Origin of the sequence: Pseudomonas sp. DWRC2-2 (assembly GCF_049897885.1) — a bacterium.
Lineage (GTDB): Bacteria > Pseudomonadota > Gammaproteobacteria > Pseudomonadales > Pseudomonadaceae > Aquipseudomonas > Aquipseudomonas azotoformans_A.
Window position 1 is genome coordinate 1 of the sequence record NZ_JAFCXD010000008.1, and the last position, 57,671, is coordinate 57,671.

At 61.3% G+C, this 57,671-nt stretch carries 47 protein-coding genes (1 of these 47 running past the window's edge); 26 read left to right on the forward strand and 21 right to left on the reverse strand.

Annotation, left to right across the window (positions count from 1 at the left end):
- Positions 1 to 250 precede the first annotated feature (250 nt).
- Entirely contained in the window at positions 251 to 1,528 is a 1,278-nt protein-coding gene (locus ACP7EW_RS27510) for an HAAAP family serine/threonine permease (protein WP_016980153.1), read from the reverse strand.
- Between the two features lie 284 nt (positions 1,529 to 1,812).
- On the opposite strand from ACP7EW_RS27510, the gene ACP7EW_RS27515 reads away from it, so the two are divergent.
- The 5 genes from ACP7EW_RS27515 to ACP7EW_RS27535 all read left to right on the forward strand — a co-directional run bounded on the left by ACP7EW_RS27515 (position 1,813) and on the right by ACP7EW_RS27535 (position 6,096).
- Positions 1,813 to 2,406 carry a TetR/AcrR family transcriptional regulator gene (locus ACP7EW_RS27515; protein WP_426221195.1) on the forward strand — a complete coding sequence of 198 codons (594 nt, stop codon included), beginning with the start codon at positions 1,813 to 1,815 and terminating at the stop codon, positions 2,404 to 2,406.
- A gap of 184 nt (positions 2,407 to 2,590) precedes the next feature.
- Positions 2,591 to 3,115 (forward strand): cysteine hydrolase family protein, encoded by a 525-nt coding sequence (locus tag ACP7EW_RS27520; RefSeq protein ID WP_426221197.1) that lies wholly within the window; start codon positions 2,591 to 2,593, stop codon positions 3,113 to 3,115.
- A gap of 53 nt (positions 3,116 to 3,168) precedes the next feature.
- Positions 3,169 to 4,122, forward strand: coding sequence for a 2-hydroxyacid dehydrogenase (locus tag ACP7EW_RS27525; protein ID WP_426221199.1), 954 nt, complete (start codon positions 3,169 to 3,171; stop codon positions 4,120 to 4,122).
- Positions 4,123 to 4,251: 129 nt separating this feature from the next.
- A complete protein-coding gene (locus ACP7EW_RS27530) occupies positions 4,252 to 5,319 on the forward strand; it encodes a phosphotransferase family protein (protein ID WP_177114298.1) in 1,068 nt (355 codons plus the stop codon).
- Between the two features lie 9 nt (positions 5,320 to 5,328).
- The gene (locus tag ACP7EW_RS27535; protein ID WP_016980158.1) at positions 5,329 to 6,096 is read left to right on the forward strand and encodes an SDR family oxidoreductase; all 768 of its coding nucleotides are present in this window, start codon (positions 5,329 to 5,331) and stop codon (positions 6,094 to 6,096) included.
- Here the strand turns inward: ACP7EW_RS27535 and ACP7EW_RS27540 are convergent, their stop codons facing one another.
- Positions 6,097 to 6,540, reverse strand: a complete 444-nt coding sequence (locus tag ACP7EW_RS27540) for a carboxymuconolactone decarboxylase family protein (protein WP_038850919.1) — start codon at positions 6,538 to 6,540, stop codon at positions 6,097 to 6,099.
- 155 nt (positions 6,541 to 6,695) lie between these two features.
- Between ACP7EW_RS27540 and ACP7EW_RS27545 the strand changes: the two genes are divergently transcribed.
- The 3 genes from ACP7EW_RS27545 to ACP7EW_RS27555 all read left to right on the forward strand — a co-directional run bounded on the left by ACP7EW_RS27545 (position 6,696) and on the right by ACP7EW_RS27555 (position 8,993).
- The gene (locus tag ACP7EW_RS27545) at positions 6,696 to 8,129 is read left to right on the forward strand and encodes a PLP-dependent aminotransferase family protein (RefSeq protein ID WP_426221202.1); all 1,434 of its coding nucleotides are present in this window, start codon (positions 6,696 to 6,698) and stop codon (positions 8,127 to 8,129) included.
- An 84-nt stretch (positions 8,130 to 8,213) separates the two neighbouring features.
- Positions 8,214 to 8,495, forward strand: coding sequence for a putative quinol monooxygenase (locus ACP7EW_RS27550; protein WP_426221204.1), 282 nt, complete (start codon positions 8,214 to 8,216; stop codon positions 8,493 to 8,495).
- A 96-nt stretch (positions 8,496 to 8,591) separates the two neighbouring features.
- Positions 8,592 to 8,993: a cupin domain-containing protein gene (locus ACP7EW_RS27555; RefSeq protein ID WP_426221206.1), complete on the forward strand. Its 402-nt coding sequence runs from the start codon at positions 8,592 to 8,594 to the stop codon at positions 8,991 to 8,993.
- Positions 8,994 to 8,996: 3 nt separating this feature from the next.
- On the opposite strand, the gene ACP7EW_RS27560 is transcribed toward ACP7EW_RS27555, so the two are convergent.
- Positions 8,997 to 9,626, reverse strand: a complete 630-nt coding sequence (locus ACP7EW_RS27560) for a DNA-3-methyladenine glycosylase I (protein ID WP_061437251.1) — start codon at positions 9,624 to 9,626, stop codon at positions 8,997 to 8,999.
- A 217-nt stretch (positions 9,627 to 9,843) separates the two neighbouring features.
- Between ACP7EW_RS27560 and ACP7EW_RS27565 the strand changes: the two genes are divergently transcribed.
- The 4 genes from ACP7EW_RS27565 to ACP7EW_RS27580 all read left to right on the forward strand — a co-directional run bounded on the left by ACP7EW_RS27565 (position 9,844) and on the right by ACP7EW_RS27580 (position 13,374).
- On the forward strand, positions 9,844 to 11,169 hold the full coding sequence (locus ACP7EW_RS27565; protein ID WP_426221335.1) for a C4-dicarboxylate transporter DctA: 1,326 nt from the start codon (positions 9,844 to 9,846) through the stop codon (positions 11,167 to 11,169).
- A gap of 52 nt (positions 11,170 to 11,221) precedes the next feature.
- Positions 11,222 to 11,923: a FadR/GntR family transcriptional regulator gene (locus tag ACP7EW_RS27570; RefSeq protein WP_016980165.1), complete on the forward strand. Its 702-nt coding sequence runs from the start codon at positions 11,222 to 11,224 to the stop codon at positions 11,921 to 11,923.
- Between the two features lie 18 nt (positions 11,924 to 11,941).
- Positions 11,942 to 12,649 carry a GntR family transcriptional regulator gene (locus tag ACP7EW_RS27575; protein ID WP_426221209.1) on the forward strand — a complete coding sequence of 236 codons (708 nt, stop codon included), beginning with the start codon at positions 11,942 to 11,944 and terminating at the stop codon, positions 12,647 to 12,649.
- Positions 12,650 to 12,753: 104 nt separating this feature from the next.
- The gene (locus ACP7EW_RS27580) at positions 12,754 to 13,374 is read left to right on the forward strand and encodes a hypothetical protein (protein ID WP_426221211.1); all 621 of its coding nucleotides are present in this window, start codon (positions 12,754 to 12,756) and stop codon (positions 13,372 to 13,374) included.
- A gap of 55 nt (positions 13,375 to 13,429) precedes the next feature.
- Here ACP7EW_RS27580 and ACP7EW_RS27585 read toward each other — a convergent pair whose 3' ends face one another.
- Positions 13,430 to 18,298, reverse strand: coding sequence for an NAD-glutamate dehydrogenase (locus ACP7EW_RS27585; RefSeq protein WP_314533192.1), 4,869 nt, complete (start codon positions 18,296 to 18,298; stop codon positions 13,430 to 13,432).
- A 490-nt stretch (positions 18,299 to 18,788) separates the two neighbouring features.
- Between ACP7EW_RS27585 and ACP7EW_RS27590 the strand changes: the two genes are divergently transcribed.
- The 11 genes from ACP7EW_RS27590 (at position 18,789) to ACP7EW_RS27640 (ending at position 32,295) form a co-directional block, all read left to right on the forward strand.
- Positions 18,789 to 19,142 (forward strand): hypothetical protein, encoded by a 354-nt coding sequence (locus ACP7EW_RS27590; protein WP_033902402.1) that lies wholly within the window; start codon positions 18,789 to 18,791, stop codon positions 19,140 to 19,142.
- Positions 19,143 to 19,289: 147 nt separating this feature from the next.
- The gene (locus tag ACP7EW_RS27595) at positions 19,290 to 20,249 is read left to right on the forward strand and encodes an AAA family ATPase (RefSeq protein ID WP_426221213.1); all 960 of its coding nucleotides are present in this window, start codon (positions 19,290 to 19,292) and stop codon (positions 20,247 to 20,249) included.
- Positions 20,250 to 20,254: 5 nt separating this feature from the next.
- Positions 20,255 to 21,187 carry a DUF58 domain-containing protein gene (locus tag ACP7EW_RS27600; RefSeq protein ID WP_033902401.1) on the forward strand — a complete coding sequence of 311 codons (933 nt, stop codon included), beginning with the start codon at positions 20,255 to 20,257 and terminating at the stop codon, positions 21,185 to 21,187.
- Complete coding sequence (locus ACP7EW_RS27605) at positions 21,184 to 21,678, forward strand: DUF4381 domain-containing protein (RefSeq protein ID WP_122728223.1); 495 nt, start codon at positions 21,184 to 21,186, stop codon at positions 21,676 to 21,678. Before ACP7EW_RS27600 ends, ACP7EW_RS27605 begins: the two co-directional genes overlap by 4 nt.
- Complete coding sequence (locus tag ACP7EW_RS27610; RefSeq protein WP_426128478.1) at positions 21,671 to 22,759, forward strand: vWA domain-containing protein; 1,089 nt, start codon at positions 21,671 to 21,673, stop codon at positions 22,757 to 22,759. Before ACP7EW_RS27605 ends, ACP7EW_RS27610 begins: the two co-directional genes overlap by 8 nt.
- Positions 22,756 to 24,495, forward strand: coding sequence for a tetratricopeptide repeat protein (locus ACP7EW_RS27615; protein WP_426221217.1), 1,740 nt, complete (start codon positions 22,756 to 22,758; stop codon positions 24,493 to 24,495). The genes ACP7EW_RS27610 and ACP7EW_RS27615 overlap by 4 nt, the downstream gene beginning before the upstream one ends.
- On the forward strand, positions 24,492 to 26,132 hold the full coding sequence (locus ACP7EW_RS27620) for a BatD family protein (protein ID WP_426221219.1): 1,641 nt from the start codon (positions 24,492 to 24,494) through the stop codon (positions 26,130 to 26,132). The genes ACP7EW_RS27615 and ACP7EW_RS27620 overlap by 4 nt, the downstream gene beginning before the upstream one ends.
- A 380-nt stretch (positions 26,133 to 26,512) precedes the next feature.
- Positions 26,513 to 26,746: a DUF6124 family protein gene (locus ACP7EW_RS27625; RefSeq protein ID WP_038848734.1), complete on the forward strand. Its 234-nt coding sequence runs from the start codon at positions 26,513 to 26,515 to the stop codon at positions 26,744 to 26,746.
- An 82-nt stretch (positions 26,747 to 26,828) separates the two neighbouring features.
- Positions 26,829 to 28,070 carry an exonuclease SbcCD subunit D C-terminal domain-containing protein gene (locus ACP7EW_RS27630; protein ID WP_038848737.1) on the forward strand — a complete coding sequence of 414 codons (1,242 nt, stop codon included), beginning with the start codon at positions 26,829 to 26,831 and terminating at the stop codon, positions 28,068 to 28,070.
- Positions 28,067 to 31,705, forward strand: a complete 3,639-nt coding sequence (locus tag ACP7EW_RS27635; RefSeq protein WP_426221222.1) for an AAA family ATPase — start codon at positions 28,067 to 28,069, stop codon at positions 31,703 to 31,705. The genes ACP7EW_RS27630 and ACP7EW_RS27635 overlap by 4 nt, the downstream gene beginning before the upstream one ends.
- The gene (locus ACP7EW_RS27640; protein WP_426221224.1) at positions 31,702 to 32,295 is read left to right on the forward strand and encodes a glutathione S-transferase; all 594 of its coding nucleotides are present in this window, start codon (positions 31,702 to 31,704) and stop codon (positions 32,293 to 32,295) included. Before ACP7EW_RS27635 ends, ACP7EW_RS27640 begins: the two co-directional genes overlap by 4 nt.
- Before the next feature lie 17 nt (positions 32,296 to 32,312).
- Here ACP7EW_RS27640 and ACP7EW_RS27645 read toward each other — a convergent pair whose 3' ends face one another.
- From ACP7EW_RS27645 to ACP7EW_RS27665, 5 genes are all read right to left on the reverse strand, one after another.
- Entirely contained in the window at positions 32,313 to 32,492 is a 180-nt protein-coding gene (locus tag ACP7EW_RS27645) for a hypothetical protein (protein WP_016980181.1), read from the reverse strand.
- Positions 32,493 to 32,648: 156 nt separating this feature from the next.
- Positions 32,649 to 33,824: a lactonase family protein gene (locus ACP7EW_RS27650; RefSeq protein ID WP_426221226.1), complete on the reverse strand. Its 1,176-nt coding sequence runs from the start codon at positions 33,822 to 33,824 to the stop codon at positions 32,649 to 32,651.
- Positions 33,811 to 34,107: a DUF5629 family protein gene (locus ACP7EW_RS27655; RefSeq protein WP_033902392.1), complete on the reverse strand. Its 297-nt coding sequence runs from the start codon at positions 34,105 to 34,107 to the stop codon at positions 33,811 to 33,813. Before ACP7EW_RS27655 ends, ACP7EW_RS27650 begins: the two co-directional genes overlap by 14 nt.
- Positions 34,108 to 34,185: 78 nt before the next feature.
- Complete coding sequence (locus ACP7EW_RS27660) at positions 34,186 to 36,561, reverse strand: efflux RND transporter permease subunit (protein WP_426221229.1); 2,376 nt, start codon at positions 36,559 to 36,561, stop codon at positions 34,186 to 34,188.
- A gap of 15 nt (positions 36,562 to 36,576) precedes the next feature.
- Positions 36,577 to 37,605, reverse strand: a complete 1,029-nt coding sequence (locus ACP7EW_RS27665; RefSeq protein ID WP_191983023.1) for a WD40/YVTN/BNR-like repeat-containing protein — start codon at positions 37,603 to 37,605, stop codon at positions 36,577 to 36,579.
- A gap of 305 nt (positions 37,606 to 37,910) precedes the next feature.
- On the opposite strand from ACP7EW_RS27665, the gene ACP7EW_RS27670 reads away from it, so the two are divergent.
- Positions 37,911 to 39,026 (forward strand): Gfo/Idh/MocA family protein, encoded by a 1,116-nt coding sequence (locus tag ACP7EW_RS27670; protein WP_426221231.1) that lies wholly within the window; start codon positions 37,911 to 37,913, stop codon positions 39,024 to 39,026.
- Between the two features lie 70 nt (positions 39,027 to 39,096).
- Here ACP7EW_RS27670 and ACP7EW_RS27675 read toward each other — a convergent pair whose 3' ends face one another.
- The 12 genes from ACP7EW_RS27675 to ACP7EW_RS27730 form a co-directional block, all read right to left on the reverse strand.
- On the reverse strand, positions 39,097 to 40,800 hold the full coding sequence (locus ACP7EW_RS27675) for an AMP-binding protein (protein ID WP_426221233.1): 1,704 nt from the start codon (positions 40,798 to 40,800) through the stop codon (positions 39,097 to 39,099).
- A 31-nt stretch (positions 40,801 to 40,831) separates the two neighbouring features.
- Positions 40,832 to 42,130: an acetyl-CoA C-acetyltransferase gene (locus ACP7EW_RS27680; RefSeq protein ID WP_426221235.1), complete on the reverse strand. Its 1,299-nt coding sequence runs from the start codon at positions 42,128 to 42,130 to the stop codon at positions 40,832 to 40,834.
- Complete coding sequence (locus ACP7EW_RS27685) at positions 42,127 to 43,017, reverse strand: MaoC/PaaZ C-terminal domain-containing protein (protein WP_426221237.1); 891 nt, start codon at positions 43,015 to 43,017, stop codon at positions 42,127 to 42,129. The genes ACP7EW_RS27680 and ACP7EW_RS27685 overlap by 4 nt, the downstream gene beginning before the upstream one ends.
- Positions 43,018 to 43,020: 3 nt before the next feature.
- Entirely contained in the window at positions 43,021 to 44,364 is a 1,344-nt protein-coding gene (locus ACP7EW_RS27690; protein ID WP_426221239.1) for a 3-oxoacyl-ACP reductase, read from the reverse strand.
- A gap of 29 nt (positions 44,365 to 44,393) precedes the next feature.
- Entirely contained in the window at positions 44,394 to 46,919 is a 2,526-nt protein-coding gene (locus ACP7EW_RS27695; RefSeq protein WP_426221241.1) for an acyl-CoA dehydrogenase, read from the reverse strand.
- A gap of 200 nt (positions 46,920 to 47,119) precedes the next feature.
- Entirely contained in the window at positions 47,120 to 48,526 is a 1,407-nt protein-coding gene (locus ACP7EW_RS27700) for an outer membrane protein transport protein (RefSeq protein WP_426221338.1), read from the reverse strand.
- A 150-nt stretch (positions 48,527 to 48,676) separates the two neighbouring features.
- On the reverse strand, positions 48,677 to 49,171 hold the full coding sequence (praB, locus tag ACP7EW_RS27705) for an alkane oxidation protein activator PraB (protein WP_426221243.1): 495 nt from the start codon (positions 49,169 to 49,171) through the stop codon (positions 48,677 to 48,679).
- Positions 49,172 to 49,773: 602 nt separating this feature from the next.
- Entirely contained in the window at positions 49,774 to 51,231 is a 1,458-nt protein-coding gene (locus ACP7EW_RS27710; protein ID WP_177112271.1) for an outer membrane protein transport protein, read from the reverse strand.
- A 200-nt stretch (positions 51,232 to 51,431) separates the two neighbouring features.
- Positions 51,432 to 51,935, reverse strand: a complete 504-nt coding sequence (gene praB / locus ACP7EW_RS27715) for an alkane oxidation protein activator PraB (RefSeq protein WP_177112273.1) — start codon at positions 51,933 to 51,935, stop codon at positions 51,432 to 51,434.
- A gap of 132 nt (positions 51,936 to 52,067) precedes the next feature.
- On the reverse strand, positions 52,068 to 52,562 hold the full coding sequence (gene praA, locus ACP7EW_RS27720; RefSeq protein ID WP_034106166.1) for an alkane oxidation protein activator PraA: 495 nt from the start codon (positions 52,560 to 52,562) through the stop codon (positions 52,068 to 52,070).
- Positions 52,563 to 52,693: 131 nt separating this feature from the next.
- Positions 52,694 to 53,974 carry an alkane 1-monooxygenase gene (locus tag ACP7EW_RS27725; protein ID WP_426221246.1) on the reverse strand — a complete coding sequence of 427 codons (1,281 nt, stop codon included), beginning with the start codon at positions 53,972 to 53,974 and terminating at the stop codon, positions 52,694 to 52,696.
- Between the two features lie 294 nt (positions 53,975 to 54,268).
- Positions 54,269 to 55,330, reverse strand: a complete 1,062-nt coding sequence (locus ACP7EW_RS27730; RefSeq protein ID WP_426221248.1) for an alpha/beta fold hydrolase — start codon at positions 55,328 to 55,330, stop codon at positions 54,269 to 54,271.
- A 204-nt stretch (positions 55,331 to 55,534) separates the two neighbouring features.
- On the opposite strand from ACP7EW_RS27730, the gene ACP7EW_RS27735 reads away from it, so the two are divergent.
- Together ACP7EW_RS27735 and ACP7EW_RS27740 are read left to right on the forward strand one after the other, a co-directional pair.
- Complete coding sequence (locus tag ACP7EW_RS27735) at positions 55,535 to 57,073, forward strand: flavin-containing monooxygenase (protein ID WP_426221250.1); 1,539 nt, start codon at positions 55,535 to 55,537, stop codon at positions 57,071 to 57,073.
- Positions 57,070 to 57,671: the 5' portion of an SDR family NAD(P)-dependent oxidoreductase gene (locus ACP7EW_RS27740; protein WP_426221252.1), read on the forward strand. It continues 289 nt past the right edge of the window; 602 of the gene's 891 nt are visible here — the first part of the coding sequence; it begins with the start codon at positions 57,070 to 57,072; the stop codon falls past the right edge of the window. Before ACP7EW_RS27735 ends, ACP7EW_RS27740 begins: the two co-directional genes overlap by 4 nt.

Consider the following 57,671-nt stretch of genomic DNA (forward strand, 5'->3'; position numbering starts at 1 on the left):
ACCCGGCAGGACGCCGGGTTAGCCGCGCTGGGCCAAGGATGGCCCATCGCGGCGGCCCACGCTCCAAAGCCGGAGTGAGGGCACACCGAGCCTAGGCGAGGTGCCGAGTGTTGGGGCGAGAGCCTTTTGGTTACTTTTGGGCTCTTCCAAAAGTGACCCGCTGTAAGAGCGGAACCCTAAGTGGCCGTTACCGCAGCAACGGATATACACACCGAACCACCGCCATCACAGTCAACCCCCCCAAACAGACTCAAGCAAAAAACGAATAAACCACCGCAGTAATCGCCACCAACCCCACCGCCGTGACAAACACATTGGACGCCTGCCCACGGTACTTGGCCATGGCCGGCACCTTACGGATGGCATACATCGGCATCAGAAACAGAATCGACGCAATGATCGGACCACCCAGCGCCTCAATCATCCCAAGAATACTCGGGTTCAGCGTCGCCACAATCCAGCACACCACCAACATGAACGCCGCCGTCATCCGGTCCAGACGCTTGGCCTCAGGACGACGACCGGTCTTCAGCACCAGCCCCTTGAGGCCTTCACTCGCACCGATGTAATGCCCCAAGAACGACTTGGCAATCGCCACGAACGCAATCAACGGTGCTGCGAACTCAATGGTCGGATTATTGAAGTGGTTGGCCAGGTACGACAGGATCGACAGGTTCTGTGCCTTCGCCTCGGCAAGCTGCGCCGGCGACAGGGTCAGCACGCAGCTGAACACGAAGAACAGCACCATCACCACCATCAACAGGTGCGCACGGGACAGGATCTGCGAGCTGCGCTCATCAGCGTGGACGCCGTACTGACGCTTCTGGTCCACCGCAAAGGCCGAGATGATCGGCGAATGGTTGAACGAGAACACCATCACCGGAATCGCCAGCCACAAGGTGTTGAGCAGCGCGGACGGCGCCGGGACCTGGCTGGCGGTGCTGAGAATGCCGCCATTCCAGTGCGGGATCAGGTACACCGCCAGGAATAGTAACGCGACGATAAACGGATAGACCATCAGGCTCATCGCCTTGACGATCACCTGCTCACCGCAACGCACCACGGCCAGCAGGCCGAGGATCAGCACGAACGACAGCAGCGCGCGTGGTGGTGGCATGATGTGCAGTTGGTGCTCCATGAAGCTGCCGACCGTGTTGGTCAACGCCACGCTGTAGATCAGCAGGATCGGGAAGATCGCGAAGAAGTACAGCAAGGTGATCAGCGCGCCGGCCTTGATGCCGAAGTGTTCTTCGACCACGTCGGTGATGTCGGAGCCTTCACGGCCGGACAGCACGAAACGGGTCAGGCCACGGTGGGCGAAGAAGGTCATCGGGAACGCCAGCAGCGCAAGGATCACCAGGGGCCAGAAGCCGCCCAGGCCCGCGTTGATCGGCAAGAACAGCGTACCGGCGCCAATGGCGGTGCCGAACAGGCCAAGCATCCAGGTAGTGTCCTGGCGGCTCCAGCTTGTGAGGGTTGCAGGTGTCGTTGCATAGCGTTCGTCGACGCTATTGGCCTGATCATTCATCCGGTCGGATCTCCGCATTTACACGGCCGGGACGAGTCAGAAAAACCTGACAGGCAGCGCCCCGACCATAGAAGGGGCCGGATTGTCCGGGATTCTTGTGAATAAGCAAAGACTTAGCTGAGGAACGGTGGTGCGGTGCAGGCCCGCAGAGGCACCTGTATACGGCGGTTTTCGGGGCGTGCGGCTGAATGTGAAATATACATTCCCGCACAAATCTATTTTAGAATCGCGCTTGATCCTGTAGTTTTCATCCAGCATCCGCCGTTTATCCAGAGAGCCCCGCCATGCCGCGTGTTTCCCGCAAACAAGCCGACCTCAACCGTGAAATCATCGTCGAGGCGGCCACGCACCTGTTTCGCGAGCGCGGCTTGCACGGTATCAGCCTATCGGACGTCATGGCCGCCGCTGGCTTGACCCACGGCGGCTTCTACGGGCACTTCGCCTCCAAGGAAGCCCTGGCCACCGAAGCCTGCCAGCAGGCCTTCGAACAAGCGAACCTGGGTTGGCAGGCAAAGATCGATCACAGTGAAGATCAACGGGCTGCCCGCGAGGCGGTGATGGGGCCTTATCTGACAGCCACCCACCGCGACAACCCTGGAGACGGCTGCCCCGTGTCGGCCTTCGCCCCGGACATGTGCCATGAGCCCGCCGACACCGCCTTGCAACACACCTTTATTGAGGGCGTCGAGAAGTCCCTGGAGGTCTTTGCGCAGCTACAGGATGGAGATCGCCAGGCAATGCTGGCCCAGTACGCAATGATGATCGGCGCAGTGACCCTCGCGCGTGCGACACGTGGCAATCACCTGTCGGATGAATTCCTGGTTGCGGCACGAAATGCCCTACTGGCCGTTGACAGCCCTTCCTCCGTCCCAGCATGATCAGGCCATGAACATTTTCCAGCGCTGCCTCACCCGCACCACCACCACGACCGCTTCCGGCGGGTCGTGCGGTGGCTGTGAGTGCTTGAGCTAGACACTTCACAGATTCAACCCAAGGCCCCGCCAGCAATGGACGGGGCCTTTTTATTGCTCCGCCCGTTCGGCAATCACAAGGAGCAACACCATGGCTGACGCCCTGCTGATCATCGACATGCAAACCGGCTTATACGATGGCCCGGAAAAACCCTTCGAGCGCGAACGCGTGCTCGCCACTATCAACCTGCTGATTCAGCGCGCACGCCTGGCTGGCGCCCCGATATTCGTCGCCCACCACACTGGGCCGGCAGGCTCACCGATAGAAGCCGGCAGCCCGCTCTGGCGGCTGTGGCATGGGCTGGAGGTAGACGAATCCCACGACCGCCTGTTCAACAAGACTCGCCCCAGCTGCTTCCTGGGCACAAATCTGGAAGCGCAACTGAAAGCGGCCCAGGTCAATGAACTGGTGATCGTCGGCATGAAAACCCAGTTCTGCCTCGACACCACTTGCCGGGTAGCCGTGGAATTGGGGTTTGCGGTGGTGCTGCCGGAAGACGGCCACACCTGCATGGATACGCCGGCACTCAAGGCCGAAGCGATTATCGAGCATCACAATGCGACCCTGGCCGGAGCGTTTGTGAAGCGTGCACGTGCGGTCGAGATAAGCTTCTGATCGCACAAATACGGCATACTCCTCCCCTCAAACCCTTCAGGAAGAGCCTTCCGATGACCGCTACTGTTTTGGTCCTGGTTGAAACCATCAACGAATACCTGCCCATCATCGAGGGCAATGACTTTCATGTGATCCTGGCACCGACACCCGCCGAACGCGCCGAAGCCATCAAGGCCCACGGCAGCCAGATCAGAGCCGTGTTGACCCGTGGCCCGCTGGGCTTGTACGCCGAGGAAATCGCCGCCCTGCCGCTGCTGGAAATCATCTGTGTGATCGGTGCCGGCTACGAGCATGTAGACCTGCAAGCCGCCAGCAATCGCGGGATCGTCGTGACAAATGGCGCCGGGGTGAACGCGCCATCGGTGGCCGATCACGCCATGGCATTGCTGCTGTCGCTGGTGCGCGGTATCCCGCAGACCGACGCCGCCGTGCGCCGCAGCGAATGGCCGAAAGTGATGCGCCCGTCCCTGGGCGGCAAGCAGTTGGGCATCCTCGGGCTCGGTGCTGTTGGCCTGGAAATCGCCAAGCGTGCAGCCCTGGGCTTCGGCATGGAGGTGAGTTACCACAACCGCCAACCACGCGATGACGTGGACTACACCTACTGCGCCACTGGGGTGGAACTGGCGCGCACCTCGGACTTTCTGATCCTCGCCACCCCCGGCGGTGCCAGCACCCGCCACCTGATCGATCGCCACGCCCTGGATGCCCTGGGCCCGAATGGCTACCTGGTCAACATTGGGCGTGGCAGCGTGGTGGTCACCGCCGACCTGGTCGCGGCCCTGGAGCAACGCCGCATCGGCGGCGCCGCACTGGATGTATTCGACGACGAACCTCAAGTGCCTGACACCCTCAAGAAGCTCAGCAATACCGTGCTCACCTCCCATGTGGCCGGCCTGTCGCCCGAAGCGGCCCATGACACCGTGCAGCGCGTGGCCGATAACCTGGTGGAATACTTCGCCGGCCGTCCGGTGCTCACGCCGGTTGCCCTGCCCCCGCCCACTCAATGACCGATCAGGCACGCTGATCATCGTCCAACACGCTAACCTATTAAGCCGCCCCGACCTTGTCGCTGGGCGGTTGTGCGCATTAGATTAGGAAATAGTCCAAGGCCTTTAGAATAAGCAGAAGGGATAAGCATGGCGCTGAACGACCAATCGACCCAGATTCGCCCAGGCGAAGAACTTGATGCCAGCCTGATCGATCCCTACCTCAAGGCCCATATCCCCGGCCTGAGCGGCACGCCCACGATCAGCCAGTTTCCCGGTGGCGCGTCCAACCTGACCTACCTGCTGGAATACCCTGGCCAGGAATTCGTGCTGCGCCGCCCGCCCTTTGGCCACAAGGCCAAGTCCGCCCACGACATGGGCCGCGAATACCGCATTCTCAACCAGCTCAAAGATGGCTTCCCCTATTGCCCCAAGGCCTATGTGCATTGCACAGACGAATCGGTGATCGGCGCCGAGTTCTATGTGATGGAGCGGGTCAACGGCATCATCCTGCGCTCCGACCTGCCGCCTGAGCTGGGCCTGGACGCGGCCAAGACCGAAGCGCTGTGCAAAAGCTTCATCGACAAGTTCGTCGAACTGCACCAGGTGGACTACAGCGCCTGCGGCCTGGCCGACCTGGGCAAGCCGGAAGGCTATGTAGAGCGCCAGATCCGTGGCTGGAGCGATCGCTACGAGAAAGCCCTGACCCCCGACGCGCCGCGCTGGGAAGCGGTACGCGCCTGGCTCAACGACAAAATGCCGGCCGACCATCCGACATCAAGCATCGTGCACAACGACTACCGCTTCGATAACGTGATCCTCGACCCGCACAACCCCATGCAGATCATCGGCGTGCTGGACTGGGAGCTGACCACCCTCGGCGACCCGTTGATGGACCTGGGCAACACCCTCGCCTACTGGATCGAAGCGGCCGACCCGGCGCCGGTGCAACTGATGCGCCGCCAGCCGAGCAACGCGCCGGGCATGCTCACCCGCCGTGAATTCGTCGACTACTACGCCGAGCGCTCGGGCATCCAGATCGACAACTTCGACTTCTACTACACCTACGGCCTGTTCCGCCTGGCCGGCATCGTGCAGCAGATCTACTACCGCTTCTTCCATGGCCAGACCCAGGACAAACGCTTTGCGCAGTTCATTCACATGAACAAGCTGCTGGAGCAGATGAGCCTGAACGTCATCAGCAAATCGTCCCTTTAAGGAACCGCTATGTCCAAGACCCACCTGTTCGACCTCGACGGCAAGATCGCATTCGTTTCCGGCGCCAGCCGTGGCATCGGCGAGGCCATCGCCAAGTTGCTCGCCCAGCAAGGCGCCCACGTGATTGTCTCCAGCCGCAAGCTCGAAGGCTGCCAGCACGTGGCCGACGCGATCATCGCCGACGGCGGCAAGGCCACCGCCGTGGCCTGCCATATCGGTGAAATGGAACAGATCACCCAAGTGTTCGCCGGTATCCGCGAACAGTTCGGGCGCCTGGATATTCTGGTCAACAACGCCGCGACCAACCCGCAGTTCTGCAACGTACTGGACACCGACCTCGGTGCGTTCCAGAAGACCGTTGACGTGAACATCCGGGGCTACTTCTTCATGTCCGTGGAAGCCGGCAAGCTGATGCGCGACAACGGCGGCGGCAGCATCATCAACGTCGCGTCGATCAACGGGATTTCCCCCGGTGTGTTCCAGGGCATCTACTCGGTGACCAAGGCCGCTGTGATCAACATGACCAAGGTGTTCGCCAAGGAATGCGCAGCGTTCGGCATTCGCTGCAACGCCCTGCTGCCGGGCCTGACCGACACCAAGTTCGCCTCGGCGCTGGTGAAGAACGACGCGATCCTGAAAATGGCCCTGGCGCAGATCCCCCTCAAGCGCGTGGCCGACCCGAGCGAAATGGCCGGCGCGGTGCTGTTCCTGGCCAGCGATGCATCCAGCTACACCACCGGCGTATCGCTGAATGTGGACGGTGGTTTCCTGTCCTGATCAAGCATTCGGCGGCTGCTGCCGAAAACTCACCGCCAGGCGGTTCCAGCCACTGATGCTGGACACCGCCATGGTCAGGTCCACCAGTTCCTGCTCGCTGAATTCCAGCCGCACGGCGGCGAACAGTTCATCCGATACCGTCGAGGTTGGCAGTGTCGCGACGGACTCGCTCCAGGCCAACGCGGCCTTTTCCCGCGCTGTGAAGAACGGCGAATCGCGCCAGACGCACAACGCGAACAAACGTCGCTCGGTCTCGCCGCGCTGACGCGCCGCCATCGAGTGCATGTCCGTACAGAAACCACAGTGGTTGAGCTGCGAGACACGGATCTTGAGCAGTTCCAGCAAAGGCTTTTCGATGGACAAGCCAAACGTGGTCGCCTCCAGCATCAGCATGCCTTTGAGCGCCTGCGGTGAGGCGGTGTAGTAATCCAGGCGGGGTTCCATGGGGGCGGCTCTCTGGCGGTGGGTGCAATGACTGTCCAGCCTAGAACCCATACGGCATAAGCCCTATAGCCAATCGGCCGGTTTATGCAGAGACCATTTTGAGCCTGCCGCGCACGCGCGTACGCTTGGCGCAACGTCAATGCCCGGAATAACACATGGAACTGCACGTTGTGATCAACGGCCGCAAGGATCTGGCCGAACAGTTGTACCAACAGTTGCGTGAAGCCATTGGCTCCGGGCGCCTGGCCGCCGGCGCGCAGTTGCCGCCCAGCCGCTTGCTCGCCGAGCAGTTGGGCGTGTCACGCAAGACCGTGTCGGATACCTACGCCACCCTGACCTACGAGGGATTGCTGATCGGCAAGACCGGTCGCGGCACCTTCGTCAACGCTCGCGCGCCACAGAGCGAACGCCTGCAAAGCGCCACCGACCTGGCCTGCGCCGCCAACCTGGCGAAGTGGCAGTCACTGCCCTCGCCCATGCGCCACCCCACCCGCGATAGCACACTGCGCTATGAATTTATCGGCGGCGCCACCAGCCGCAACCAGTTCCCCCAGGATGAATGGCGGCGCTGTACCCAGGACGCGTTGCGGCGCATCGCTCAGAACAGTGGTTTCTACAGCCAGCCCGAAGGCTTGCCGGCGCTGCGCAGCGCTATCGCCGGGCATATCGCGTTCTCGCGCGGGGTCAACTGCCGTGACAGCGACATCGTAGTCACCAACGGCGCCCAGCAGGCACTGGACCTGATCGCCCGCGTCGTGCTGGAGCCGGGCAGCATCGTCGCCATGGAAGACCCCGGCTACAGCCCCGCACGCCAGATGTTCATGGCGATGGGTGCCAGCGTCGCCAGCGTGCCGGTGGATGAACAGGGCATTCAGGTCGAGCGGATTCCCGACGGCACACGACTGATCTACGTGACGCCCTCACACCAGTTCCCGCTCGGCATGCCCATGAGCCTGCCACGCCGTGAAGCCTTGCTGGCACGGGCGTTCGAGCTGGGCGCAATCATCATCGAGGACGACTACGACAGCGAGTTCCGCTACGAAGGGCGGCCCACCGACTCCCTGCAAAGCATGGACACCCGTGGCGTGGTGACCTACGTCGGCACCTTCTCGAAAACCTTGCTGCCGGAGCTGCGCCTGGGCTACGCGGTGCTGCCACCGGCGATTTATGGCGCAGTGCTCAAGGCCAAGCAGCTGACCGACCAGCACAGTTCCACACTGCCGCAATGGGCCCTGGCCAAGTTCATCAGTGAAGGCTACCTGCTCAAGCATATCCGTCGCTGCCACACGGTCTACGCCGGGCGCCGTGAACGCATCCTGCAACGCCTGGCAGGTGACTTGTCGCCGTGGTTCGAGGCGGTGCCGACCGTGGCCGGCTTCCACATGGCCGCGCTGTGCAAGGTGCCGGTGAACATTCCCCTGCTGATGGAACTGGCGCGCCGGGTAGAAGTGGGTTTGTACCCCTTGGATGTATTTTTCCACGATGCGCCGGTACGCCCTGGTTTGATCATCGGCTTTGGCGCTATCGAAACCCTGGACATCGACCCGGCGCTGGACAAAGTGCGAGACATTCTTCAGCAGATTGGCTAGCGGATTTTCCGGCGGATTGGTCATTGGTCCTGGCTTCGCCAGGCTCTAGCCTGTGCACTGACCCCGCCCTCGGAGACCATCGCCATGCCAGCCTGTGCCTTCAACACTGTCCTTGTCCGCGCGGCCGCCGGGCGCTCAGCGGAACTGGGCGAGCGCCTGCAGCAGATAGCCGACGCGGTGCGCACCGCCCCCGGTTGCCTGGATTACGGGGTGCAGCGCGACCCGATGGACCCCGACCTGTGGACCGTCACGGGGCGCTGGTCCTGTGCCGAGCAGCTCAGCGCACACTTCGCATTACCGGCCCTGCAAGGCTTTATCGAATTGACCCGTGAACACCTGGCCCGTTGTCTGGATTTCGACCACTGAAGTATTGGTCTACTGCTCTTCGCCGGGATTGGTCATTGGTCACCCAGGCCTTGCGGCGTAGGGTGAAGAGGTCTCGAACTACTCGGAAATTTCGCCATGAAACCACTGCTCGCCGCCGCCCTGATGCTCGCCTCGCTCAGCGCCTTTGCCCATGAACCGGTTTATAACCAGGAGTCGATCAAGGTCTTGCAAGAACACGCCTTGACCAATGTACCCGGCAAGAAAACCATCATGCTCACCGTGGACTACGCCCCTGGTCAGGCCACTGTTCCCCATAGCCACACCGGTACTGCCGTGGCCTATGTGCTGGAAGGCGCGATCACCTCGCGGGTGAATGATGAGAAAGCGAAAACCTACCAGGTCGGCGAATCGTTCTACGAACCTGCGGGCTCCCGGCACTTTGAATCGAGCAATGCCAGCCAGACAAAACCGGCCAAGTTGCTGGTGGTGATGGTGCTGGATGACAAGGCTGAAGTGCTGACGCCTCTCAAGCAGTAAGCCCTAAGGTCGCTGGAACCGCCGGCGCAGGTCCTCGATCTGTGGCCGGCACGCACAGCCTTCCAAATGATCATTGACCATCCCCATCGCCTGCATCAACGCATACATCGTGGTCGGGCCCACATAGGTCCAACCGCGTTTCTTCAAGGCTTTCGACAAACGTACCGAAGCCGGTGATGTGGGATTGCCCGTCCAATACGCCATGTCTACCACCTCAGGGCGCTCGTCTTGACTGGGCTCAAACGCCCACAGCCAGCTCGCCAGCGAACCCGTCTCATCCACCAGTTCACAGGCCCGGCGTGCATTGTTGATGGTGGACACGATCTTGGCCCGATTGCGCACGATGCCCGGGTCCTGCATCAAGCGCTCGATATCCGCCTCGCCGTACTGCGCCACCCTTCTGAAATCAAACCCGTCGAACGCCGCCCGAAACTGCTCACGCTTGCGCAGGATGGTGATCCACGCCAAGCCCGCCTGGAATCCTTCCAGGCAGACCTTTTCGTACAGCTGGATATCATCCGCCACCGGCACGCCCCACTCCTGGTCGTGATAACGCAGGTATTCCGGCGCAGCCGTGCGCCAGGTGCAGTGGGTCTGCCCGGTTTCGTCAGGGGTCAGTCCTGGTGTGTCCATCCATCACCTCATGTGCCGAGCGGCGGATGATAAGCGAAAAAAATTCTCGCGCACCAACCGCTCAAGCATCGCCGTTACCGACCAACTGGTCAGACCGGGACCTGTCGACCGTCAAATAATTGCTTGTGATTTCAAAAATACCGGGCGTAGACTGGCCGCGCACTGGACTTACCGGTATGACCACAACAATTAAGCCCTGGAACCACCAGGGCACCGAATAGAGATCCCTCCCATGCTCAGATGGTGCTCGCGTTCGATTTTCCTGCAAGTCGTGATTGGTCTGATGCTCGGCATCATTTGCGGCCTGGCCCTTCCCGAATTCTCCTCGCAACTCAAACCCCTGGGTGACGGCTTTATCAAGCTGATCAAGATGCTGATCGGCCTGATCGTGTTCTGCGTGGTGGTCAGCGGCATTTCCGGTGCAGGCGACCTGAAGAAAGTCGGGCGTATCGGCCTCAAGTCGGTGATCTACTTTGAAGTGCTCACCACCGTCGCCCTGGTGATCGGCCTGGTGATGGCCTTCAGCACCGGCATCGGCCAAGGCGCCAATATCCACCTGGAGCAGTTGTCGTCCGCCGGCCTCAATGAACTGGCCGACAAGGGCCAGCACATCCGCGGCACCAGCCAGTTCCTGATGGACCTGATCCCCAACTCGGTGATCGGCGCCTTTGCCGACAACAACGTGCTGCAAGTGCTGCTGTTCTCGGTGCTGTTCGGCAGTGCGTTGAACCTGGTGGGCGTAGCCGCTTCGGGCATCTCGCGACTGATCAACGAATTGAGTCATGTGATTTTCCGCATCATGGGCATGATCGTGCGCCTGGCGCCGGTCGGCGTATTTGGCGCGATCGCCTTCACCACCAGCACCTACGGGCTGGACTCCCTACAACACCTGGGCAGCCTGGTGGGCTTGTTCTACCTGACGTGCTTTGCCTTCGTCGGGCTGATCCTCGGCCTGGTGATGCGCCTGTCGGGCCTGCGCATGCTCCCGCTGCTCAAGTACCTGCGTGAAGAACTGCTGATCGTCATGGGTACCGCCTCCTCCGACGCCGTGCTGCCACAGATCATGCGTAAACTCGAACACCTGGGCATCGGCAGCTCCACCGTGGGCCTGGTGATTCCGACGGGGTATTCGTTCAACCTCGACGGGTTCTCCATCTACCTGACCCTGGCCATTGTGTTTATCGCCAACGCCACCGGCACACCACTGTCGATGACCGATTTGATGACCATCCTACTGGTGTCGCTGATCACCTCCAAAGGCGCCCATGGCATTCCCGGCTCGGCGCTGGTGATTCTGGCGGCGACGCTGACGGCGATTCCAGCGATCCCGGTGGTGGGCCTGGTGCTGGTGCTGGCGGTGGATTGGTTCATGGGCATCGGTCGCGCATTGACTAACCTGATCGGCAACTGCGTCGCCACCGTGGCCATCGCCCGCTGGGAAAAAGACATCGACCTCCAGCGCGCCAACAAGGTGCTGGACGGCCAGCAAGGGTATGCCTTCCAGGCCAAGAAACCGGTGTTGCCGGCGCATCAGGAGTTCTGATTTTGCGGGGCCGGGTGGCCGGCCCTTCATTCATTCTTAAGGAGCGTACGACGTGATCAGCACCTCAACCGTCGTCAATTCAGTGGTAGAAAAACTCCGCGCCGCCTTGGCGCGTGGCCAGTGGCGCCGGGGTGAAATGCTCCCCGGCCAGCGCGAACTGGCCGAACAGATGGGCATCAGCCGCCCCAGCCTACGTGAAGCGGTGATCGTGCTGGAAACCCTCGGCCTGGTGCGTTCCATGCCCGGTAAAGGCGTGGTGGTACTGGAAACCAGCGTCAGCGAGCCGCAATCCAGCGACGCCGTGGCCGACGCCAGCCTGGAAGACATCCTGCAACTGCGCTACACCCTCGAACCCTTCATTGTCGGCCTGGTGGCCCAATCCATCAGCAGCAAGGAAGTCGGCCAACTGCGCCTGACCCTGATGGACATGCGCGAAGCCCTTGACGCCGGCGACGCCGAAGCCGGGATGAACGCCTACATCGGCTTTCACGAAGAACTGTTCGCCCTCACCTCCAACCCGATCTTCCAGAACGTGGTGCAACAGACCAGCAACGCCCTCAAGCAAAGCGCCCAGGTACTGCGCAACTCGCCGGAACACCTGGCCGAACGCCTGCAGGAAAACGACGCCGTGGTGCGCGCCATCCGCAACAAGAACAGCGCCCTGGCCAGCGCCGAGATGCGTCGGCACATCCTTCAGGAAGGCCTGCGCATGGGCATTCGCTTGAACATCCCGGACGACCATCTGGGCAGCTGATTTTTTTGGAGACAGGCCATGACCGCCCACGCCTTGCACTACGAACCGATCCTCCCGACCCTGCGCCTGGTCGCTGGTAAAAAACCTTCGGTGGACGACATCTACCCACGCCTGTTCGACGCGATCCTGGAACAGCGGATCGCCCCGGCCAGTCGCTTTACCGAAGAAGGCCTGGGCGAGATCTTTGGGGTGAGCCGCAGCGTGATTCGCCGCGTATTGGCAAAGCTGTCCCATCAGCAAGTGATCATCCTGCGTCCCAACCAGCGTGCCCAGGTGGCTGCGCCGGATCCACAGCAAACCCGCCAAATCCTGGAAGCCCGCCGCCTGACGGAAATGACTGTGGTGCAACTGGCCTGCGCGCAGGCCACATCGACGCAGATCCGGCTTTTGCGCGAACTGATCGCGCGGGAGCGTGAGCATATTGAACGGGACCAACGCGGGCCAGCCATCCGCCTCTCCGGCGAATTCCACCTGCAACTGGCAGCAATGGCACGTAACGCGCCCTTGGCGCAATTTCTCAACAGCCTGGTGCCGTTAACGTCCTTGATCATCGCCCAGTACGAAGCGAAGGCGTGCACCTATTGCGCGTGGCAGGAGCATGAAGCGATTGTGGATGCCGTCGAACAACGCGATGTGAACCGCGCAATGAACCTGATGACCCAACACCTGGATCACCTGGAAGCCAAATTGCTGAGCCACGATGGCCAGATGGCCCACCCTGGCTGACTACAATTACAACGCTGATCTACGAAATCACCGACAGCAGGGACCGTCATAGAACCGCAGAATTGCATTCATTCCTAAAGCCTTGAACGCGGATGAATAGCACTATGCACCCCCTCACTTTCGCTCTGGTCACTGGCCTGGTCGTCACACAGTTCAGTGTCGATGCACGGGCCGGCGACGCGTTAACTGCCGGGACTTACATCATCACCCCGGCAGCCCCCGTGTGGTTGCTTGAACAACCCTACGCGGATAGCCCCATGCTCACCGCCCGCACCTTCGGTGGCAGCGCTTACGGCGACTACCACGTCAAGGCCAGCCTTGAAATCAGCTGTTCGCCGCAGAGCCCAACCGCCAGCCTTGCATTGCAAATCACACCGACAGCGCTGGGCTTTGACGTCGCACCCTTCGAAGGTCCAGACGCCAGTACCGATGGTCCGTTGCGTATCACTACGGCAACACGCATGGCCATCGACCACCCGGTAAACGGCGTCTGGACTTACGGCGGAGCGTTCCAGATCGGCACGGTATTTTCGCTCAGTGCTGCTGTTCCCCATGACGAATTAGCCTACTGGGCCAGCGATGCCTCACGCGGCCAGACACTAAAACTTTCGGTAGCGCCAGCCAAAGAGGGTGACAAGCCGCTGACCGCGACATTCTTATTGCCTGCTAACAACAACGGTTTGAAAACAGTTATCCAGCCCTGCCTGGGCAACGCCAGTTTTTAAGCCATAAAAAAAGCCCCGTATCTCAGGATACGGGGCTTTTTGTCCTACAGCTGAATCAAGCCGGTTGCAGCACCGACTGACCGCTCAACGCCAGGTCCAGCAACTCACGGTTGGCCACCGCGTACATGGCGTAGTCCGTCCCCACAGCGGCACGGATTTCCACCATCATCGCCACCCAACGCTGCGCCATGTCCTTGTGCTGCTCAAGCCACAGGGCCACGCGGGCTTCCATGTCTTGTGGCGCGTCGGCCATTTGCAGCACGGAGATGGTGATTGCGCGTTGCTGCCAGTCCACGTCGTCGCGGAAGGCTTCACGGGCCTGGGCCTGCCAGTTGTTGGCCACCGGCAGATCGCTGATCTGCTGCAGGTACCACGGCAAGTCCAACGCGCTGCCGACGGCAAAGTAGGCCTTGGCCACTTCGGCGGCGTCATGCCCGGTCACATCAGCGGCTTCGATAATCGGCAGCAAGGTGTACAGGTGAGTAGTGCCTGCAACCATGCGTGCCAACAACTCCGGCACACCGGCTTCGGTGTATTTGCCGTAGCGGTTCTGCCAGCCTTCGCGGGTCGGGCCTTCCAGCAGTTCGTCGAGCTTGAGGCCCAGCGCCGCCAGGTGCGGACCGAAGTGCGCGGTGTCACGGCCAGCGTCTTGCTCGTTGCGACGGCTGCGCAGGAACCAGCGTGTAGCACGACGACCCAGGCGCATCAGCTCATCCATCAACTCCAGTTGCACGTCAGCGGAAACCTGGTGGTCCAGGGCTTCAATCTGACGGAACCAGTGCGGGAGGTGGAAGATGTCACGCACGATCACATAAGCGCCTGCCACGTTCGCCGGGCTCATGCCGGTCGACTCTTTGAGTCGTTGAACGAAGGTGATACCCATGTGGTTGACCAGGTCGTTGGCGATCTGGGTGCTGACGATCTCACGCTTCAGGCGGTGGCGACGCATGGCCTCGGAGAACTTGGCGACCAGGCTCGGTGGGAACGCGGTCTCCATGTCACGGGTCAGGTAGTCGTCATCCGGCACCAGGGACTTGAGCAGCGCTTCCTTGAGGTCGATCTTGCTGTAGGAAATCAGCACCGACAGTTCCGGACGGGTCAGGCCCTTGCCGTTCGCGGCGCGCTCGGTGAGCTGCTCCTCGGTCGGCAGGTACTCGATGGCGCGGTCCAGCTTGCCACGGCCTTCCAGGTCGCTCATCAGGCGCTTGTACTCGGCGGCACGCTCGTAGGCACGGCGCGCGGCCAGGGACAGGGCCTGGGTTTGCTTGTAGTTGTTGCCCAACACCAGGTTGCCGACTTCGTCGGTCATGCTCGCCAGCAACTGGTTGCGTTGCTTGTCGGTCATGTCACCGGCCTGCACCACTTCGTTGAGCAGGATCTTGATGTTCACTTCGTGGTCGGAGCAGTCCACGCCACCGGCGTTGTCGATGAAGTCGGTGTTGGAACCGCCGCCATTGAGGCCGAATTCCACGCGACCCAGCTGGGTCATACCGAGGTTACCGCCCTCGCCCACTACCTTGCAGCGCAGCTCGTTGCCGTTGACGCGCAGCGCGTCGTTGGCCTTGTCGCCCACGTCGGCATGGCTTTCGGTGCTGGCCTTGACGTAGGTGCCGATACCGCCGTTCCACAACAGGTCCACTGGCGCCTTGAGCAAGGCGTTCAGCAGTTCGGTCGGGGTCAGCTTGTCGGCCGCGATGTCGAAGCGCTCTTTCATCTGTGGCGAGATGGCAATGCTCTTCGCGCTGCGCGAGAAGATACCGCCGCCTTCGGACATGATGCTGGTGTCGTAGTCGGTCCAGGCCGAACGCGGCAGCTCGAACATGCGCTGACGCTCGACGAAGCTGGTGGCCGGGTTCGGGTTTGGATCGATGAAGATATGCAGGTGGTTGAACGCTGCGACCAGTTGCAGCTTGTCGGACATCAACAAGCCGTTACCGAACACGTCACCGGCCATGTCGCCAACGCCCACCACGGTGATGCTGTCTTCCTGCACGTTGATGCCGCGCTCACGGAAGTGACGCTGCACGCCGACCCACGCGCCCTTGGCGGTGATGCCCATCTTCTTGTGGTCGTAACCGGCGGAACCGCCGGACGCGAACGCGTCACCCAGCCAGAAGCCGTAGTCGATGGCGATGCCGTTGGCGATGTCGGAGAAGGTCGCAGTGCCCTTGTCCGCTGCGACGACCAGGTACGGGTCATCGTCGTCATGACGCACGACGTTGGCCGGTGGCACCAAGGCGCCGTCCTTCAGGTTGTCGGTGATGTCCAACAGGCCGGAAATGAAGATGCGGTAGCAGGCGATGCCCTCGGCCGCGATCTCGTCACGGCTGCCGCCCAGTGGCAGGCGACGCGGCAAGAAGCCGCCCTTCGCACCCACTGGCACGATGACCGAGTTCTTCACTTGCTGGGCTTTTACCAGGCCGAGCACTTCGGTGCGGAAGTCTTCTTCACGGTCGGACCAGCGCAGGCCGCCGCGCGCGACGTTGCCAAAGCGCAAGTGCACGCCTTCGACGCGTGGCGAGTACACGAAGATTTCAAACTTCGGCACGGGCTTAGGCAGCTCAGGGATCGCATGCGGGTTGAACTTGAAGCTGAAGTACGACTTGTTCTGGCCGTTGGCGTCAGTCTGGTAGAAGTTGGTGCGCAGGGTCGCCTTGATCAGGTCCAGGTAGCGACGCAGGATGCGGTCTTCGTTGAGCACCTGGACGTCGTCCAGGGCCGAAAGAATCGCTTGTTCCAGGCGTAGCTGCTTGTCTTCCAGGTCGTCGCTGGTGAGCTTGCGCGCCAGGTAGAAACGGGTCTTGAACAACCGGGTCAACTCGCGGGCGATGTCGGTGTGGTTGTTCAGGGTGCTGGCGATGTAACCCAGGTCGAAGCCCAGACGGATCTGCTTCAGGTAACGGGCGTAGGCACGCAGCAGTGCCACGTCGCGCCATGGCAGGCCGGCGGTAAGTACCAAGCGGTTGAACGCATCGTTTTCGGCGTCGCCGTGCACGATGTGCACAAACGCGTCCTGCAGGGTGTCGTTGAGCTGCTGGATGTCGAGGTTCACGCCTTCGGCGGCAATGAACGCGAAGTCATGGATCCAGAACTCACGGCCATTGGCGTGACGCAGGCGGTACGGGAACTCGCCCAGCACACGCAGGCCGAGGTTTTCCAGGATCGGCAGCACGTCGGACAGCGCCAGCGGGGTATCGGCGTGGTAGAGCTTGCAATGCAGTTCGCGCTGACCGGATACCTGGCCCAGCGGCTGGTAGAAACTCATCACCAGCGGGTTGGCTTCGGTGAGACTGAGCAAGTGCTGCATGTCGACCACGGCCGAATGCGCGGCGAAACGCTCGCGGTAACCGGCGGGGAAGCCTTTCGGGAAGTCGGCCAGCACGTTGGTACCGTGGGCTTCGCCGAAGCTTTCCACGACCAGGCTGGCGTAGTCGTCCTGCCAGCTGCGACAGGCCTGCACCACTTCTTTTTCCAGTTGCAGCGGGTCGATGTCCAGGCGGTTCTTCGGGTCAACCCGCAGGATCAGCTGTACACGGGCCAGCACGGACTCGGAGAAGAACGTCCAGAATTCGCAGTCCGAGGCCTTCAGGCGATCCATCAGCACTTGCTGGATCTTCTGGCGCACTTCGGTGGAATAGATGTCGCGCGGGACGTAGGCCAGGCAGTAGCAGAAACGACCGTACGGGTCTTTGCGCAGGAACACGCGGATCTTGTTGCGTTCCTGGATCTGCACAATCGACATCACGGTGCTGAACAGCTCGTCGACCGGGGTCTGGAACAGGTCGTCGCGTGGCAATACTTCAACCACCTGCGCCAGTTCCTTGCCCAGGTGAGCCTTGGGCTGGAAGCCGGAGCGGCGTTCGATTTCCGCAACCTTGCGACGGATGTACGGAATCACCCGCACGCTTTCGCCATACACCGACGAGGTGTACAGGCCCATGAAACGATGTTCCTTGATCACTTTGCCGTCGGCGCTGATCTCACGGATCGACACATAGTCCGGATACGCCGGACGGTGCACGCGGCTCGGGTGCGCAGCCTTGGCGAACGACAGCACGGTCGGTTCACGCAGGTAGGCTACGGCATAGTCTTCGATGCGCAGGTCATCGGCGGTGAGGCCGGCGCGCAGCAGTTTGGTCAGACCGAGGAACGAATCGGCGTCATATTCGATATGACCGCCATCCGCCTCGTCACGTACCACGAACTCTTCATAGCCGAGAAAGGTGAAGTGGTTGCCCACCAGCCACTCCAGGAAGTTCTTGATCTCGGCTTTCTCTTCGCCGTCGATGCTGAACTGGCTGGCGTCGATACCGGCCAGCAAGTCCTGGACCTTGGCTTTCATCGGTTCGAAATCGGCTACGGCCACGCGCACTTCGCCCAGCACCTGCTCCAGCTCTTTGCTCAGCACGTTCAGTTCGGCGGCGTTGGCGCAGCGGTCGATTTCCAGGTACATCAGCGATTCTTGCAGGATGCCTTCGCCCTGGGTGCCTTTTGGCAGGATCTCCAGCAGCTCGCCCTTGGCGCCACGGCGTACGCTGAGCACGGTGGTCTGCAAGGTGTGAATGCTGTAGCCGCGGCGGTTCAGCTCGGTACGCACCGAATCCACCAGGAACGGCAGGTCATGGTGCAGCACTTCGACCGCGGTATGGGTCGACTGCCAGCCATGACGTTCATAATCGGGGTTGTAGACCCGCACTTGCGGTTGGGTGTGGTCAAAGCGCTCAAGCAGGCGCCAGGCAGAAAGAGTGCAACCGGCCAGGTCGGAAAGGCGACGCTGGGTCAGTTCGTCCAGGGAAATGATGCCGAAGAATTGTTCAGCGAACAGCGCCACTTGTGGCAGTGCCTGTTCACTGATGTGCTGCGCCAGTGCCGCTTGCAGTTGATGCTGGAAGTCGGCCTTGCTGGCTGCGGTGAAGAACGCCATCTGTGGTACTCCGCTTGGGCTTGTTATTGATGGAAGCGTCGCGTGTTATCCCCTTGCGGGGATACCGTCAGCGCTGTTCGCTGGTACTGATATAAGCACACTAGCGAATCAGGGTGACAGGTGGGTGAAGCTGGACAAGACAATGAGGTCACATACAACTTCCATAAGATGCGCACCTTGCCGGGTGACGGTACGACGGGCAGGTCAGGCGCCTGGCTCATGCACATCCGTTGCGCAGCTTAACGAGTGTGGGAAGCCCACTGCTTGCGACGCTGCGACATATTCGGTCATCGGTAAGCAGGCGCTGGGTTGCGACTTGGGCAACCCGCTATTTCCAGGCAAAAAACCGCCTGTTGAACGGCCTGCGAGTACCAGAAATGACTGATTTTGCCCCTCAGGTCATGCACTGGGTCTGACACAGGATGCAGCACAAAATTCGCCGCAATGGCACAATTGCGCGCATTACGCCTTACCCCAGACAGGATTCCCCATGCTGCAGCTGAAAACCGACGCCCTGATGGTCACCCCGTGCGATGACGAAGAAGACAACATGGCGATGCTCTGCTGTCACGGCAAGAACGGCGAGATGTTCATGCTGACCCGTTACCCGGATGAAGACGAAGTGGAACTGACCTGGGATTACGAACCGTCGACCCTCGACGGGTTGAAAGTCACCCTGGGCGCCACGACGCTGCTGGTTGAGCTGGCCGCAGGCGATGCCGATGCACTGGGCGGCAAGGACCAGCTGGAGATCACCCACGCCACAAGCGCGTCGGACCTGGCCGAAGTCGAGGAAACCCTGCAAAACATCCTCAAAGGCACTGGCACCTACGTCCGCGCGTGACGCCTCGCACACAAAAATCCTACAAGTTTTGCCAAAAATACCCGTTACGCCGTTAGTCGCCAGCCCCTTCGATGCATTAAAGTAAGCCTCCCAAGCCCGGCGTTTTTTTCTCGACCACCGGGCTCATCTCTCCAGGAACCGTCATCGATGGAACATCGTGAAGCGCTGCTTGCGCTGCGAACCTTTCTTTCTACGCAGATTCTCGGCCAGGAAAAACTCATCGATCGCCTGTTGATCGCCTTGCTCGCCGACGGCCATATGCTGGTGGAAGGCGCGCCGGGCCTGGCCAAGACCAAGGCCATCAAAGAGTTGGCCGAAGGCATCGAAGCGCAGTTCCATCGTATCCAGTTCACCCCCGACCTGTTGCCCGCCGACATCACCGGCACCGAGATCTACCGCCCGGAAACCGGCAGTTTTGTGTTCCAGCAAGGGCCGATCTTCCACAACCTGGTGCTGGCGGACGAAATCAACCGCGCCCCGGCCAAGGTGCAGTCGGCCTTGCTGGAGGCCATGGCCGAGCGCCAGGTCAGTGTCGGGCGCAGCACGTACGACCTGTCGCCGCTGTTCCTGGTGATGGCCACGCAAAACCCCATCGAGCAGGAAGGCACCTACCCGCTGCCCGAAGCCCAGCTCGACCGTTTCCTGATGCATGTGAAAATCGGCTTCCCGGACGCCGCCGTCGAGCGGCGCATCCTGCAACAAGCCCGTGGCGAAGCGCTCAACGGCGAAACCAAGCCGGATCGCCGCGTCAGCCAGCAGGCGATCTTCGCCGCACGCAAGGAAATCCTCGGTCTGTACATGGCAGACGCCGTGGAGGAATACCTGGTGCAACTGGTGATGGCCACGCGCACCCCGGCCAAGTTCGACCCGGAAATGGCCGAGTGGATAGCGTACGGTGCCAGCCCACGCGGTTCCATCGCCCTGGACCGCTGTGCCCGCGCCCATGCCTGGCTGGCCGGTCGCGACTTCGTCAGCCCGGAAGATATCCAGGCGGTACTGTTCGACGTGCTGCGCCATCGCATCATCCTGTCGTTCGAGGCCGAAGCCGCTGGCATTGACCAAGACCGTGTGGTGCAGCGCATTCTCGACGTCGTTGCCGTCGCTTGAAACCCATGAACGCCGGTGATGGGATTCGTGTCACGCTCAGCGAATTGATCGAGATGCGCCATCGCGTGCGCGAAGTGCAGCTGTTTTCCACGCCAAGCCAGCGCAGCCCATTGATCGGCCTGCACCACTCCAAGCTGCGCGGGCGTGGCGTGGACTTCGACCAAGTGCGCGTGTACCAGGCCGGCGACGATGTGCGCACCATCGACTGGCGCGTCACCGCACGCACCCAGGAACCGCACACCAAGCTGTTCCATGAAGAACGTGAACGGCCGATTTTCATCATGGTGGAGCAAAGCTGCCGGCTGTTTTTCGGCTCGGGGCAGATGTTCAAGTCGGTGCTGGCTGCCCAAGCCGCCAGCCTGATCGGTTGGGCCGCGTTGGGGCATAACGACCGTGTGGGCGGGCTGGTGTTCGGCGACAACGAACACTACGAAATCAAACCGCGCCGTAGCAAGCAAAGCCTGCTGCAACTGCTCAACCGCCTGGTGCGGGTCAACCAGAGCCTGAGCACCGAAAGCCGGCCCGAAGCCGACGCCCTTGGTATGGCCCTGCGCCGTGGCCGCGAAGTGTTGCGCCCTGGCAGCCTGGTGATTGTGATCTGCGATGAACGCGCGCTGACCGAAGGCGCCGAGCAACAGCTGAGCTTGCTGTCGCGGCATTGCGATTTGCTGCTGTTACCGATCTCCGACCCACTGGACCACGCCCTGCCCGCCGCCGGGCTGCTGCGTTTCGCCGAGCGCGGCGCCCAGCTGGAACTGGACACGCTGAATTTCGACCTGCGCCAGGCCTACAAGGCCCAGGCCGAAGCGCGCCTTGCGCGCTGGGAGCTGCTCGCGCAGAAACTGCGCGTACTGCTGATGCCTTTGAGCACCCAGAGCGAAATGGTCGAGCAACTGCGCGAATACCTCAACCCGCAACGCCCGGTTAAAAAACAATGAGCAGCCTTGACCAACTGCAACCGCTCATCGCCCCACCCGCCATCGGCTTCTGGCCGCCCGCGCCGGGTTGGTGGCTGTTGCTGCTGGTGATTCCGCTGTTCGGCTGGGGCCTGTGGTCACTGCGCCGCTTTCTGCCGACCCGCCGCCCCATCGCCCGTGCCGAACAACCCTTGGACCCACTGCGCATCGCCGCCCTGGCAGAGCTTGCGCTCATGCCCAAGCCTTACGATGGCGCGCCCGCCGGTGCCTGGCTGCAACAGCTCAACGGCCTGCTCAAGCGCCTGTGCCGCAACGACTACCCCTACAGCCAGAGCCACACCCTCAACGGCCGCAAATGGCTGGCATTCCTCGACAACCGCTGCCCCGCCGCCGGCCTCACCCGCTGGATGGTCTTGGTCGAAGGCGCCTACAAACCCGAATGCAAACTCGACGACAAGGCCATCGCCGGCCTGACCCAGGCCGTCGACACCTGGATTCGCAAACATGTTTGAGTTCGCCTGGCCGTGGATCTTCACCCTGTTGCCGTTGCCGTGGTTGATGCGCCTTGTGTTGCCGGCCGCCGACAGCGGTGAGCCCGCGTTGAAAGTCAGCTACCTCAGCGACCTTGAAGGCCTGGCCCGTCGCCGCGCCCGCGTCAACCTGCCCGGCTGGCGCCAGCAAGCGCCGTTCGTGGTGTTGTGGTTGCTGCTGCTCACCGCCGCCGCGCGCCCGGAATGGCTCGGCGAACCGTTACCAATTGCCGCCAGTGGCCGCGACCTGCTAGTGGCGGTGGACGTGTCTGGCTCCATGGATTTCCCCGATATGCATTGGCAGGACGACGACGTAAGTCGCTTGAGCCTGGTCAAGCACCTGCTTGGCGATTTCCTTGAGGAGCGTGAAGGCGACCGCGTCGGCCTGATCCTGTTCGGCAGCCAGGCCTACCTGCAAGCGCCACTGACCTTTGACCGCCGCACCGTGCGCGCCTGGCTGGACGAAGCGCGCATCGGCATTGCCGGCAAGAACACCGCGATTGGCGACGCCATCGGCCTGGCCCTCAAACGCCTGCGCCAGCGCCCGGCGCAGAGTCGCGTGCTGATCCTGGTCACTGACGGCGCCAACAACGCCGGGCAGATCGACCCGCTGACCGCCGCCCGCCTGGCGGCTGAAGAAGGTGTGAAGATCTACCCGATCGGCATCGGCGCCGACCCGGAACAAACCGGTTCCCTGGGCATCCTGGGCGTCAACCCGAGCCTGGACTTGGACGAACCTGCGCTCAAGGCCATCGCCGAAGCCACCGGCGGCCAGTACTTCCGCGCCCGCGATGGTGAAGAGTTGCAAGCGATCAAAGCGACCCTCGACAAACTCGAGCCCGTCGAACAACAACCCACCCAAGCGCGCCCGGCCCTGGCGCTGTACAGCGCACCACTGGCCCTGGCCTTGGTGCTGAGCATGTTACTGGTGATTCAGGAACGCTGGCCTAACAACGCCCTGCAGCGGCTGTTCAACAAACTGTCGAGCAAGGGGATTTTCCTGCAACAACACCCTGAGTGGCGCCAGCGCCTCAAACGCCTGCGTTTGCGGAGGCGTCGATGATCGACCTGTGGCCGCATTGGTTCCGTCCATGGTGGTTGTTGCTGCTGCCGTTGCTCGGCTGGTTGCTGTGGCACCTGTGGCACCGGCAAAAGCGCGCCGGGCGCTGGCAGATGATCCTGCCGCCGGCCTTCCACGCGGTGTTGCTCAGTGGCGGCAACGGCCGCGAGAGCAAATCGCCCTGGGTGGTACTGGGCATTGCCTGGCTGTTAGCCGTATTGGCGTTGCTTGGCCCGAGCTGGCAGCGTGTGGAGCAGTCCAGCCAGAAGCCTTCCGACCCCTTGGTGGTGCTGCTGGAACTGACCCCGGAAATGCTCGCTACCGACAGCCCGCCCAACCGCCTGGAGCAGGCACGGCGCAAGCTGTACGACCTGTTGCAGGCGCGCACCGATGCGCAAACCGCCATCGTCGTGTATGCCGGTAGCGCCCACACATTGGTGCCGCTGTCGGACGACCTGGCCACCAGCCGCAACTTGCTGGAAGCCTTGCGCCCGTCGATCATGCCTGAGCCCGGCCATCGCGCCGACCTGGCCGTCGAGAAAGCCCTCGGCCTGCTCAAGCAAGGTGGCCTCGGCCAGGGTCGCCTGCTGCTGATTGGTTCCTCGCTGTCCAAACAGGAACGCCAGGGCATTCGCTTGCTGCTGCAAAACGCGCAATCACCCGCCCTGTCGATCCTCGGCATCGGCAGCCGCGAAGGCACGCCAGTCACCCAGGAAAGCGGTGAATTCCTCAAGGACGAACAAGGCGCGATCCTGGTACCGCGCCTCGACAGCCCGACACTCAAGGCCTTCGCCAGTGAAATGGGCGGCCGCTACCGCGCCGCGCGCCTGGACGACAAGGACCTGCGCCAACTCGGCGTGCTCGACCCGCCGCAAACCTTGCGCAATGACGGCCAACGGCTGCACCTCGATACCTGGGCCGACCAGGGTTACTGGCTGCTCCTGCCCCTGCTGCTGCTCGCCGCCTGCGCCGGGCGGCGTGGCTGGTTGTTCTGCCTGCCGCTGCTGCTGTTGAGCGCGCCACAGCCCAGTTATGCGTTCGGCTTGCAAGACTTGTGGCTGCGTCCCGACCAGCAAGGCCAATACCTGCTGAAGAAAAAGCGCCCCGCCGAAGCCGCCGAACACTTCGAAGACCCGCAGTGGAAAGGCGTGGCGCTTTACGAGGCCGGCAACTATGCCGAGGCGATCAAGCTGTTTGCCGAAGGCAATGACGCCTACTCCCACTACAATCGGGGTAACGCCCTGGCCAAGTCCGGCGAACTGGAAGCCGCCATTGACGCCTACGAACAGGCCCTCGAAGCCCAACCCGACCTGCAACCGGCCCTGAAAAACAAGGCGCTGGTGGAGGCACTGATGCAGGAACAGGCCGAACCGGAACCCACCGAGCCTGCAAAAAACGAGGATGACGAAACCACCCAACCCGGCCAAACTGCGCAACCGGGCGCCAGTGGGCAAAACGCCACAGGTGGCGAGCCGTCTTCCCAGGGCCAGGGCGAAGCCGGGACTGACGACACCCAACCCGGCAACACAGCGCACACCACAGGTAACGAAGTGCCGGGCAGCGAACTGGGCGACGAACAGACCACCACCCCGCCGCTGCGCCCCACTGATGCCAGCCTCGACGGTGAGCACCGCCAGGCCCTGGAGCAATGGCTGCAGGAGATCCCGGACAACCCTGGCGAACTGCTGCGCCGCAAATTCTGGTACGAACAGCAACAACATCAGGACAAGACTCGATGAGCCGCCGCACCACCCTACTGCTCCTGCTCGCCCTTTCGGCAGGCCACGCCCAGGCAGCGAACCTGTCCGCCAGCGTCGACCGCAGCCGCGTCAACTCCGGGGAAACGGTGGAACTGACGGTGGAATCCAGCGATGTCACGCAGTTCGGCAAGCCAGACCTGACGCCGCTGGATGCGCAGTTCGAAGTCAGCGGCACGCGCCAGATCAACCAACTCACCACCCTGGGCGGCGATAACCACGCCACTACGCGCTGGATCATCACCCTGCTGCCCAAGGAAAACGGCACGGTGGTCATCCCGCCCCTGCAGGTGGGCGACTACAAGACCCAGCCGATCAGCCTGCAAGTGGTCGAAACCGCCAGCCAGAACACCGCCGCCGAGCTGGCGCCGGTGTTTGTCGAGGCCAACCTCGACCAGACCAGCGTCTACGTGCAGGCCCAGGCGCTGTTGACCGTGCGCGTCTACCACTCAGTGTCGCTGTATGACGACAGCAGCCTCACGCCCTTGCAGATTGCTGATGCGCGCGTGGAGCAGTTGGGCGAGTCGCGCACCTACGAGAAGGTCATCAACAGCATCCGCCACGGCGTGATCGAAACCCGCTACGCGATCTATCCGCAACACAGCGGCACCTTGGCGATCCCGGCGCAGACCTTCAGTGCGACGTTGGTGGAGTCGCGCCCGCCCCAGGAGAACACCCTGCAAGGCACCAAGCCGGGCAAGCTGATCCACGTCAGCTCGGCGGAGTTGCCCCTGGTGGTCAAACCCAAGCCCCCGCTGTACCCCGCTGATACCCCGTGGCTGCCAGCGCGCAGCCTCACCCTCAGCGAAAACTGGAACCCGGAGCCCGAGCATGTGCAGGTCGGCGACTCCCTGACCCGCAGCCTCACGGTCAAGGCCGAGGGCCTGTCCAGTGCACAACTGCCGGCCCTGCCCAGCACCGAGATCAATGGCCTGCGCCGCTACCCGGACCAACCGGTGCTCGCCAACCAGACCAACGACCGTGGCCTGATCGGCAGCCGCGAAGACCGCGAAGCCCTGGTGCCCACCCGCGCCGGCAGCCTGGAACTGCCCGCCGTGGACGTGGTGTGGTGGAACACCCATGAAGACCACCTTGAGCGCACCAGCCTGCCCGCCCGCACCGTGCAAGTGGCGATCAACCCGAGCCTGGCAGTTGACACCCCCGCCACGCCCACCGTCATCACCGCGCCAGATGATGAGCGCCTGTGGCTGTGGCAACTGAGCACGTTGATCCTCGCCTGCACCACCCTGCTGGGGTTTGGCTTGTGGTGGCGTGCCCGCCGGCAACCGGCCGTGTTGCGCGCCGCACAAACCGGCCCGAGCCCGCGCACGCTGCTGGATGACCTCAAGCGCGCCACCCAGGCCAACGACCCGCAAGCCACCCGCCAGGCCCTCGACGCCTGGGCCCGCCAACAGCCGGAAACCTTGGCGGACATGGCCGCTCGGTTTGTGCCGCTGTCGGATGCGTTGGATGGCTTGAACGGCGCGCTGTACAGCGAGAGCGGGCATTTCTGGCTGGGTGAAGACCTGTGGCGTGCGGTGAAGGCGATCCCGATGGCTGAGCGCGAGGTGGACCCGGCGGCGGACACCACCAGCTTGCCGCCGCTCTATCCCAAATAACCCGCCTGCTGTGGTTAGCGGGTTGCTCACCACAGTCAGGTCGCTCGGCAGACCCTGTGTCATGCATTGTTAAAGGCCAGCAATCCATATCGCTTTAATTTGCAGGAAGTTTCCTAGACAATCCCACGGCCTTGCGCCTGCTCACTCCACTGGCTAGCCTTCGCTCCGTCGCTGCACATCAGCGATCAGGGGTGAGATCCTGTGAACAGGGAGCCAAGCGCCACAACCGCGAGCAACATGCTTTATGGCGGCTGTGTGCGGGCGGACTTCGGTCCGACCGGTTGCTCCTGCCCGGTAATCTCACCCCGCACATAGCTGCCACCTTTTGTCGAGTGAGATCGCCAAAAGAATGGCTCCCAACTTTGTCAGGAGATCCATTCATGAACAAAATCGTCCCCGACCCACCACCCGCCTTCACCGTTCACCACGACCTCAGCTTCGAAGACGCCCTCGCCCAGATCTGCGACCTGCTGCGCTGCGCCGCCGCGACCGCTGCTGGCACCACCCAAGCGCTAAGCAGTAATCAGCGCCACATGGCCGGCGCCACCGAGCACTTGATCAACAGTGCCAGAACCCTGGCTGACCGAGCGCTGGACTGCCTGCACACCGCCTGACCCTTGTGGGAGGGCGCTTGTCCCCTCCCACAGGTTTACAGGGTAAACTCCCCTCCTTTTCATCTCTTCAACGGAGTTCGCCTTGCGTCTGTTTCACACCTCCGACTGGCACCTGGGCCAAAACCTCCACGGCCAGGAACGCGACTTCGAACACGCCTGCTTTCTTGAATGGCTGCTGGGCCAACTGAACACCCATCTGCCGGATGTGCTGCTCATCGCCGGAGATATCTTCGACACGGTCAACCCGCCGCTCAAGGCCCAGGAGCGTCTGTATGACTTCATCATCAGCGCCCACGAACAGAACCCCAAGCTGACCATCGTGATGATCGCCGGCAACCACGATTCCGGCTCGCGTATCGAGCTGCCCGCCCCCTTGATGCGCCGCCTGCGCACCCATGCATTGGGCCGGGTGCTGTGGCTGGATGATGGCCAACTCGACGCCGAACGCCTGCTGATCCCGCTGCCGGATGCCAAAGGCAAGATCGCCGCCTGGTGCCTGGCGCTGCCGTTCCTGCGCCCGGCGGAAGTGACCGGTGCGCACTTGGGTGACGACTACCTGCGCGGCATCGGTCAGGTGCACGAATGGCTGATCGCCGCCGCCAACGCCAAGCGCAAAAAAGGCCAGGCGCTGATTGCCATCAGTCACGCGCACATGGCCGGCGGCTCGGTGTCGGAAGACTCCGAGCGCAGCCTGATCATCGGCAATGCCGAGGCGCTGCCAGCCAGCCTGTTTGATCGAAGTGTCGCTTACGTCGCCCTCGGCCATTTGCACAAGCCGCAGAAGGTCAATGGCGAAGAACGCATTCGCTATAGCGGTTCGCCAATTCCGCTGTCGTTTTCCGAAATCGGCTACAAGCACCAGATCCTCGACGTGACATTCCAAGGCCAATGCCTGGTGAACGTCGAACCGATCCTGATTCCGCGCTCGGTCGACCTGCAACGGCTGGAAGCCGCGCCGCTGGCCGATATCCTCAAGGCCCTGGCCGAGTTGCCCGACGTCGACCTGCTGGCCGAAACCCAGCGCCATCCTTGGCTGGAAGTGCGCGTGCGCCTCGACGAGCCGCAACCCGACCTGCGCCAGCAGATCGAAAGCGCCCTGCAAGGCAAGGCCGTGCGCCTGGTGCGCATCGCCGCTGAATACGCAGGTAACGGCAGCCGTGAAGACGAAGGCGACGACCGCCTGATCGAACTCGACCAGCTCACGCCCCAGGAACTGTTCAGCCGCGCCTGGCAGGACAGTTATGGCAGTGAAGTGGATGAACAGACCTTGAAGGACTTCGCCGTGCTGCTCCAGGAAGTGCAACAGGAGGAGGAACAGCCATGAAGATCCTCGCCATCCGCCTGAAAAACCTGGCTTCACTGGCCGGCCCGTTTGAAATCGACTTTACTGCCGAGCCCCTGGCCAGTGCCGGGTTGTTCGCGATTACCGGGCCGACCGGCGCGGGTAAAAGTACCCTGCTTGATGCCTTGTGCCTGGCGCTGTTTGGCGCGGTGCCGCGCCTGGGCGACACCGGCCAGGCGAAGATGCCGGATGCCGACAGCGACATTTCCATCGGTGACCCGCGCACCTTGTTGCGGCGCGGTACCGGTGGCGGTTATGCCGAAGTGGATTTTGTTGGCGTGAGTGGCCGGCGCTATCGCGCGCGCTGGGAAGCGAATCGCGCCCGCGACAAGGCGAGCGGCAAGTTGCAAAACAGCCGCCAGAGCCTGATCGACCTGGACAGCGACCAACTGCTGGCCAGCCAGAAAACCGAATACAAAACCCAGCTGGAACTGGCCCTGGGCCTGAACTTCGAACAGTTCACCCGTGCCGTCTTGCTCGCGCAGAGTGAGTTCAGCGCCTTCCTCAAGGCCAACGACAACGAGCGCAGCGAACTGCTGGAAAAGCTCACCGACACCGCCCTGTACACCCAACTCGGGCGGCGCGCGTTCGACAAGGCCAAAGAGGCCAGGGATGCGCACAAGCAGCTGCAGGACCAGGCCACCGGCGTGGTGCCCCTGGCGCCCGAAGCACGTGTGGAGCTGGATCAGCAGTTCGATGCCGCACAACAGCAACTCAAGACCCAGCAAGCGCAACTCAAGCAACTTGAGCTTCAGCACACCTGGTTCAAGGAGCTGCGCGAATGGCAGGAACGTCAACTTGCTGCCACCGAACAACTGCAGCGCGCACAGGCCGATTGGGATAACCAGGGCCAACAACGTGAAGACCTGAGCCGCCTGGACCAATTGGCGCCACAGCGTCACCAGTTTGCGCGCCAGGCCGAACTCGGCAGCGTGCTTGCCCCGTTGGCCGTGCAAATTCAGTCGCATATCCAACAACAAGCCGAGTTGCACACCCGCCAGGAGCAGGCCCAGCAGCAACAAGCCAGCGCGCAAACTGCATTGGCGCAAGCCCTGAAAAACCAAACGGATGCCGTGCCGTTGCTGCGACAGGCGTTTGAAGAGCAAAGCACCCTCGCCCACTTGACCAAGGAGCTGGCCAAGCGCACCGAAGACCAACAGCAGCACGAAAGCGCCTGCGCCGAAGGTCAGGCCCACCTCACTGCGCTGCTGGAAAAGCAGAATCACGTTACTGAGCGCCTGCAACGCCTGGGCACCGAGCTTGAGCACAGCGTCGCCCTTGCGCCGCTGAGCGATGCCTGGACCGCCTACCGCGACCGCTTGCAACAGCTGACGCAGATCGGCAATCGCCTGAATAAAGGCCAGGCCGAACTGCCGCAATTGGAGCAACGTGCGACCCGCGCCGCCGAGCAGTTCACCCAGCAACGCGAAGCCCTGGACCTGCTGTATCAGGAGGCCGGTGCCGAGCCTCACGCCGTGGCCGAGCAGATCCAGTTGCTGGCGAGCCTGCTGCAAGACAATCGCAAACAGCAGCGCGCTTTCGAAGACCTGACGCGCCTGTGGGACAACCAGCAACAGCTGGACCAACACGCCGCCAGCCTGACGCAAAAGCTCACCGACGCCCAACGGCAACGCGAACAACTGAACCAGACCGGTCTGCAAACCAAGGCCGAACTGACGGTTGCCGAACAGACGCTGAACGTGACCAAGCAACTGCTGGAACGCCAGCGCCTGGCCCGCAGCGCCAGCGTCGAGGAGTTGCGCGAGCAGTTGCAGGACGACCAACCTTGCCCGGTGTGCGGCAGCCACGAACACCCGTATCACCAGCCCGAAGCGTTGCTGCAAAGCCTCGGTCGACATGACGAAAACGAAGAAGCCGCCGCGCAGAAAGCCGTGGACGGCCTCAAGGAAAAACTTACCGAGTTGCGTGGCGAAGTGGGCGGCTTGATCGCCCAACAGAAGGAATACCTGCAACAGCAGGAACACCTGGCCACGCAACAGCAAGCCCTCCAGCCAAGCCTGGATGCGCACCCGCTGGCCGCGTCAATGCTCAACCAGGAACCTGCCAAACGCAGCGTCTGGCTTGAACAGCAACTGAGCCAGCTGACCCAAAGCATCACTCAGGACGAACAACGCCAAAGCGCCCTGCTCAACCTGCAACAAAACGCCGGGCGCTTGCAGCAGCAACTGCAAGCGGCCCAGGAAGCCAGCCAACAGGCCCGTCAATTGCTGCTCGACCAGCAACGCGAGCTGGCCAGTGACCGCGAACGTCTCGAACAGGAACTGAGCGCCTTCGCCAGCCTGCTGCCCGCAGAAACCCTGGAGGGCCTGCGCGCCGAGCCGGCTGCTACCTTCATGCAGCTGGACCAGCAAGTCAGCCAGCGCCTGGAGCAGCTGGGCCATCAACGCGATGAACTGGCCGAGCAACACGAACGCCAACAGGCGATCGAGAAGGAACAGACCCACCAGCAGCATCGTCAGCAGCAACTCGACGCCCTGCGCCAGCAAGTCACCGAGTTGGCGACCCAACAGCAAGCAGCCCAGGCAAAACTCAGCACGTTACTGGGCGAGTTCACCAGCGCCGAACACTGGCAGCAGCAACTGGAACAGGCCGTGACCCAGTCACGCCAAAGCGAAACCGACGCCAGCAAACAGTTGCAGGAAATCCACAACGCACTGATCCAGCTGGCGGCGGACCTCAAGGCACAACAGGAACGCGAACACGCGTTGCAGGCCGAACAAAAGGCCCTCGTCACGCGTATCAGCGAATGGCGCGCCTTGCATCCGGAACTCGATGACGCTGGCCTCAACCGCTTGCTGGCCTACGATGACGCCCAGATCAGCCAATTGCGCCAGCAGGTGCAGCTCAGCGAAAAAGCCGTCGAACAGGCCAAGGTACTGCTGCAAGAACGTGAGCAACGCCTTGCCGACCATCAGGCCCTGCACAACGGCAACCTCGCAGCCGAGGAGCTGGACAGCACCTTGGCCACGCTCAATCAGCAACTTGCCGAGAGTGAAAAACACTGCGCTGAACTGCGCGCACGCCAATCCGAAGACCAGCGTCGCCAGGACGCCAACCAGGCCTTTGCCGAGCAGATCGCCAAGGCCTATGACGAATGGCAACGCTGGGCACGCCTGAACGCGCTGATCGGCTCGGCCACCGGCGACACCTTCCGCAAGATCGCCCAGGCTTACAACCTCGACTTGTTGGTGCATCACGCCAACGTGCAACTGCGTCAATTGGTGCGGCGTTATCGCCTCAAGCGTGGCGGCAGCATGCTTGGCCTGTTGGTGATGGACACGGAAATGGGCGATGAACTGCGCTCGGTGCATTCGTTGTCCGGCGGCGAAACCTTCCTGGTGTCACTGGCGCTGGCCCTGGGCTTGGCGTCGATGGCGTCAAGCACGTTGAAGATCGAATCGCTGTTTATCGATGAAGGCTTCGGCAGCTTGGACCCGGAATCGCTGCAATTGGCAATGGACGCTCTGGATGGCTTGCAGGCTCAGGGTCGTAAAGTGGCGGTGATCTCCCACGTGCAGGAAATGCACGAACGCATTCCGGTGCAGATCCAGGTCAAGCGCCAGGGCAATGGCTTGAGCACCTTGGAGGTCAAGTGAGCGAAGCGCTGCTGTATTCGTTCCGGCGCTGCCCCTATGCGATGCGGGCACGGCTGGCGCTGCGTTACTCGGGCGTACCGGTGCGCATCGTCGAGGTGAGCCTCAAGGCCAAGCCCGCCGAGATGCTGGCGCTGTCGCCCAAGGGCACGGTGCCAGTGCTGAACGTTGACGGGCAGGTGATTGAAGAAAGCCTGGAGATCATGCAGTGGGCCTTGGCGCAAAACGACCCGGATAACTGGTTGCTGCACGGCGATCCGGCGGTGTTCGCGTTGATCGCCGAGAACGACCAGGACTTCAAGTATTACTTGAATCGATACAAGTACGCCGAGCGCTACCCGGAACAGCCGATGGAGCATTATCGGGCCGGGGGTGAGGTGTTCTTGCAGAAGCTGGAAGCGTTGTTGGCAGGACGGGATTACCTGATGGCCAACCACCTGACCCTGGCGGATGCTGCACTGGCGCCGTTTGTGCGCCAGTATGCCCATGTGGATCGAGTGTGGTTTGCCGGTACATCGTATAAACGGTTGCAAGCTTGGCTTGAGCGCTTTCTAGATTCAGGGTTGTTCATCGCGGTGATGGCAAAACCCTGAATACCACGCCAGCGGGCTCACTGCTGAGTCTTGTGATCCAGAGCAGCATAGAAGTTGGCGCTTTGTTGCAGGTATTTCTGGGTGTAGGCGCTGGTGCTGGATTTTTTGCCGGAGACTTCCACGCTGGCCGCGGCTGGCAGGGCAACAGTGGCGGAAACAGCGGAAGCGGCGATGATGGAGAAGAGATTCAGATTCATGTCGGTAACCCTTGTGTTCGTTTGGTTGAGTGGCCGGGGAAGGCCTTGGAACCAAACTTACGCCCGAGGGCTAAGCCTTAGAAATGCTTTGAAACAGTAGCCGCTATTAACAGAATTAATAGAAAGGCTCAGGCCCCGCATGACGGGGCCTGTGGCTTATTGACGCACCAGAAACTTGAGGTCGCTGGGCGCATCGATCGGCAATTTCTGCACGGTTTTACCCAGCAGGCCGGTTTTGGGGTCGCGTTCGACCACCACGATTTCGTTGCTTTTCTGGTTGGCGATCAGCAAAAACTTGCCGCTCGGGTCCAGGCTGAACTCACGCGGATGATCGCCATCCACGGAGCGGCGTTGCAGCTCCTTGAGGTGCGCGGTGGCCGGGTCGATGCTGAACACCAGCAGTTGATTGGCCGTGCCACGGTTGCTCAGGTACAGGAATTTGCCATCACTGGAGGCATGCAGCGCGGCACCGGCCTTGTCGGTCACCGGTTGCCCGGCGGCGAAATCCACCAGTTGGGTCTGGGTCAGTTGGCCGTCCTTGTAGTCGAACACCGCCACCTGCGCGCTCATCTCGGTGGTCAGCCAGGCATGCTTGCCATCAGCGCTGAACAACAGGTGGCGCGGGCCGCTGCCGGGCGGCAACTGCACCGACGCCGGTTTCGCCGGAGTCAATGGCAGCTCAGGGTTGGTCTTGGGATCGTAGCGGTAGGCAAACACCTTGTCCGCCCCCAGGTCCTGCACAAACACGTATTTGCCATCCGGCGATGACACCACCGAATGCACGTGGTTGGACGCCTGGCGCTCAGGGTTGACGCGACTGGCCGGGTGCCCGCTCAGTTGCACCGGGGCCGACAGCTTGCCCATGGCATCCACCGGCAGCACCGCCAGGCTTCCGCCTGGATCTTCCAGCACCGAATAGTTGGCGACAAACAGGTAGCGCCCATCGGCGGCCACGCTGGAATGGGTCGGTTCATTGCCCAGGCTCTGCACCTGGTTGATCAAGGTCAGTTGATGATTCTGCGGGTCGATGCTGTAGCTGCTCACGCGCCCGACCGGGTCTTGCTGGCCGGGGCCGTTTTCGTTGACCACAAACAGGTGCTTCTGGTCCTTGGAGACCGTCAGCCACGACGGATTGGCCGCTTTGGCCGCCAGCACCGGCTGGCCCTGGAATTTGCCAGTGCGGCTGTCGAATTGCAGGCGGTAGATGCCTTCGCTGCTGCCGGCGGTGTAGCTGCCCACCAACAGTTCATAAGTATCGGCCGGCGCGGCTTGCACCGACATGGCACCGACACTGCCCGCCATCAGCAGGGGCCAGAATTTACGCATCATCATCCGCTTCATCCTCATCGTTATTGTTGTCGCCCTTGATCGCACTCAGGCAGACCAGACGGTGTTCGCCGTCTTCGTTGCGCAAGAGCCAGCTTTGCAAGCTGTCATCAAAGGTGGCGGCGTTCAGTTGTTCTGGACTGAACTTCCAACGCTTGAGTTCCCGGCCGTCCATGCTTTCGATCAGCAAGTGCTGGTCAAACGTGAAGTCGAAGGCGTGCAGCCCGTTGATGATCAGCATGTCGCTGTCGGTCAGGGCGGTGCTCAGGTTGGGTTGCGAATCGGTCATGATGTGAAGTCACTGCGGGGGAAAAGACACATGATAGGTCAATTCCCCCGTGGTGCCTTGCGGCAATGGTCTAATCGATCAATGCGCGAAGAGTGAATTGCCCTTTTGCCCTGCCAGTTTCTCCGGCTTGATCAGGAACCGCGCCAGCGCCGGCAGCAGCCACAACGCGCCGAACATGTTCCACAGCAGCATGAAGGTGAGCATCAGGCCCATGTCGGCCTGGAACTTGATGGCCGAGAAGATCCAGGTGCACACGCCGATTGCCAGGCACAGGCCGGTGAACAGCACGGCTTTACCGGTGGACTTGAGCGTCTGGTAGTACGCCTCTTGCAGCGGCAAGCCGGCGCGCAGGAAGCTTTCCAGGCGGCTGTAGATGTAGATGCCGTAGTCCACGCCAATCCCCACGCCCAGCGCCACCACCGGCAAGGTCGCGACCTTGACGCCGATGCCCATGAACGCCATGAGCGCGTTGCCCAGCACCGAGGTCAGCACCAGCGGCAGCACGATGCACAGGGTCGCCGCCCAGGAGCGGAAGGTGATCATGCACATGGTCGCCACGCACAGGTACACCAGGATCAGGATGGTCAGCTCCGACTCCTTGATCACCTCGTTGGTGGCCGCTTCGATCCCGGCGTTACCGGCGGCGAGGATGAATTCCAGGCGGTCCTTGTTGTTTTCCTTGGCGAAGTCCTGCACCGCATGCACCGCGCGGTCGAGGGTTTCGGCCTTGTGGTCGTTGAGGAACACCAACACCGGCGCCAGGGAGCAGTTGTTGTTGTACAGGCCATCGGCACGGGCGATGGAGTTGTTCAGCACGTCCGGGTTACGCGACAGGGTTTCCCATTTCAGGTTGCCCTCGTTCATGCCCTTGATCATCTGCTTGGACACGGTCACCAGCGAGATTGCCGACTGCACGCCCTCGGTGTTCTGCATCTTCCACATCAACTGGTCGATGGGCGCCATGGCTTCATAGCGCGAGCAGCCTTCGGCCTTGGTCTTGACCATCACCACCAGCACGTCGGAGCTGGTGGAGTAGTTGCTGATGATGAAGTTGTTGTCTTTGTTGTAGCGCGAGTCCGGGCGCAGTTCCGGCGCGCCCTGGTCAAGGTCGCCGATCTTGAGGTTCTGGCTGTACCAGAGGCCACCGCCAAAGGCGATCAGGGCCAGGAAGATCGAGACCGGCGCGACTTTCGGGCTGGCGAATTTCGACAGCAGGCGCCAGAACGGGTGTTCGCGGTTCGCGTCTTTCTTGCTCTTGGCGATGGCGCGTTTGCTGATGCCGACGTAGGAAATCGCCACTGGCAGCAGGATCAGGTTGGTGAACACGATCACCGCCACGCCGATAGAGGCGCCGATGGCCAGTTCACGGATCACGCCGATGTCGATGATCAGCAGCGTGATAAAGCCCACCGCATCGGCGAGGATCGCGATCATTCCCGGCAGAAACAGCTGGCGGAAGGTGCGGCGTGCGGCCGTCAGCGCGTTGTCCGCTTCGCTGGATTGCAGGGCGATACCGTTGATCTTCTGCACGCCGTGGGAAATACCGATGGCAAAGATCAGGAACGGTACGAGCATCGAGTAGGGATCCAGCCCGAAACCGGCGGCGTGCATCAGCCCCAACTGCCAGACCACCGCCACCAGGGTGGTGCTCAATACCGCAATGGTGCTGCGCAGGCAGTTGGTGAACCACAGCAGCAGGACCAGGGTGATGCCGAACGCCACGCCGAAGAACAGCACCACCATGATCAGGCCATCGATCAGGTCGCCGACTTTCTTGGCGAAGCCGACGATGTGGATCTGCACGTTGGGGTTCTGCTCCTGGAACTTGGTGCGGATCTTGTCTTCGAGTTCATGGGAGAACTTGCGGTAGTCCAAGGCCAGCAACTTGCCCTGATCCTGTGGGTCCGGGTAGGACTCCAGCAGCGGGATGTCAACGATGCTCGATTTGAAATCGTTGGCCACCAGGCGCCCGACCTGGCCGGACTTGAGCACGTTGTTGCGCAGTTGATCGAGGCTTTCCGGCGAGCCGTTGTAGCTCTGCGGGATCACTTCACCGCCGGCAAAGCCTTCTTCGGTCACTTCGGTCCAGCGGACGCTGGGGCTCCACAGCGACTTGAGGCCCGAACGGTCGACACCGGAAATGTAGAACACTTCGTCGTTGATCTGACGCAGGGTCTCCATGTACTCCTTGGTGAAGATGTCACCGTCCTTGGCCTCCACCGAGATGCGCACCGTGTTGCCCAGGTTCGCCAGGTCATTGCGGTGCTCCATCATCTTCTCGATGAAGGGGTGCTTGAGCGGGATCATTTTTTCAAAGCTGGTGGACGGGCGAATCAAGGTCGCCTGCCAGAACAGGAAAATACTCACCAGCAGGCAGATCACGATCACTGCCGGGCGGTTGTTGAAGATCAGGCGCTCAAGAAAGGTCGCTTTATCGTTGTGATGACTGCTCATTCTTTCCCCGCCTTCTTATTGTTTTGTCGGTTCGGCGCCATCGGCTTTAGCGACGCGAACGCCCCCCTGCCCGGCCAGAATCAAGTTGCCATTGCCTGCCGCCGTGACGGACGACAGGGATATCCGGTCCGCACGGTTGAACACGCTGAAGGTCACGCCGTCGTCATGGCTGACCACCACGCTGCCGCCGTTGCCGACCACGACAATCGAGCCGTCCTCCAGCAAGGTCGCGCCCGACAACCCAAACTCCAGCGCTCCCCGCGCGGCGTTCAGTTCAACTTGCTCCCAGGTATTGCCGAAATCTGTGGAGCGGTACAAGTTGCCGCGCAAGCCATAAGCCAGCAAGGTTTGCGGCTGGGCGGTGCCGATCACGCCAAACAGCGAGCCCTCGTAGGGGCCTTCGAGTTTTTCCCAGGTCTGGCCGTCGTCGCTGGAGCGGAACATGCTGCCCTGCTCGCCAACGATGAACAGGCCGGCGTCCTTGATGTGGGCAATGGCGTTGAGGTGGTACTGGTCTTCGTTGTCGAGGCGGTCGCTGACGTCGTCCCAGGTCTTGCCGCCGTCGGTGGTTTCGATCAACGCACCGTAGGCGCCGACGGCCAGGCCATGGTTGGCGTCGTTGAACCACACGTCGAGCAGCGGGGCTTCGCGTTTGAGGTCCTGGTATTGCTGGGTCCAGGTGGCGCCGCCGTCGGAACTGGCAAGAATCTGCGCATCATGGCCCACCGCCCAGCCCTGCTTGTCATCGACGAAAAACACTGCCGTAAGCAACTGTCGGGTGGGGACTTTGGCTTGGGTCCAGGTGCTGCCCTGGTCATCGGAATAGAGGATGTGCCCGCGATCACCGACCGCCACCAGGCGCTTGCCCGCGTGGACCACATCGATCATCAGGCCTTTGGCGGCCTTGGGGGATTCAATCGCAAACGAGGTATCGCTGGCGGCCTGGACGGCTGCCGGTAACACGACAGCGCCAAACAGCGAGAGCGCTGCGGCCAGCATCGCAACCCTGCGTGCGGCGCGTGGGCGGCAAACAACCCAACCCATGACAGGCTCACTCATAGACCTTTCTCCCATTTATTATTGTTATCGCTGCCTTCCGGGGCCTTGAAACCTGCAATCTAGAGCGCCTGGAGGAAGCAGGGCCATCCTATCGGGCTTTCGAATCGTCTGACAATCGGCGCTACGTTATCTTTTGTTAACTGACGCCCTTTCGTCAGCGCCTGAATATAGCTGTATTCGCCGGGGTGATCGCCGAGGCAGCAATGAATTTTTATTCCATCTATTGAAATATGGGAATTTTTATTCCATTAATAGTGTTCCTGAAAACAATAATCCAAAGGACCACGTCGATGCGTGAACTCGGAATCGGCTTGATCGGCACAGGCTTCATGGGGCGCGCCCACGCCTTGGCCTTCAATAACGCCCGCGCGGTATTCGAGCTGCCGCTGCACCTCAAGCTGGCAGCACTGGCCGACGCCGACACCGAACGCGCCCACCGCTGCGCCAAGGATTGGGGCTTTGCCCAGGCCCATGGCGACTGGCAGGCGTTGATCAATGATCCCAATGTCGACGTGGTGGCCATCACCACGCCCAACCATTTGCACTACCCCATGGCCATGGCCGCCGTCGCAGCGGGCAAGGCGGTGTATTGCGAAAAACCCCTGGCCGTGAGCCTGGAACAGGCCGACGCCATGCGCCGCGCCGCCAGTGCTGCGGGCGTGGTGACGCGGGTGGGCTACAACTACCAGCACAACCCGATGATCACCCTGGCACGGCAGATGATTGCGAGCGGCGAGTTGGGCGAGATCATCAGTTTCCAGGGTGAGTTCAGCGAAGATTTCATGGCTGATCCGGCCTCGCCATGGTCGTGGCGCTGCGAAGTGGAACACGCGGGCGGCGCCTTGGCAGACTTGGGCAGCCACTTACTGTCGATGGCGCGCTATCTAGTGGGCGACGTAGTGAGTGTGTGTGCCGACACCCAGACCGTCCACGCCCGGCGACCGGCCGTCAAAGGCAGCACCGACCTTAAATCGATTGCGGTGGATGATCAGGTGCATGCCTTGTTGCGCTTCGCCAATGGCGCACGCGGTACGGTGAGCAGCAGTTGGCTCAAGCAGGGCTACAAAAACCACCTGAGTTTCGAGATCAGCGGGACGAAAGGCACCTTGGCGTTCGATCAAGAGCGCTTGAATGAATTGCAGGTCTGTCGCCTTGGCCAGGACGGTTTCGAGCGTTTGCTCGCTGGCCCTGCCCTACCCGGTTATGCGGCGTTCAGCCCGGCGGCGGGCCATCAGTTGGGCTACAACGAACTGAAGACCCTGGAGGTGCAGGAGTTGATCCTGGCGCTGGCCGGTCAAGGTGCGGATGGCACGGACTTTGAGGCGGCATGGGAAGTTGAGCGGTTGGCGACGGCGATTCGCGTGGCGGCCAGAGAAGAACGCTGGGTACAGGTCGAAGAGGTTTAACAGCGCCGAACCTTGTGGTGAGCGGGCTTGCCCCGCGCGAGGCAAGCTCGCTCACCACAAAAAGAAAAGTCTAGCGCAGTGCCCGGCGCAGGACTTTGCCGACGGTGGTCTTGGGCAGTTCAGTGGTGCGGAACTCCACGTACCTGGGCACCTTGTACCCCGTCAGGTACTCCCGGCAATGCGCAAGAATCTGCTCCTGGGTCAGGCTCGGGTCCTTGCGCACCACGATGATCTTGACCTTCTCCCCGGTCACGCCATCTTCCACACCAATTGCCGCCACTTCGGCCACGCCAGGGTGCAGCGCCACCACGTCCTCGATTTCATTGGGGTACACATTGAAGCCCGAGACCAGGATCATGTCCTTCTTGCGGTCCACCAGGCGGATATAACCGCGCGTGTCCATCACGCCGATGTCACCGGTCGACAACCACCCTTCGGCATCCAGCACTTCGGCAGTGGCCTCCGGACGCTTCCAATAACCTTGCATCACCTGCGGCCCGCGCACTTGCAACTCTCCCTGCTCGCCGATTTCGGCCAGTTCGCCGTCTTCACGCACAAACCGCACCCAGGTCGAAGGCAATGGCACGCCGATGCTGCCGGTGAATTCCATCTCGCGCATGCGCGCAATGTTGATCGGGCTGATGCTCACCACCGGCGAGCACTCGGTGAGGCCGTAGCCTTCGATGATCGGCAGCCCGGTGACTTCCTTCCAGCGCTTGGCCACCGCCGTGTGCGTGGCCATGCCGCCGGCGATCACCATGCGCAGGTCGGAAAAGTCCCGTGCGCAGAACTCCTTGTTCTCGAGCAGGCCGTTAAACAAGGTGTTGACCCCGGCAATTCCGTTGAAGCGCTCCTTGCGCAGGATCATCTGCACACGTTTCACGTCCCGCGGGTTGGCGATCAGGATGTTGCGCCCACCCAGGCACATGAACATCAGGCAATTCACCGTCAGGGAAAAGATGTGGTACAGCGGCAGCAGGGTGACGTTGGTTTCCTGCTTGTCCTGGTCCAGTTGGTCGCCAACCCAGGCCTTGGCTTGCAATAGATTGGCGATGATATTGCGGTGGCTGAGCATCACGCCCTTGGCATCGCCGGTAGTGCCGCCGGTGTATTGCAGAAAGGCCAGGTCGTCGAGGTGCATCTCCACCGGGAAATGAGTGAGCGCCCGCCCTTGTTTCAGCGCCTGGTTGAAGCGCAGCGCGCAGCGCAGGTTGAACGCCGGCACCTGCTTTTGCACGCTACGCAGGATGAAGTTCATCGCGGCGCCTTTGAACGTGCCGAGCAAATCGCCGATGGCGGCGATTACCACACGCTTGACGCTGCTGCCGGTGATGACTTTTTCCAGGGTGTGGGCGAAATTCTCGAAGATCACCACGGTTTCAGCACCGCTGTCCTTGAGCAGGTGCTTGAGCTCATGGGAGGTGTACAGCGGGTTGACGTTGACCACCACCGCGCCGGCCAGGATCGTACCCAACAGGCAAATCGGATACTGCAAGCAGTTGGGCATCATCAGCGCAACACGATCACCTTGCTTGACGCCCTGCCCCTGCAGCCAGGCGGCAAAGGCATAGCCTTGCACCTGCCAGTCGGCGTAGGTCATTTCGGTGCCAATGCTGACGTACGCCACCCGTTCGCGAAACTTCTCCAGGTGTTCCAGGAACACCTCGCGCAGCGATGGGTAGTCCTCGATAGCGGCGTCGATATCTGCCGGGACGCCGGGCAGGTAAGCGTTCAACCAGATCCGTTCGGTGTGTTCCAGGCTTACAGCGTTCATGGCAGTCTCCTTGTTGTTGTTTTTGATAGAGCTACTTTTCGACGATGGCGGTAATGCCCAGCCCGCCCGCCGCGCAGATGGAAATCAGGCCGCGCCCGCCGCCGTTCGCATGGATGATCTTGGCCAGCGCCGCCAACTGCCTGCCTCCCGTGGCGGCAAAGGGATGGCCGCAGCCCAGCGAGCCACCGTTGACGTTCATCTTCGCGCGATCAATGGTGCCCATGGGCGCCTCCAAGCCTAGGCGTTCGCGGCAATAATCCGGGTCTTCCCAGGCCTTGAGTGTGCACAACACCTGGGCGGCAAAGGCTTCGTGGATCTCGAAGAAGTCGAAGTCCTTGAAGCTCAGGCCTTCGCGTTTCAGCATGCGCGGCACGGCGTAGGCCGGGGCCATCAGCAGGCCTTCGGTGCCGTCGACAAAATTCACCGCCGCGGTTTCGCCGGTACGCAGGTAGGCCAGCACCGGCCAGCCGTTGGCGGCGGCCCACTCTTCACTGGCCAGCAGCACCACCGAGGCGCCGTCGGTCAACGGTGTGGAGTTACCGGCGGTAAGGGTGCCGTTCTGGCGGTCGTAGGCTGGAGACAGGCCGGCGAGCTTTTCCAGGCTGGCATCGGCGCGCAGGTTGTTGTCCCTGGCCAGGCCGCGATGGGGGCTGATCAGGTCGTCGAAGAAGCCGCGCTTGTAGGCCGCGTCCAGGCGTTGATGGCTGGTGAGGGTCAGCTCATCCTGGGCCAGGCGTTTGATCTGCCAGCGCTTGGCCATTTCTTCGCAGTGTTCGCCCATGGACAGGCCGGTGCGCGGCTCGCCGTTGCGTGGCAACAGTGGTTTGAAGAACATCGACGGCCGGACCTTGAGCAACGTCTTTAACTTGTCGCCCATACCCTTGGCACGATTGGCCGCGAGCAACGTGTGGCGCAAGGACTCATTGATACCGATGGGCGCGTCAGAGGTGGTGTCGGCCCCCCCGGCAATGCCCACCTCGATCTGGCCGAGGGCAATCTTGTTCGCCACCAGCAACGCCGCTTCCAGCCCGGTGCCGCAGGCTTGCTGCACATCGTAGGCCGGCGTATCCGGCGACAAGGTGGTAGACAGCAACGACTCACGCGCCAGGTTGAAATCCCGCGAGTGCTTGATCACCGCGCCAGCGGCAAACTCACCGAGACGTTGGCCATGTAGGTTGTAGCGGTCGACCAGCCCTTGCAGCGCGGCGACCAGCAGGTCCTGGTTGCTGTCGTGGGCGTACACCGTGTTGGAGCGAGCAAACGGGATGCGGTTGCCGCCGATGATCGCCACGCGACGGACCGGGGCCGGGTTGAAGCTGTAGTCACTCATTCCAGGTTCTCTTTCCAGATGAAAAGGCCACGCATATGGGGTTTGTCACCGGCAAAATTGCGCACTTCGAATTCGCGGCGCGGGCCAGTCACCGGATGGCTCCACAGCGCGACCTGGCCGGGCAGGAAGATCGGCAGCTTGAAGTCACAATGGGCCTCGGCCTGGTCCAGGCCACCGGGCGGTTGCTGGGCGGCGAGCGCGCGGCCCAGGGTCCACATGCCATGGGCGATGGCACGGCGAAAGCCGAACAGCTTGGCGCCGATCACCGAGGTGTGAATCGGGTTGAAATCCCCTGAGATCTTGGCAAAACGTCGGCCCAGGTCGGCGGGCAGCACCCAGCGCTGGGTGCGTAACAAGCCGTCTTCCTGCAGCGGCAACGCGTCACCCCACGGTTCGCCAACCGGGTCCTTGACGTCCCGGCGCAGGTACAGGCTGTCGCTTTCCCACACCAGCGTGCCGGCACCGTAGGCACGGGTGGCGATGCTCAACGCCTGGCCCTTGGGATGGGCCACCCAACGCTCGCAATACACCTCAATGCGCAACGCCTGGCCTTCGTGCAGGTGCTGGTGCTGACGGATGCGATTGGCCAGGTGCACCATGCCGCTGGCCGGGTACGGAAAGCTGGGGCGGGTCAGCAGCATCAAGTGCAAAGGAAACGCCAGCACATGGGGATAGGACAGCGGCACGCCCTGTTCGCGGCGAAAACCACAGGCACGACCATAGGCGGCGATGTCGGCGGCAGACAACGCCACCGCCGAGCGCACCAGGCGCTCCTTGGGCAGCGCAGGCGCGCCGTCTAGCTTGGGTTTACGCAGGGCACGCACGCCATCCAGCAGCAAGCGGGTGCGTGAAGGCGGCGGATCAATGATCTGCGTCACGTAGTCCATGGCTCAGGCTCCCAGCAGGCTTTGGCCACACACCCGTACGACTTGGCCGTTGACCCCTCCGGAGGCCGGATGCGCCAGCCAGGCGATGGCCTCGGCCACGTCGATCGGCTGCCCGCCTTGGGACAGCGAATTCATGCGCCGCCCGGCTTCACGGATCATCAGCGGGATCTTGGCGGTCATCTGGGTTTCGATAAACCCCGGCGCCACCGCATTCACCGTCACCTGCTGCGCCGATGCACGCGGTGCCAGGCCCTGCACCAGGCCGATCACACCGGCCTTGGAGGTGGCGTAATTGCTTTGTCCGAGGTTGCCGGCGATGCCGGAGATCGACGAGACACAGACAATTCGCCCTCCAGGGTTCAGGCCCTGGCCGTCCAATAACGCCTCGCTGAGCCGCAAAGGTGCTTCGAGGTTCACCGCCAGTACGCTGCGCCACGCGGCCTCGGTCATTTTGGCGATGGTCTTGTCGCGGGTGATCCCGGCATTGTGCACCACCACGTCAAAGGCGCCGTATTGGCTGAAGTGGGCTTGCAACAGTGCAGCCGCGTCCAGCGCGGTGATGTCCAGGGGCAGCGCCGAACCGCCGACGCTGTCCGCCGCCTGTTGCAACGCTGCCTGGGCCTGGGGCACGTCCACGCACACCACATGGGCGCCGTCCCGCGCCAACACCTGAGCAATCGCCAGGCCGATGCCACGGGAGGCGCCGGTGACCAAGGCGCGACGGCCGGCGAAGGGTTTGTCCCAATTGACCGTGACGTGGCCGTCCACCGGTTTTTCCAGGCGCACCACTTGCCCCGACACATAGGCCGAACGGCGCGACAGGAAGAAACGCAAGCTACTGTCCAGCGCGTCTTCGGCACCCGGCGCCACGTAGATCAACTGCACCGTGATCGCCCGGCGCAGCTCCTTGGCCAGCGAGCGCACCAACCCTTCGAGGGCACGCTGGGCAATGGCTTGGGGCAAATCCTGGCAATGCTCCGGCGCGGTGCCGAGTACCACGACGCGGCCATGGTGGCCAAGGCGCTTGGCGTTGGCGTGGAAGAACACATACAGCTCGTCCAACTGTTGCAGGTCAGCCACGGCACTGGCGTCAAACACGGCGCCTTGCACTTTCACCGTGGACGGCGCCTTGAGCGTCGCCGGGGTGGCGGCAACGGTATCAGTGGCCGCGAAAATCCGCTGTACCTCGGCGGCCAGGCGCCCTGCCCCGGCGATGATCACCGGGTTGACCAAGCCCTGCTGGCCGCTGCGGTGGCGTTGCAGTGGCAGGGGCTGCGGCAAGCCGATGGCTTGCGCCAGGCGACGGCCCCAAGGGGAATTGACGAAGGAAAGGTAGCTGTCACTCATTGATAGATTCACTCACAACACGGTGTTGGCTAATTGACCGAGGCGTTTTCGCTTTGGTTGGTGCGACGTTTCGCCGTCGGCTCCAGCGCTTGCTTGCGTTGCTGCAACGCCTCCAGCAAGCCGAAGTCCTGCGGGAAGTCGTCCACCTGGATGCCGTGGTCGGCGTATTCCACGTAGCGGCCGAGCAAGGTGTCTTCGTCGTCGCTGATCAGGTCCAGCGCCCGCGCCTTGACGCGCCAAGCGGTGAAGGCCGTGGCGGAGATCGGCATCGGCTCGATCAGGCCCTGCTTCACGGCGGGCTTGAGCCGGGCGTCGATCAGCTCGACTTGGGGCAGCAGGCGGAAACCCAGCTCGCCGTAGGCCAACTTGTCGATTTCCGGACGTGGGATGTAAGAGTTGGCCAACAAGCGGTCGCGGGTTTCGCCCGGGGTCTGCACCACGTCGGCCACCTGGGCCAGCAGACGGTCCGACGGTTTGCGCAGTGGGATCCCGAACGGGAATGTCAGGCCACGTAGCACCGCCGCAGCGGGTTTAGAGGGGTAGTTATCGAGCACTTCCGCCAGCGCTTCGTGGGCCCGCAGCAACGCATCCTGCGCCACCCAGTGCACCAACGGCAGGTCCGCCTGGGGCCGGCCGTCGTCCTCAAACCGCTTGAGCACGCAGGACAGGATGTACAGCTGCGACAGAATATCGCCCAAACGCCCGGTGATACTTTCCTTGCGCTTGAGCGCACCGCCCAGTACGCCCATGGAAATGTCTGAAATCAGCGCGAGTACCACTGACAGACGATTGGCCTGGCGGTAGTAAGACGCCAGCGCCGGGTCGGTCTTGGCCGGAACGGAAATCAGCCGCCCGCCTGTCAGGGAATGCACCGCCGCTCGGACGGTATTGGCCAGCACAAAGCTCACATGACCGAACATGGCACTGTCGAAGGCTTCCAGCGCTTTACGCCGGTCCGGGTTACGCGCCGCTTCCATTTCGCGGAACACATAAGGATGGCAACGGATCAGGCCCTGGCCAAAGATGATCAGGCAGCGCGTCATGATGTTCGCGCCTTCGACGGTGATGGCGATGGGGCTTTGCTGGTAGGCACGGGCCAGGAAGTTGTTGGGCCCCATGCAGATGCCCTTGCCGGCAACGATGTCCATGCCGTCATTGACGATGATCCGCGCGCGCTCGGTGACGTGGTACTTGGCAATCGCCGAGATCACCGAGGGTTTCTCACCCGCGTCCAGGGACGCCACCGACACTTTGCGCACCGCATCGCAGGCATACAGATGCCCGGCCATGCGCGCCAGGGGCGCCTGCACGCCTTCGAATTTGCCGATGGGCAGGCCGAACTGTTTGCGCATCGCGGCATAGGCGGTGGTGCCGCGCACCGCCACCTTGCCCAGGCCAACGTTGGCCGACGGCAGGGAAATCGCACGGCCAGCGGCCAGGCATTCCATCAACATGCGCCAGCCGTTGCCGACTTGCTCGCGGCCGCCGATCACCCACTCCAGCGGAATAAACACATCCTTGCCGGTGGTAGGACCGTTCTGGAAGACGGCGTTCAGCGGCCAATGCCGGCGGCCGCTGTTGACGCCGGGATGGGAGGTTGGGATCAGTGCGCAGGTGATACCGAGTGAACCCGGAGCGCCGAGCAACCCGTCCGGGTCTTCTGCGCGGAACGCCAGGCCGAGCACCGTGGCAATCGGGCCGAGGGTGATGTAGCGCTTGTCCCAGGTCACGCGAAAGCCCAGCACTTCCTCGCCTTCATGGGTGCCTTTGCAGACGATGCCCAGGTCGGGGATCGCCCCGGCATCGGAGCCGGCATACGGGCTGGTCAGGGCAAAGCATGGGATGTCTTCACCTCGCGCCAGACGCGGCAGGTAGTAATTGCGCTGGGCATCGGTGCCGTAATGCAACAACAATTCGGCCGGGCCGAGGGAGTTGGGCACCATCACCGAAATGGCGGCCGCCGAGCAACGCGTCGACAGTTTCATCACCACCTGCGAGTGCGCGTAGTGGGAGAAGCCTTTGCCGCCGTATTGCTTGGGAATGATCATGCCGAGGAACCCGGCATCCTTGGTGTACTGCCAGCCTTCGGGCGACATGTCCTGCCAGACCTGGGTGGTTTCCCAGTCGTTGGCGATATCGCACAGGGTTTCCACTTCGTTGTCGAGGAAGGCTTGTTCCTCTGCGCTCAGGCTGGCCGGTGCGGCTTGCAGCAGACGCTGCCAATTGGGCTTGCCGCTGAACAACTCGGCGTCCCACCACACGGTGCCGGACTCGATGGCGGCGCGTTCGGTGTCAGACATCGCCGGCATGATCGTACGAAACAGGCCCAAAGCCCTGCTGGTCAGCAAGGTGCGGCGCAGGGGTTTGATGGTCATCAGCAACGCGGGCGCCACCACCAGTATCGCCGCGACTGTGGCGCCGAAACCGGCCACGACGTTGAACAGGTAACCCGCTGCCAGCCAGATCAGGCCTGCGGCCAACCACAGGGTGGCGACAGCTTGTCGATATGCCAGGGCGATCGCTGCTGCGAAACCCACCAGTAACCAGATAACCATGGAGATACCTCGATTCGATTCAGGGTACGGCCTACGTGCGCCAGGTCGGATGACATACGGCGTAACGCCACACTACAAAATTCGAAAACTATATTCAAATTTTATTTTGAAATTATTATTTAATGCCTGGGCAAAAAAAATGGCGGCTGAGCGAGCCGCCGGGTCAAGTCATCACCAAAGGGGAATACAGCCTTGAAACATCAGAACGTATAGGTGGCCGACAGGCTGACGACATCACCGGACGCATTCACCTTGCCATCGAGGCTCGCGGCCCCCAGCCGGTCGACGTTCTGGGTCTTCAACTTCACCGTCTGAACGAACTGGTGGGAATAGGCAACGTCGAGGGTCAGGTCCTCAATTGCCTTCACGTCGTACCCGGCACCGAGGGACACAAAGGTGCGATCACCATCCGGGATGCGCGGGTCACGGGTGGAATTGCGGGTTGGCGTCTGGTCAATGGCCACACCTGCACGCAAGGTCAGCTCATCTGTCGCACGGAAGTCGCCACCGAGGGAGTACATCCAGGTGTCCCTGTAGTTGTAGGGAATAGACACGATGGTGATGTCCCCCGACTTGAGTGTCAGGTCCTTGAACGAGGACCACTGCGTCCAGACCACACTCGCGCCCAGGGTGAACCGATCATTGAACTGGTGCACCCAGTCCAAGCCTGCGGTGGCAGGGATATCCAACCGGGTGCTGGCATGGGCACCGTCCGGAAACAGCTCAAGCCCCGGATAGGCCGTGCCCACCAGCGTACCGCTGCCGCCGAAGGGGCTTGGTTGGGTCATGAGGTTGTAGGAAAAGTTATCGGCATGGATGTTGTACTTGCCGGTCATCTTGTTCTTGATCCTGGCGTGGTAGTTCAACCCCAGCGTGTCTTTTTCCGTGGGTTTCCACACCACACCGGTAAACCAGCCGGCTGAAACATTGTCGACCTTGACCCGCATCAGCGCGCCGCCGACGTCCGACGGGAAAGCAATACCGCCCAGTTCAGAGTCCGATACCGCCGCCGCCGACAACAAGTCGATGTTCTGGCTGACGAACCCCTTGCTGTGCTGGACGATCACCCCACCGCCGACGGAAAACTGGTCGTTGACCTTGAACGACAAAGCGCCGGTCAAACCCACGGTTTCGATTTTGGTGTCCACTGCAAAGCCACGCAGTTTCGAATCCTGGTCCCAGGTGGAACGCATGCCCTGGGGCACGACCTGGCTCAGGCCGAAGGCAAACCGGTCGCCCAGCGGCATGACCATGAAGCCTGTGGGCAGCCAGGCGGAGAAGCCCCCTTGGCCACCGTCATTATGGTTCGCGGTCGTCGCGGTGGAATCAGGAAAGCCGTTGTCATCCAGCGGCGTGCTGGAAATCGGCTTGCCAGCATAATCATAGGCGTCGCCTTTGTACTTGATGTTGATGCGCGCGTAATCGACCGTGAACTGCGCAACGTTGCGGTCGACAAACGCCATGGCAGCCGGATTGTTATACGCCGAACTCGGATCGTTCTTGAACAGCGAGCCACCCGCGAAAGCCCTGCCCCAACCGGGGGCGCCATAGGTCGGGGTGGAGAAACCACCGGCGTGCACAGGAGCGGCCACCATCCATCCGCCCATCAACGCCAGGCCCAGCAGCACGTCAATCTGTCGTTTATTTAACTTCACACGGCACCTCTACTGCGCTCTCAATCAGCCAGCCGCAACAGGCGCCTCATGGGAGGCGCCTGCCTTTTAACGGGCGCTCAGCCCCTAATGTTCACGCCGTCCTCAAGGAACAATGGTGAACGCTGGCGTTGGCTTGACGCTCAGGCTCACCACGGTGCAGTTGCCTGCCAGGGATTGATTGGTAGCCGTCAACACACCACCGCTGTAGTTGGAGGTGATAGTGGAAGCCCCACAATTGGAGACCGGGTACAGAATCGAACCTGCGATGGTGTACCCGACGTTGGTCACCGAACCTGCGGTAGCACCGGTAGCGGTCAGCGTCCAAGGCAAGCCGGTGATCTTGGGCAGGCTGCAAAGCCCACCCCCCGTGATGGCAACGTCAGTGATTTTGGCAACGCCCGCGGCGTCGACATTACCGGTGAAAGTCGCACCGCAATTGACCGCGGCCTGGTAGGAGGATGGCGATTTCACCGAGATCGTGCCGGGCGCGGTGAAGCTGGTATTAACCGGGGTGATGCTGTAGGCATTGGCCATGGAAGAAACACCCATGCAAAGAGCCAGGGCAGACAACGATACGAGGGCTTTCAAGTTCATCATTGTTATTCCTCACAGATAAAGGCGATTTATTCGCCACGGGATATTGGCCACGGACAAACAGTTGCACTGAAACAGCGAAACGGATTGACCCGACCAAACTTCACACCAACCAATCAATCGGCAATCAACTTAAACTTATTCGATAGCCATTAATTGAAAAAACACGACTTACGCCAAGCACTCAGGCGTGATGAACCATGATCCATGGCCAGCACACACACGATGAAAAGATCGATAGGCTTGATAAATATTTACCGAGACATGCGCTCTTCCCCTTAACTAATTGACTGCTTGATTTAGAGCAACTTTCTTCCAACCACTCACACACCGAAATAGGAATAATCCGAGCGTTCAAAATCGCTATTTATTTGGATGACCCAGAAGTTAGCCAACCTGGATGACCAGGATTAAACATTTGTAGGAAAGTAGTGAGGTGGCAGGTAGGCCATCGCGCTGGCGCTACGCATGCAGGGGGAAGGTCTTGAATGGTTTACCCGATACCGAGACGAAAAAAAACAGCGCCTGGCTAGAGCAGCCAGGCGCTGTTAATCGCAAGAGCGTTCATCAGGACGAAGGAGAGACCCCGCGCCCCGTACGAACTATCAGAACGCGTAGGTGGCCGACAGGCTGACCACGTCGCCTGAAGACTCGGCTTTACCGTCAAGACTGGCGCCCCCCAGGCGATCGACGTTCTTGGTCTTCAACTTGACCTCCTGAACAAACTGGTGCGAGTAGGCGACATCGACGCTCAAACCCTTGATCGCTTTCACATCGTACCCGGCACCGAATGACAGGAAGGTGCGGTCGCCGTCCGGAATCCGCGGGTCACGGGTAGAGTTGCGGGTTGGAGTCTGGTCAATGGCCACACCGGCGCGCAGGGTCAGCTCATCGGTGGCACGGAAGTCGCCGCCGACCGAATACATCCACGTATCCTTGTAGTTGTATGGAATAGAGACGATCTCGATATCCCCAGATTTCAACGTGAGGTCCTTGAACGATGACCACTGCGTCCACACCACACTCGCCCCCAAGGTGAAGCGATCGTTGAATTGGTGTACCCAGTCAAAACCGGCGGTAGCAGGAATATCCAGTTGGGTACTGGCGTGGGCACCGTCCGGGAACAGCTTGAGGCCTGGATAAGCCACTTCAACCAACGTGCCATTCCCACCTATCGGGCTGGGTTGGGTCATCAATGCATAGTTGTAGGCATCCGTATGAATGTTGTACTTGCCCGTCATCTTGTTCTTGATCTTGGCGTGATAGTTGAGCCCCAGCGTGTCTCGGTCAGTCGGTTTCCAGGTCACACCGGTAAACCAGCCTGTCGAAATATTATCGACCTTGACTCGCATCAGCGCTCCGCCAACGCCTGATGGCAACTGCACCCCATTCAGTTCAGGGCTCGTGGAATTGGACGCGGCAGAAAACAGATCGATGTTCTGGCTGACGAACCCTTTGCTGTGCTGAACGATCAGGCCGCCGCCAATGGAAAACTGATCAGTGACCTTGAACGAAAGAGAGCCGGTCAAGCCGACGGTTTCGATCTTGGTATCGACTGCAAAATCACGAAATTTGGAGTCTTCGTTCCACGTCGAACGCATGCCTTGGGGCACGACCTGGCTCAAACCAAACGCGAAACGATCACCAATCGGCATCACCATGAATCCGGTCGGCAACCAGGCAGTAAAACCACCTTGCCCCCCATCGTTGTTGTTCACCGTGGCCGCGGGTACGTCAGGAAAGCCATTATCCCCAATCGGGATATTGGCAATGGGGTCACCTTTATAATCAGTGGCGCTCCCCTTGTACTTGATCTTGATGCGCGCGTAATCGACCGTGAATTGCGCAACGTTGTGTTCTACGAAAGCCATGGCAGCCGGGTTGTTGTAGGCGGAACTCGGGTCATTCTTGAACAGCGAACCACCGGCAAACGCTCTCCCCCAACCGGGTGCGCCGTAAGTAGGCGTGGAAAAACCACCGGCGTGTACCGGCGTGGCAACCATCACCCCACCCATTAGCGCCAACCCCAGCAGAACCTGTACCTGTTGTTTCTTATTATTCATACGGCACTCCTTATTGTTATCTCACTGAACCGGCCCCAGCCGACAGTTGCTGCTGCTTGGTCTTTCCTGATGGTTATTGATTAAACTCACAGGGCCACGAACACCCCGAGTCAAAAGGAGCAACGGGCGCCCTGAAACAAGCGCCCCACCTGAGGCGCTTGTCTTTTTCGGGTGATCAGCCCTTCATTCTCAAGCGAGCATCAAGGAATGATGGTCAGCGCCGGCGATGGGGTTACGCTCAGGCTTACGACAGTGCAACTGCCGCTGAGGGTCTGGTTGCTCGCGGTCAGCGCGGAACCGTTGTAACCCACGTTGATAGTGCTCGGACCACAGTTGGATGCGGGGTAAAGGAAGGTGCTGGCGATGGTGTAGCCGACGTTGGAAACGGTTCCGGACAGCGTACCGTTAGGACCGGTCGCGGTTAAGGTCCACGGCAAGCCAGTGATCTGTGGCAGATTGCACAGGCCCCCACCAGAGACGGTCACCGTATTGATTTTTGCTACACCGGCGCCGTCAACTCGGCCCGCGAACGTTGCGGTGCAGTTGACGGCCGCCTGGAACGAGGAAGGCGACTTCACCGTGATGGTGCCTGGGGCGGTAAAGTCAGTATTGATCGGCGTAATACTATAAGCATTTGCCATCGAAGCAGCGCCCATGCAAACAGTCAAAGCAGTCAACGATACGAGGGTTTTAAAGCTTTTCATTGTTTTTCCTCACATGTTATGGCGAAGTCATTTCGCCAGGGGTAATGGCCATGATCGAGAGGTCACGGTGAAACTGCAGAACTTCCCTTTCCAGCCAAATCTCAATTCAATTACCGCTGTCACATCAGACGGTTATTCAACAACTTTAAAGTTGGGCGGCATCTTGATGGATACCGTCTTGATCGTGCAGTCTTCGCCAATCGGTACATTCGCGGCCTCCAACTTTCCGGTGGCGTTATCCCACGTACCCTCGGCGGTCGAGGGTCCGCATTTGCCGCCCAAACCAAAGGCGTGGACATCCACGCTGATCTTCGACATGGAACCGCTCTTGGTGTCTTTGGCGACCAGTACCCAAGGCAGGTTGATGGCTTCGACCCGGCTGCACTTGAGGCCGCCGTCGAATTCGACTTTGTCGACATTCACCGATGAGCCATCCGCCGCGACTTTGCCGGCCACCTTGATGGTGCAATCGGCACTGATCAGTGCGCCTTTGGAAAAACTGATGGGGCCCTGGGCGGTGAATGCACTGCCGGCGGGTTCGATGCGCGCTGCCTGGGCCTGGTGATAGGCAATAAGGCCCAGCGCAGCCAATACGATATGGGTGGTGAACTTGGCAGGTGCTTGCATGGTGTACGTCCTTCCCTTTAATTATTTTTGTTCGGGGCAAACAACTTTCTGGCTATCCATTTGCAAACTTTCGGGCGATAGAGACCTGCGCGGCACGCAGGCCCCGAGTACGCACACGGTATGGCGTGAACTTAAAAAGGCTTAGCGCTGTTGCTGTACTTCTCCAGGTACTTCAAGCGTTGTGAGGGCTGAAGATTGGTCAGCGTAATATCTCCCGCATAATGATTCAGCACACGATGGTCCATGCGCCGCCGCCACAAATAAGGCACATAGGCCCAGACAATCATGCTGGCGTAGCCATAAGGAAGTTGCGGCGATTCATCAAAATGACGCAACGACTGATAACTACGAGTGGGGTTGGCATGGTGATCGGAGTGCCGTTGCAGTTGAAACAGGAAGATATTGGTAACAATCCGATTGCTGTTCCATGAATGCCGTGGCGAACAACGTTCATAACGACCATTGGGCAACTTCTGACGTTTAAGCCCGTAGTGTTCTACATAGTTCACGACTTCCAGCAGCGAAAACCCGTAGATGCCTTGGATAATCAGGAACGGAATCACTGCCGCTCCCAGCCAGGCGATCATCGCGCCCCACAGCACCACGCTGTACATCCAGGCACTGAGCACGCCGTTCTGCCAATGCCAGGCCGGCAGGCCGAGCTTGCGCAGGCGCTCGCGTTCCAGGTTCCACGCCGAGCGGGCACTGAACCACACCGAGCGCGGCAGAAAGGCCCAGAAACTCTCCCCCAGCCGCGAGCTAGCTGGATCCTCCGGCGTGGCGACACGGACGTGGTGGCCACGGTTGTGCTCGGTGTAGAAGTGACCGTAGAAGGTCGGGGCCAAGGTGACTTTGGCCAGGAACACTTCCAGCGCATTGGGTTTGTGCCCCAGTTCATGGGCGGTGTTGATCGCGATACCGGTGGCGGCGCCCGTCGACATGGCCATGCCCAGGTAAGTGAACCAGCTCACTTCGCCATGCAGCTGGGTGCGTGCGGTGAGGTAGCTGGCCGCATGTGACAGCCAACTCGACGGCTCCAGGTTCGCGGCAGCCTGCAACAGCCCACCCTGGATGATCCAGTCGATACCGCCGGCAGCCAGCCAACCGGTGATCACCACCGACGAGATGACAAACAGTACGCCGGTGTAGACGATCCAGCGGTAGTAGCTTTGCGATTCAAGGTGGCTGACGGCGGATTCGGGCGGGTTGCTCACGTCTTCACCGAGCAAACCATCGATCAGCGGGATCAGGCCGAAGATCACCAATACGCCGACCCACCAGAGTTGCTGGATACCGGTGGTGATGGCCAGGACGCCGGACAACAAAGGCGTGGCCAAGGGCATGATGCCCAACCACCACAGGTGGCGCTTGCCGTCGGTCCATACGCTTGGCGCTGCCAGTGTCTGATTCATGGCAGCCACCGTTGCTTGGCAGTGCAAAACAGGTTCAGGGAGCGTTGAATGCTCCAGGAAATCAACCATGCGATAAAAGACGTTTTTTTCATTTTTATTCGCTCTTAGGCATTTCAAAAATCATTTCAAAATAAACATTGAAATATTTTTTTAAAGAAATAGCGCGGAATCGTTAGGTCGTCAACTACTTTTTCGAGGCCTTTTTTACGTGACCGGACAGTCTCTTTTTCAGCCGCCGGGTCAGGTCTCTAGGGCAAGCATTTCGGACGGTACAACCCGCAGTGAGTGCCACGACTATTTGCTTGCCAACGCAAACGGCGGATGCAGGACCGTAGCGGATTGCGCTGGCCGCGCACGCTTGGCCAGGTGGTGCACCGCCTCCACCACCCGCGCGGTGGCGGTGATCGGCAGCATATGCCCGCGCCCCTCCACCACCTGCAGTTTCAGGCCCGGAACCTTGTCGGCCAGGGCCTGGCCGTGCTTGCGAAAGTCCAGGACCTTGTCCTGCGCGCCATAGATCAGGCTGATGGGCAGCGTCAGTTGCGGGTAGCGCTTGACCATGCCCGGTAGGACATCATTGACCTGGGCGATCTCGCTGGACGCGGCATAAAAGTTGTCGGGGCGCATGCCCAGCAGCCCCCCGCCACGGGTGGCGAAATCGTCAGGGGCACTGTCCGGTGCGAACACGCCTTTGACCACCGCGCGGCGCGTCAACAGCCCAATCGGCACCGTGAGGGTGCGAGACACCCAGCGCCGCAGCCAGGCCGGTCGTACCGCCAGTGACCAGAACACCACGGGTAAAGTCGGTTGTGGATGGGTCAGTGGCGCCACCAACACCAACCCCGACACCGCGTGGGGATGGTCGAGGGCCAGCGCCAGGGAAATCGCCCCGCCCAGGGAATGCCCCAGCACCACGGGTTTATCCAGGCCCAGCGCATCGATAAACGCCGCCACTTGCCGCGCCTGGGCTGGCAGGTCCGCAGCGGTGCCTTTGTGGCGTGTGGAATAACCCGATCCAGGGCGGTCGAGCGTGATGACACGGAACTGGTCACGCAATTGTCCGGACAAGGCATACGTCAGGTTGCGACTACTGCCCATAAGCCCGTGAATCATCACCAACGGTGGGCCCTTGCCCTCTTCGTAATAATGAAAGCGCTCGCCATTCACCTCCACAAAGCGCCCGTTGTTCGGAACGGCGGCTTCAATACGTCGCGTCATCCACGCGCTGAATCCCCACAAAACGGCGCTTGCGCCTATCAATACAGCCGCAGCGATAACCCATTCAACAGCCATAGCTCGGTCCTCTGCATCCCTGCGGCTGGCGACCCGACCGGAATTGATCAAGGCCTCAGCCATCGTCCACACCCTGGACCTGAACGTCGTGCCTGTCCGTCGGACAAGTCGCACATGAGGAACCTGGGACTAGCGTAGGCGATATTTTCAGGTAGATTATTTAAAATCTTTTTTAAAATAAGTAATTCAATTTTTCTTTGCAATGGTGTTCTATCTAAAAGACACAACAAGAAAAGGAGCACACCCGATGCCCATGAAGGAATGCTTATGAATGCCCAGCGCGACGCCATCGACATCGCCATCATCGGCTCCGGCTTTGCCGGCCTGTGCATGGCGATCAAGCTCAAGGAGGCCGGGTTCACCGACTTCTTTATCGCCGAGCAGGCCGATACTCTCGGCGGCACCTGGCGTGACAACCACTACCCCGGCTGCGCCTGTGATGTGCAGTCCCACGTCTATTCGTTTTCCTTCGCGCCTAACCCGGACTGGACTCGCCAGTTCGCGCCGCAAGCGGAGATCCGCGCTTACCTGGAGCAATGCGCCACGCGTTTCGGGCTGGCGCCCTACTTGCGTTTCGGCATGGGCCTTGAGCGGGCGGTCTTCGATGAGCAACACCAGCGCTGGCAATTGCGCTTTAGCGATGGTCGCCAGATCAGTGCACGGGTGCTGGTCTCGGGCATGGGCGGCCTGTCGCGCCCGGCGCTGCCGGATATTCCGGGGCTCGACAGTTTCAAGGGCAAGCGCTTCCACTCACAGCAGTGGGACCACGACTATTCCTTGAAGGGCAAGCGCGTGGCGGTGATTGGCACTGGCGCCAGTGCCATTCAGTTCGTGCCGCAGATTGCGCCGCAGGTGGCTCATCTGGACCTGTTCCAACGCACTCCACCCTGGATCATGCCCAAGCCCGACCGGGCGATCTCGCCTTTCGAACGCTGGTTGTTCAAGCATCTGCCCTTCACCCAACGCCTGGTACGTGGCGCTTTTTATTGGGCGCTGGAAGGCCGCGTGGTCGGCTTTGCCCTGCACCCACGGCTGATGAAAATGGTGCAGAAAATCGCCCTGCGCCACCTGCACAAACAAGTGGCGCGCCCTTCCCTGCGCAAGACCCTGACCCCGGACTACACCATCGGCTGCAAGCGCGTGCTGATCTCCAATGACTACTACCCCGCGCTGTCGCGCAGTAACGTCGAGGTGGTCACCGACACCGTGCAGCGCATCGAAGCTGACGGGGTGATCACCGCCGACGGTATCAAGCACCCGGCCGACTGCCTGATCTTCGGCACCGGCTTCCAGGCCACCGATCCCCTGCCCCGCGACTGCATCATCGGGCGCGGCGGCGTCGACCTGATGGACACCTGGCAAGACGGCGCCCATGCCTACAAGGGCACCACGGTGCCCGGCTATCCCAACCTGTTCCTGATCGTCGGCCCCAACACCGGCCTGGGGCATAACTCGATGATCCTGATGATCGAAGCCCAGGTCACTTACATCCTCGATGCACTCAAGCAAATGCAGCGGCATCGCATCGCCAGTGTGGACGTCAAACCCAGCGTGGAAAGCGCCTTCAACCAACAGTTGCAAGACAAACTCAAGCGCACTATCTGGAATACCGGCGGTTGCCAGAGCTGGTACCTCGACCCTCGCACTGGCAAGAACACCACCTTGTGGCCCGGCTCGACTTGGCGCTTCAAGCAGGTCACGCGCCAGTTTGCGCTCAAGGATTACGTGGCCAGCCTGGTGCCGATCAATGCGCCCGACCGTCCTGTGCCCGCTGCCCATTCCGCTGCCGAAGGGAGCCTGTCATGAAGTCATTCAACGGCCGCGTGGCGGCCATTACCGGCGCGGCGTCGGGCATGGGTCGCGCGTTGGCATTAGCCTTGGCACGGGAAGGTTGCCACCTGGCACTGGTGGATAAAAACAGCCAGGGGCTGGAACAGACGTCGGCGCTGATCAAAACTTCGACCCTGGCGCCTGTGCTGATCACCACCCAGGTACTGGATGTGTCCGATCGCCAGGCCATGGTGGCGTGGGCTGCACGCTGCGTGGCCGATCACGGACAGGTCAACCTGGTGTTCAACAATGCCGGGGTGGCCCTGTCGAGCACCGTAGAGGGTGTGGACTACGCCGACCTGGAATGGATCGTCGGCATCAACTTCTGGGGCGTGGTCTACGGCACCAAGGCGTTTCTGCCGTACCTGAAAGCCTCAGGCGATGGCCATATCATCAACACCTCCAGCGTGTTCGGCCTGTTTGCCCAACCGGGCATGAGCGGCTACAACGCCACCAAGTTTGCCGTGCGCGGCTTTACCGAATCCCTGCGCCAGGAGCTGGACCTGCAACGCTGCGGTGTATCGGCCACTTGCGTGCACCCTGGCGGTATTCGCACCGATATCTGCCGCAGCAG

What these genes read in the sequence shown, in the direction of transcription:
- ACP7EW_RS27510 (WP_016980153.1), bottom strand. Translation starts at nt 1,528, where the DNA reads ATGAATGATCAGGCCAATAGCGTCGACGAACGCTATGCAACGACACCT.
- ACP7EW_RS27515 (WP_426221195.1), top strand. Translation starts at nt 1,813, where the DNA reads ATGCCGCGTGTTTCCCGCAAACAAGCCGACCTCAACCGTGAAATCATC.
- ACP7EW_RS27520 (WP_426221197.1), top strand. Translation starts at nt 2,591, where the DNA reads ATGGCTGACGCCCTGCTGATCATCGACATGCAAACCGGCTTATACGAT.
- ACP7EW_RS27525 (WP_426221199.1), top strand. Translation starts at nt 3,169, where the DNA reads ATGACCGCTACTGTTTTGGTCCTGGTTGAAACCATCAACGAATACCTG.
- ACP7EW_RS27530 (WP_177114298.1), top strand. Translation starts at nt 4,252, where the DNA reads ATGGCGCTGAACGACCAATCGACCCAGATTCGCCCAGGCGAAGAACTT.
- ACP7EW_RS27535 (WP_016980158.1), top strand. Translation starts at nt 5,329, where the DNA reads ATGTCCAAGACCCACCTGTTCGACCTCGACGGCAAGATCGCATTCGTT.
- ACP7EW_RS27540 (WP_038850919.1), bottom strand. Translation starts at nt 6,540, where the DNA reads ATGGAACCCCGCCTGGATTACTACACCGCCTCACCGCAGGCGCTCAAA.
- ACP7EW_RS27545 (WP_426221202.1), top strand. Translation starts at nt 6,696, where the DNA reads ATGGAACTGCACGTTGTGATCAACGGCCGCAAGGATCTGGCCGAACAG.
- ACP7EW_RS27550 (WP_426221204.1), top strand. Translation starts at nt 8,214, where the DNA reads ATGCCAGCCTGTGCCTTCAACACTGTCCTTGTCCGCGCGGCCGCCGGG.
- ACP7EW_RS27555 (WP_426221206.1), top strand. Translation starts at nt 8,592, where the DNA reads ATGAAACCACTGCTCGCCGCCGCCCTGATGCTCGCCTCGCTCAGCGCC.
- ACP7EW_RS27560 (WP_061437251.1), bottom strand. Translation starts at nt 9,626, where the DNA reads ATGGACACACCAGGACTGACCCCTGACGAAACCGGGCAGACCCACTGC.
- ACP7EW_RS27575 (WP_426221209.1), top strand. Translation starts at nt 11,942, where the DNA reads ATGACCGCCCACGCCTTGCACTACGAACCGATCCTCCCGACCCTGCGC.
- ACP7EW_RS27580 (WP_426221211.1), top strand. Translation starts at nt 12,754, where the DNA reads ATGCACCCCCTCACTTTCGCTCTGGTCACTGGCCTGGTCGTCACACAG.
- ACP7EW_RS27585 (WP_314533192.1), bottom strand. Translation starts at nt 18,298, where the DNA reads ATGGCGTTCTTCACCGCAGCCAGCAAGGCCGACTTCCAGCATCAACTG.
- ACP7EW_RS27590 (WP_033902402.1), top strand. Translation starts at nt 18,789, where the DNA reads ATGCTGCAGCTGAAAACCGACGCCCTGATGGTCACCCCGTGCGATGAC.
- ACP7EW_RS27595 (WP_426221213.1), top strand. Translation starts at nt 19,290, where the DNA reads ATGGAACATCGTGAAGCGCTGCTTGCGCTGCGAACCTTTCTTTCTACG.
- ACP7EW_RS27600 (WP_033902401.1), top strand. Translation starts at nt 20,255, where the DNA reads ATGAACGCCGGTGATGGGATTCGTGTCACGCTCAGCGAATTGATCGAG.
- ACP7EW_RS27605 (WP_122728223.1), top strand. Translation starts at nt 21,184, where the DNA reads ATGAGCAGCCTTGACCAACTGCAACCGCTCATCGCCCCACCCGCCATC.
- ACP7EW_RS27610 (WP_426128478.1), top strand. Translation starts at nt 21,671, where the DNA reads ATGTTTGAGTTCGCCTGGCCGTGGATCTTCACCCTGTTGCCGTTGCCG.
- ACP7EW_RS27615 (WP_426221217.1), top strand. Translation starts at nt 22,756, where the DNA reads ATGATCGACCTGTGGCCGCATTGGTTCCGTCCATGGTGGTTGTTGCTG.
- ACP7EW_RS27620 (WP_426221219.1), top strand. Translation starts at nt 24,492, where the DNA reads ATGAGCCGCCGCACCACCCTACTGCTCCTGCTCGCCCTTTCGGCAGGC.
- ACP7EW_RS27625 (WP_038848734.1), top strand. Translation starts at nt 26,513, where the DNA reads ATGAACAAAATCGTCCCCGACCCACCACCCGCCTTCACCGTTCACCAC.
- ACP7EW_RS27635 (WP_426221222.1), top strand. Translation starts at nt 28,067, where the DNA reads ATGAAGATCCTCGCCATCCGCCTGAAAAACCTGGCTTCACTGGCCGGC.
- ACP7EW_RS27645 (WP_016980181.1), bottom strand. Translation starts at nt 32,492, where the DNA reads ATGAATCTGAATCTCTTCTCCATCATCGCCGCTTCCGCTGTTTCCGCC.
- ACP7EW_RS27650 (WP_426221226.1), bottom strand. Translation starts at nt 33,824, where the DNA reads ATGATGATGCGTAAATTCTGGCCCCTGCTGATGGCGGGCAGTGTCGGT.
- ACP7EW_RS27655 (WP_033902392.1), bottom strand. Translation starts at nt 34,107, where the DNA reads ATGACCGATTCGCAACCCAACCTGAGCACCGCCCTGACCGACAGCGAC.
- ACP7EW_RS27660 (WP_426221229.1), bottom strand. Translation starts at nt 36,561, where the DNA reads ATGAGCAGTCATCACAACGATAAAGCGACCTTTCTTGAGCGCCTGATC.
- ACP7EW_RS27665 (WP_191983023.1), bottom strand. Translation starts at nt 37,605, where the DNA reads ATGGGTTGGGTTGTTTGCCGCCCACGCGCCGCACGCAGGGTTGCGATG.
- ACP7EW_RS27670 (WP_426221231.1), top strand. Translation starts at nt 37,911, where the DNA reads ATGCGTGAACTCGGAATCGGCTTGATCGGCACAGGCTTCATGGGGCGC.
- ACP7EW_RS27675 (WP_426221233.1), bottom strand. Translation starts at nt 40,800, where the DNA reads ATGAACGCTGTAAGCCTGGAACACACCGAACGGATCTGGTTGAACGCT.
- ACP7EW_RS27680 (WP_426221235.1), bottom strand. Translation starts at nt 42,130, where the DNA reads ATGAGTGACTACAGCTTCAACCCGGCCCCGGTCCGTCGCGTGGCGATC.
- ACP7EW_RS27685 (WP_426221237.1), bottom strand. Translation starts at nt 43,017, where the DNA reads ATGGACTACGTGACGCAGATCATTGATCCGCCGCCTTCACGCACCCGC.
- ACP7EW_RS27690 (WP_426221239.1), bottom strand. Translation starts at nt 44,364, where the DNA reads ATGAGTGACAGCTACCTTTCCTTCGTCAATTCCCCTTGGGGCCGTCGC.
- ACP7EW_RS27695 (WP_426221241.1), bottom strand. Translation starts at nt 46,919, where the DNA reads ATGGTTATCTGGTTACTGGTGGGTTTCGCAGCAGCGATCGCCCTGGCA.
- ACP7EW_RS27700 (WP_426221338.1), bottom strand. Translation starts at nt 48,526, where the DNA reads ATGGGCGGATGGATGGTGGCCGCTCCTGTGCACGCCGGTGGTTTCTCC.
- praB (WP_426221243.1), bottom strand. Translation starts at nt 49,171, where the DNA reads ATGATGAACTTGAAAGCCCTCGTATCGTTGTCTGCCCTGGCTCTTTGC.
- ACP7EW_RS27710 (WP_177112271.1), bottom strand. Translation starts at nt 51,231, where the DNA reads ATGAATAATAAGAAACAACAGGTACAGGTTCTGCTGGGGTTGGCGCTA.
- praB (WP_177112273.1), bottom strand. Translation starts at nt 51,935, where the DNA reads ATGAAAAGCTTTAAAACCCTCGTATCGTTGACTGCTTTGACTGTTTGC.
- praA (WP_034106166.1), bottom strand. Translation starts at nt 52,562, where the DNA reads ATGCAAGCACCTGCCAAGTTCACCACCCATATCGTATTGGCTGCGCTG.
- ACP7EW_RS27725 (WP_426221246.1), bottom strand. Translation starts at nt 53,974, where the DNA reads ATGAATCAGACACTGGCAGCGCCAAGCGTATGGACCGACGGCAAGCGC.
- ACP7EW_RS27730 (WP_426221248.1), bottom strand. Translation starts at nt 55,330, where the DNA reads ATGGCTGAGGCCTTGATCAATTCCGGTCGGGTCGCCAGCCGCAGGGAT.
- ACP7EW_RS27735 (WP_426221250.1), top strand. Translation starts at nt 55,535, where the DNA reads ATGAATGCCCAGCGCGACGCCATCGACATCGCCATCATCGGCTCCGGC.